The sequence below is a fragment of the Kitasatospora sp. NPDC003701 genome (genome assembly GCF_053587085.1).
The window spans coordinates 57,672-115,342 of the sequence record NZ_JBSFNM010000011.1; the positions used below are offsets into that span (position 1 = coordinate 57,672).

General features: G+C 72.6%; 46 protein-coding genes (2 of these 46 cut by a window edge). 26 read left to right on the forward strand and 20 right to left on the reverse strand.

Features of this window, described 5'->3' with window-relative positions; genetic code table 11:
* On the forward strand, positions 1 to 1,199 hold the 3' portion of the coding sequence (locus ACWDRR_RS13300; RefSeq protein ID WP_449772285.1) for an L-serine ammonia-lyase. Its footprint begins 169 nt before the window's first position; only the last 1,199 of its 1,368 coding nucleotides appear in the window; its start codon lies off the left edge, out of view; it ends in the stop codon at positions 1,197 to 1,199.
* A gap of 56 nt (positions 1,200 to 1,255) precedes the next feature.
* Here the strand turns inward: ACWDRR_RS13300 and ACWDRR_RS13305 are convergent, their stop codons facing one another.
* Complete coding sequence (locus ACWDRR_RS13305; RefSeq protein ID WP_449772286.1) at positions 1,256 to 1,876, reverse strand: MerR family transcriptional regulator; 621 nt, start codon at positions 1,874 to 1,876, stop codon at positions 1,256 to 1,258.
* 85 nt (positions 1,877 to 1,961) lie between these two features.
* Between ACWDRR_RS13305 and ACWDRR_RS13310 the strand changes: the two genes are divergently transcribed.
* Complete coding sequence (locus ACWDRR_RS13310) at positions 1,962 to 2,384, forward strand: DUF3291 domain-containing protein (protein ID WP_449772287.1); 423 nt, start codon at positions 1,962 to 1,964, stop codon at positions 2,382 to 2,384.
* Here ACWDRR_RS13310 and ACWDRR_RS13315 read toward each other — a convergent pair.
* Together ACWDRR_RS13315 and ACWDRR_RS13320 are read right to left on the reverse strand one after the other, a co-directional pair.
* The gene (locus ACWDRR_RS13315; protein WP_449772288.1) at positions 2,381 to 3,136 is read right to left on the reverse strand and encodes a S1 family peptidase; all 756 of its coding nucleotides are present in this window, start codon (positions 3,134 to 3,136) and stop codon (positions 2,381 to 2,383) included. The genes ACWDRR_RS13310 and ACWDRR_RS13315 overlap by 4 nt on opposite strands.
* A 217-nt stretch (positions 3,137 to 3,353) precedes the next feature.
* Complete coding sequence (locus ACWDRR_RS13320; protein ID WP_449772289.1) at positions 3,354 to 3,626, reverse strand: hypothetical protein; 273 nt, start codon at positions 3,624 to 3,626, stop codon at positions 3,354 to 3,356.
* 206 nt (positions 3,627 to 3,832) lie between these two features.
* On the opposite strand from ACWDRR_RS13320, the gene ACWDRR_RS13325 reads away from it, so the two are divergent.
* A complete protein-coding gene (locus ACWDRR_RS13325) occupies positions 3,833 to 5,146 on the forward strand; it encodes a helix-turn-helix domain-containing protein (protein ID WP_449772290.1) in 1,314 nt (437 codons plus the stop codon).
* An 82-nt stretch (positions 5,147 to 5,228) separates the two neighbouring features.
* Here ACWDRR_RS13325 and ACWDRR_RS13330 read toward each other — a convergent pair whose 3' ends face one another.
* Positions 5,229 to 6,728: an MFS transporter gene (locus ACWDRR_RS13330; protein WP_449772291.1), complete on the reverse strand. Its 1,500-nt coding sequence runs from the start codon at positions 6,726 to 6,728 to the stop codon at positions 5,229 to 5,231.
* Between the two features lie 137 nt (positions 6,729 to 6,865).
* Here ACWDRR_RS13330 and ACWDRR_RS13335 point away from each other — a divergent pair, with 137 nt between their 5' ends.
* Positions 6,866 to 7,591 (forward strand): TetR/AcrR family transcriptional regulator, encoded by a 726-nt coding sequence (locus ACWDRR_RS13335; protein ID WP_449772292.1) that lies wholly within the window; start codon positions 6,866 to 6,868, stop codon positions 7,589 to 7,591.
* Positions 7,592 to 7,637: 46 nt separating this feature from the next.
* Here ACWDRR_RS13335 and ACWDRR_RS13340 read toward each other — a convergent pair whose 3' ends face one another.
* On the reverse strand, positions 7,638 to 7,919 hold the full coding sequence (locus ACWDRR_RS13340) for a hypothetical protein (RefSeq protein WP_449772293.1): 282 nt from the start codon (positions 7,917 to 7,919) through the stop codon (positions 7,638 to 7,640).
* Positions 7,920 to 8,010: 91 nt separating this feature from the next.
* On the opposite strand from ACWDRR_RS13340, the gene ACWDRR_RS13345 reads away from it, so the two are divergent.
* Genes ACWDRR_RS13345 through ACWDRR_RS13355 form a run of 3 tightly spaced genes read left to right on the forward strand, consistent with a single transcriptional unit; the run spans position 8,011 to position 9,283 of the window.
* Positions 8,011 to 8,385 (forward strand): type II toxin-antitoxin system RelE/ParE family toxin, encoded by a 375-nt coding sequence (locus tag ACWDRR_RS13345; protein WP_449772294.1) that lies wholly within the window; start codon positions 8,011 to 8,013, stop codon positions 8,383 to 8,385.
* 47 nt (positions 8,386 to 8,432) lie between these two features.
* Complete coding sequence (locus tag ACWDRR_RS13350; protein WP_449772295.1) at positions 8,433 to 8,843, forward strand: helix-turn-helix domain-containing protein; 411 nt, start codon at positions 8,433 to 8,435, stop codon at positions 8,841 to 8,843.
* Positions 8,843 to 9,283: a hypothetical protein gene (locus ACWDRR_RS13355; RefSeq protein WP_449772296.1), complete on the forward strand. Its 441-nt coding sequence runs from the start codon at positions 8,843 to 8,845 to the stop codon at positions 9,281 to 9,283. Before ACWDRR_RS13350 ends, ACWDRR_RS13355 begins: the two co-directional genes overlap by 1 nt.
* 376 nt (positions 9,284 to 9,659) lie before the next feature.
* Here ACWDRR_RS13355 and ACWDRR_RS13360 read toward each other — a convergent pair whose 3' ends face one another.
* The 4 genes from ACWDRR_RS13360 to ACWDRR_RS13375 form a co-directional block, all read right to left on the reverse strand.
* On the reverse strand, positions 9,660 to 10,136 hold the full coding sequence (locus tag ACWDRR_RS13360) for an ATP-binding protein (protein WP_449772297.1): 477 nt from the start codon (positions 10,134 to 10,136) through the stop codon (positions 9,660 to 9,662).
* A gap of 198 nt (positions 10,137 to 10,334) precedes the next feature.
* Positions 10,335 to 11,594 (reverse strand): L,D-transpeptidase, encoded by a 1,260-nt coding sequence (locus ACWDRR_RS13365; protein ID WP_449772298.1) that lies wholly within the window; start codon positions 11,592 to 11,594, stop codon positions 10,335 to 10,337.
* 189 nt (positions 11,595 to 11,783) lie between these two features.
* Positions 11,784 to 13,004, reverse strand: coding sequence for a L,D-transpeptidase (locus ACWDRR_RS13370; RefSeq protein WP_449772299.1), 1,221 nt, complete (start codon positions 13,002 to 13,004; stop codon positions 11,784 to 11,786).
* A gap of 253 nt (positions 13,005 to 13,257) precedes the next feature.
* A complete protein-coding gene (locus ACWDRR_RS13375; RefSeq protein ID WP_449772300.1) occupies positions 13,258 to 14,493 on the reverse strand; it encodes a L,D-transpeptidase in 1,236 nt (411 codons plus the stop codon).
* 253 nt (positions 14,494 to 14,746) lie between these two features.
* Between ACWDRR_RS13375 and glgX the strand changes: the two genes are divergently transcribed.
* The 4 genes from glgX (at position 14,747) to ACWDRR_RS13395 (ending at position 21,624) form a co-directional block, all read left to right on the forward strand.
* Positions 14,747 to 16,963: a glycogen debranching protein GlgX gene (gene glgX, locus ACWDRR_RS13380; protein ID WP_449772301.1), complete on the forward strand. Its 2,217-nt coding sequence runs from the start codon at positions 14,747 to 14,749 to the stop codon at positions 16,961 to 16,963.
* Positions 16,964 to 17,064: 101 nt separating this feature from the next.
* Positions 17,065 to 18,888: an ABC transporter ATP-binding protein gene (locus ACWDRR_RS13385; RefSeq protein WP_449772302.1), complete on the forward strand. Its 1,824-nt coding sequence runs from the start codon at positions 17,065 to 17,067 to the stop codon at positions 18,886 to 18,888.
* On the forward strand, positions 18,885 to 20,762 hold the full coding sequence (locus ACWDRR_RS13390) for an ABC transporter ATP-binding protein (protein WP_449772303.1): 1,878 nt from the start codon (positions 18,885 to 18,887) through the stop codon (positions 20,760 to 20,762). Before ACWDRR_RS13385 ends, ACWDRR_RS13390 begins: the two co-directional genes overlap by 4 nt.
* A gap of 109 nt (positions 20,763 to 20,871) precedes the next feature.
* Positions 20,872 to 21,624, forward strand: a complete 753-nt coding sequence (locus ACWDRR_RS13395; RefSeq protein ID WP_449772304.1) for a class I SAM-dependent methyltransferase — start codon at positions 20,872 to 20,874, stop codon at positions 21,622 to 21,624.
* A gap of 85 nt (positions 21,625 to 21,709) precedes the next feature.
* Here the strand turns inward: ACWDRR_RS13395 and glgP are convergent, their stop codons facing one another.
* Complete coding sequence (gene glgP, locus ACWDRR_RS13400) at positions 21,710 to 24,439, reverse strand: alpha-glucan family phosphorylase (protein WP_449772305.1); 2,730 nt, start codon at positions 24,437 to 24,439, stop codon at positions 21,710 to 21,712.
* 1,068 nt (positions 24,440 to 25,507) lie between these two features.
* Here glgP and ACWDRR_RS13405 point away from each other — a divergent pair.
* The 7 genes from ACWDRR_RS13405 (at position 25,508) to pyk (ending at position 38,724) form a co-directional block, all read left to right on the forward strand.
* On the forward strand, positions 25,508 to 27,463 hold the full coding sequence (locus ACWDRR_RS13405; protein ID WP_449772389.1) for an alpha-1,4-glucan--maltose-1-phosphate maltosyltransferase: 1,956 nt from the start codon (positions 25,508 to 25,510) through the stop codon (positions 27,461 to 27,463).
* Positions 27,460 to 29,184, forward strand: coding sequence for a maltose alpha-D-glucosyltransferase (treS, locus tag ACWDRR_RS13410; protein WP_449772306.1), 1,725 nt, complete (start codon positions 27,460 to 27,462; stop codon positions 29,182 to 29,184). Before ACWDRR_RS13405 ends, treS begins: the two co-directional genes overlap by 4 nt.
* Before the next feature lie 236 nt (positions 29,185 to 29,420).
* Positions 29,421 to 30,908: a maltokinase N-terminal cap-like domain-containing protein gene (locus ACWDRR_RS13415; protein ID WP_449772307.1), complete on the forward strand. Its 1,488-nt coding sequence runs from the start codon at positions 29,421 to 29,423 to the stop codon at positions 30,906 to 30,908.
* 97 nt (positions 30,909 to 31,005) lie between these two features.
* The gene (gene glgB / locus ACWDRR_RS13420; protein ID WP_449772308.1) at positions 31,006 to 33,369 is read left to right on the forward strand and encodes a 1,4-alpha-glucan branching protein GlgB; all 2,364 of its coding nucleotides are present in this window, start codon (positions 31,006 to 31,008) and stop codon (positions 33,367 to 33,369) included.
* Positions 33,370 to 33,756: 387 nt separating this feature from the next.
* The gene (gene pta, locus ACWDRR_RS13425) at positions 33,757 to 35,991 is read left to right on the forward strand and encodes a phosphate acetyltransferase (RefSeq protein ID WP_449772309.1); all 2,235 of its coding nucleotides are present in this window, start codon (positions 33,757 to 33,759) and stop codon (positions 35,989 to 35,991) included.
* Positions 35,988 to 37,202 carry an acetate kinase gene (locus tag ACWDRR_RS13430; RefSeq protein ID WP_449772310.1) on the forward strand — a complete coding sequence of 405 codons (1,215 nt, stop codon included), beginning with the start codon at positions 35,988 to 35,990 and terminating at the stop codon, positions 37,200 to 37,202. The genes pta and ACWDRR_RS13430 overlap by 4 nt, the downstream gene beginning before the upstream one ends.
* A gap of 94 nt (positions 37,203 to 37,296) precedes the next feature.
* On the forward strand, positions 37,297 to 38,724 hold the full coding sequence (gene pyk / locus ACWDRR_RS13435) for a pyruvate kinase (protein WP_449772311.1): 1,428 nt from the start codon (positions 37,297 to 37,299) through the stop codon (positions 38,722 to 38,724).
* A gap of 79 nt (positions 38,725 to 38,803) precedes the next feature.
* On the opposite strand, the gene ACWDRR_RS13440 is transcribed toward pyk, so the two are convergent.
* The 4 genes from ACWDRR_RS13440 to ACWDRR_RS13455 form a co-directional block, all read right to left on the reverse strand.
* The gene (locus ACWDRR_RS13440; RefSeq protein WP_449772312.1) at positions 38,804 to 40,198 is read right to left on the reverse strand and encodes a hypothetical protein; all 1,395 of its coding nucleotides are present in this window, start codon (positions 40,196 to 40,198) and stop codon (positions 38,804 to 38,806) included.
* Positions 40,195 to 40,848 carry a DUF6114 domain-containing protein gene (locus ACWDRR_RS13445; protein ID WP_449772313.1) on the reverse strand — a complete coding sequence of 218 codons (654 nt, stop codon included), beginning with the start codon at positions 40,846 to 40,848 and terminating at the stop codon, positions 40,195 to 40,197. The genes ACWDRR_RS13440 and ACWDRR_RS13445 overlap by 4 nt, the downstream gene beginning before the upstream one ends.
* A gap of 130 nt (positions 40,849 to 40,978) precedes the next feature.
* Positions 40,979 to 41,644, reverse strand: coding sequence for a DUF6230 family protein (locus tag ACWDRR_RS13450; RefSeq protein WP_449772314.1), 666 nt, complete (start codon positions 41,642 to 41,644; stop codon positions 40,979 to 40,981).
* Between the two features lie 709 nt (positions 41,645 to 42,353).
* Positions 42,354 to 43,337 (reverse strand): tetratricopeptide repeat protein, encoded by a 984-nt coding sequence (locus tag ACWDRR_RS13455; protein ID WP_449772315.1) that lies wholly within the window; start codon positions 43,335 to 43,337, stop codon positions 42,354 to 42,356.
* A 367-nt stretch (positions 43,338 to 43,704) separates the two neighbouring features.
* On the opposite strand from ACWDRR_RS13455, the gene ACWDRR_RS13460 reads away from it, so the two are divergent.
* Positions 43,705 to 44,400, forward strand: coding sequence for a TetR/AcrR family transcriptional regulator (locus tag ACWDRR_RS13460; protein ID WP_449772316.1), 696 nt, complete (start codon positions 43,705 to 43,707; stop codon positions 44,398 to 44,400).
* Between the two features lie 77 nt (positions 44,401 to 44,477).
* On the opposite strand, the gene ACWDRR_RS13465 is transcribed toward ACWDRR_RS13460, so the two are convergent.
* From ACWDRR_RS13465 to ACWDRR_RS13475, 3 genes are all read right to left on the reverse strand, one after another.
* On the reverse strand, positions 44,478 to 46,163 hold the full coding sequence (locus ACWDRR_RS13465) for an acyl-CoA mutase large subunit family protein (RefSeq protein WP_449772317.1): 1,686 nt from the start codon (positions 46,161 to 46,163) through the stop codon (positions 44,478 to 44,480).
* Between the two features lie 245 nt (positions 46,164 to 46,408).
* Entirely contained in the window at positions 46,409 to 46,750 is a 342-nt protein-coding gene (locus tag ACWDRR_RS13470; protein ID WP_387882111.1) for a DUF3817 domain-containing protein, read from the reverse strand.
* Positions 46,751 to 46,850: 100 nt separating this feature from the next.
* Positions 46,851 to 47,378, reverse strand: a complete 528-nt coding sequence (locus ACWDRR_RS13475) for a MarR family winged helix-turn-helix transcriptional regulator (RefSeq protein ID WP_449772318.1) — start codon at positions 47,376 to 47,378, stop codon at positions 46,851 to 46,853.
* Positions 47,379 to 47,876: 498 nt separating this feature from the next.
* Here ACWDRR_RS13475 and ACWDRR_RS13480 point away from each other — a divergent pair, with 498 nt between their 5' ends.
* Both ACWDRR_RS13480 and ACWDRR_RS13485 read left to right on the forward strand, forming a co-directional pair.
* Positions 47,877 to 49,517, forward strand: a complete 1,641-nt coding sequence (locus ACWDRR_RS13480) for a M4 family metallopeptidase (protein ID WP_449772319.1) — start codon at positions 47,877 to 47,879, stop codon at positions 49,515 to 49,517.
* Between the two features lie 428 nt (positions 49,518 to 49,945).
* Complete coding sequence (locus ACWDRR_RS13485; RefSeq protein WP_449772320.1) at positions 49,946 to 51,559, forward strand: M4 family metallopeptidase; 1,614 nt, start codon at positions 49,946 to 49,948, stop codon at positions 51,557 to 51,559.
* 104 nt (positions 51,560 to 51,663) lie between these two features.
* On the opposite strand, the gene ACWDRR_RS13490 is transcribed toward ACWDRR_RS13485, so the two are convergent.
* Entirely contained in the window at positions 51,664 to 52,041 is a 378-nt protein-coding gene (locus ACWDRR_RS13490) for a DUF3817 domain-containing protein (protein ID WP_449772321.1), read from the reverse strand.
* Between the two features lie 154 nt (positions 52,042 to 52,195).
* Here ACWDRR_RS13490 and ACWDRR_RS13495 point away from each other — a divergent pair, with 154 nt between their 5' ends.
* The 4 genes from ACWDRR_RS13495 (at position 52,196) to ACWDRR_RS13510 (ending at position 55,100) form a co-directional block, all read left to right on the forward strand.
* Entirely contained in the window at positions 52,196 to 52,834 is a 639-nt protein-coding gene (locus ACWDRR_RS13495) for an AIM24 family protein (RefSeq protein WP_449772322.1), read from the forward strand.
* Positions 52,834 to 53,484, forward strand: coding sequence for an AIM24 family protein (locus tag ACWDRR_RS13500; RefSeq protein ID WP_449772323.1), 651 nt, complete (start codon positions 52,834 to 52,836; stop codon positions 53,482 to 53,484). Before ACWDRR_RS13495 ends, ACWDRR_RS13500 begins: the two co-directional genes overlap by 1 nt.
* Positions 53,485 to 53,738: 254 nt before the next feature.
* The gene (locus ACWDRR_RS13505; protein WP_449772390.1) at positions 53,739 to 54,545 is read left to right on the forward strand and encodes an AIM24 family protein; all 807 of its coding nucleotides are present in this window, start codon (positions 53,739 to 53,741) and stop codon (positions 54,543 to 54,545) included.
* A 39-nt stretch (positions 54,546 to 54,584) separates the two neighbouring features.
* Positions 54,585 to 55,100 (forward strand): MarR family winged helix-turn-helix transcriptional regulator, encoded by a 516-nt coding sequence (locus ACWDRR_RS13510; RefSeq protein ID WP_449772324.1) that lies wholly within the window; start codon positions 54,585 to 54,587, stop codon positions 55,098 to 55,100.
* A gap of 81 nt (positions 55,101 to 55,181) precedes the next feature.
* On the opposite strand, the gene meaB is transcribed toward ACWDRR_RS13510, so the two are convergent.
* Both meaB and ACWDRR_RS13520 read right to left on the reverse strand, forming a co-directional pair.
* Complete coding sequence (gene meaB / locus ACWDRR_RS13515; RefSeq protein ID WP_449772325.1) at positions 55,182 to 56,138, reverse strand: methylmalonyl Co-A mutase-associated GTPase MeaB; 957 nt, start codon at positions 56,136 to 56,138, stop codon at positions 55,182 to 55,184.
* 71 nt (positions 56,139 to 56,209) lie between these two features.
* Entirely contained in the window at positions 56,210 to 57,418 is a 1,209-nt protein-coding gene (locus ACWDRR_RS13520; protein ID WP_449772326.1) for an acetyl-CoA C-acetyltransferase, read from the reverse strand.
* Between the two features lie 245 nt (positions 57,419 to 57,663).
* On the opposite strand from ACWDRR_RS13520, the gene mce reads away from it, so the two are divergent.
* Positions 57,664 to 57,671, forward strand: partial view of a methylmalonyl-CoA epimerase gene (gene mce, locus ACWDRR_RS13525; protein WP_449772327.1) — the start only. The gene runs 436 nt beyond the window's last position; only the first 8 of its 444 coding nucleotides appear in the window; the start codon lies at positions 57,664 to 57,666; the stop codon falls past the right edge of the window.

The window sequence follows — 57,671 nt, forward strand, 5'->3', positions numbered from 1 at the left end:
CCGGCCACGGCCACGGCACCCCGAAGGCCGTCCTGCTGGGCCTGGAGGGCCACTCCCCCCGCACGGTCGACGTCGACCAGGCCGACCGGGACGTCGAGCGGATCACCGCCGAGAAGCGGATCCGCCTGCTCGGCAGCCACCCGATCGACTTCGACCCGGGCAACCAGCTGATCCTGCACCGCCGCCGCTCGCTGCCCTACCACGCCAACGGCATGACCCTCTGGGCCTTCGCCGCCGACGGCAGCACGCTGCTGGAGAAGACCTACTACTCGGTCGGCGGCGGCTTCGTCGTCGACGAGGACGCGCTCGGCGCGGACCGCGTGAAGCCCGACGACACCGTGCTGAAGTACCCCTTCCGCACCGGCGACGAGCTGCTCCGCCTCAGCCGCGAGACCGGCCTGTCCATCTCCGGCCTGATGCTGGAGAACGAGAAGGCCTGGCGGACGGAGGAGGAGATCCGGGCCGGCCTGCTGGAGATCTGGCGCGTCATGCAGGAGTGCGTCCGGGCCGGGATGTCCCGCGAGGGCATCCTCCCCGGCGGCCTCAAGGTCCGCCGCCGCGCCGCCTCGGGCGCCCGTGCGCTGCGCGCCGAGGGCATCGGCCCGGCCAACGCCATGGAGTGGGTGACCCTCTACGCGATGGCCGTCAACGAGGAGAACGCCTCCGGCCGCCGCGTGGTCACCGCCCCGACCAACGGCGCGGCCGGGATCATCCCGGCCGTCCTGCACTACTACCTGAACTTCATCCCCGGCGCGGACGAGGACGGCATCGTCCGCTTCCTGCTCGCCGCCGGCGCGATCGGCATGCTCTTCAAGGAGAACGCCTCCATCTCCGGCGCCGAGGTCGGCTGCCAGGGCGAGGTCGGCTCCGCCTGCTCGATGGCGGCCGGCGGCCTCGCCGAGGTCCTCGGCGGCTCCCCCGAGCAGGTCGAGAACGCCGCCGAGATCGGCATCGAGCACAACCTCGGCCTCACCTGCGACCCGGTCGGCGGCCTGGTCCAGATCCCCTGCATCGAGCGCAACGGCATGGCCTCGGTCAAGGCCGTCACGGCCGCCCGGATGGCCCTGCGCGGCGACGGCCGCCACCACGTCTCCCTCGACAAGGCGATCAAGACCATGAAGGAGACCGGCGCCGACATGAAGATCAAGTACAAGGAGACCTCGCGCGGCGGTCTCGCCGTCAACGTCATCGAGTGCTGACCGCGCCGCAGCCCGCCGCCTGAGCCCCACCGGGGCCGGGCGGCGGGCTGTCGGCTTCAGGCGTTCCGGCGGGCGGACTCGTTCTCCTGGGCGAGGCGGCGCAGGGCCAGCAGGGCGGGCTCCAGGAGGACGGTCAGGAGCAGGGCGCGTTCGGCCTGTTCGAGGGGGTCCTCGCTGGTGCGCAGCCGGTCGAGGTCGAGGACGGCGGTGCGCTCGGCGAGTTCGGCGTACGGGAGCAGGGTGCGCCGGTCGACCGGCTCGCCGAGCGAGCGGAGGGTCTCCAGCGTCTCCCCCAGCACCGCCCGGGCGGGCGCGTGCGGCGAGACCTCCCAGCCCAGCTCCGCGATCAGCGCGTCGACCTCGGCCGCGCCCGGGACGGGGGCCGGTGCGGCCGCGCCGTCCTCCGCCGGCCGGGCGCCGACCGCCAGGCCGAGCACCTGGTGCTGCTCGCCGCCGTGCGCGGTGATCGCGCCCAGCACCTCCTTGGTGGCGCTCACGCTGAGCCCGCGGACCCCGATCAGCGCCCGGACCAGCCGGAGCCGGCGCAGATGGGTCCCGTCGTACTCGGCCTGGGTCGCGGAGGTCGGGCGGCCGGGCGCCAGCAGGCCCTCCCGCAGGTAGTACTTGATCGTCGCGATCGGGACCTCGCTGCGACGGCTCAACTCCGAGATGCGCACGGCTCTCCGCTTTCCCCTAGCTATTGGATACCTTCACTGTCTAACATAGATAGTGCCACTACCCAATAACGGAAACGGATCAGCCATGCCCACGCTCCCCTGGATCACCCCGCATCCGGCCACGCCGGGCACGCAGGCCGTCGTGATGGCCTCCCGGTTCGAGCTCCGCTCGCTCGCCGACGTCCCGCGCTTCTTCCTGAAGTCGCTCGCCGTCTGGCGGCAGCTCCGGACCGCGCCCGGCGCCCTCGGCGCCTCGCTGATCGCCCGGCCGACCCAGCGGACCTTCTACACCCTGTCGGCCTGGGAGAGCCAGGACGCCCTCCAGCAGTTCGCCCGCTCCGAGCCCCACCGCTCGGTCATGACCGGCCTGCGCTCCACCATGCGGGAGTCCGTCTTCACCTTCTGGCAGGCCCCGGTCGAGCAGCTCCCCGTCCCCTGGCCCGAGGCCCACCGCCGGCTGACCGAGCAGCAGGCCGCGCAGCAGACCGCGGGGCCGGCGGGCGCCTAGGAGAGGATCTCCGGCGGCACGTCGGTGGCCCGGGTGAACACCGAGACCGGGTACTGGTCGTCGCAGTACTTGTTGCCCGTCGAGACGATCCCGATCACCACGCCGTCGACGACCAGCGGGCCGCCGGAGTCGCCCTTGCAGATGCTGTCGGTCGTCCCGGGACCGGGGCGCCCGCAGACCTTCAGCTGCGGGGTTTCGCCGGGGAGGACGTAGGGGTCGCAGCCGGACAGCGGCGAGAGCGTGAGCACGGCCTTCTTGAGGTGCGTCCCCGGGCCGCCGTCGCCGGTACGGCCGAAGCCGTACACCGTCGCCGTGCGGCCGTACCGGTACAGCTTCTCGTCCCGCGTCGTCGCGACCCGGACGGTCCGCCGGTTCAGCGGCCGGTCCAGGGTGACGACGGCCGAGTCGTGGTGCAGACCGGTGGCGTAGCGGGGGTCGATCTCGAAGCCCTTCACCCGCCGCACCTGCCCGGCCGAGCCGGTCAGGTCGGTCCGGCCGGCGATCACCCGCAGGGAGGTCGGGTCGTCGGCCTCGGCGACGCAGTGGCCGGCGGTGAGCACCTTGGTGGGCGCGATCAGGGCGCCCGTGCACCACTGCTCGCCACCGGCCGTCTCCAGCGCCACGACGAAGGGGTTGGCCGCGGTGGTGGTGTCGGTGCCCCCGCGGACGGCGGCGGCCGGGGTGGCGGCGACGCCGACCAGGGCGGCGGCGGCCAGCAGGACGGTCAACGGGCGGCGGTTCGGCTTGCGCATACGGACGGCTCGCAATCTCTCTCGGTCGGATCTCTTCGTCGGGGCCGGCGGTCCGGTCTCCCCGATGATCGGGGCCGGCGCCGCGCCCCCGGGGCGACGGGCCGGGTCCCCGGGCGGGCAGGGCGGGCGAAAGCCCCGGCGTGGGGCGGCCCGGTTCCCGAACGCGGCAACGGACGTCGCTGCGTTGACGCCGGGACCGGGCACGGCGGGCGTCCCGTCAGTGCCGGACGGCACCCGGCCCGGCGAGGTGGCAGCGGCGGGGCGCGGGACGGCCCCGGTCGCGCCCCCGGCCGTGACCGCGCAGCTGCACGGGCCCGGACCGGTCGGCGCAGTGCCGGGCACGGCCACCGCCGCGCCCCGGGTGCCCGGCCGCCGGGTGGCGGTCCTCGGCCGCTGCCCGGCGCCGGCCCAGCCGCCGGAGCAGCCCCCGGAGAGCGGCCGGGCCGAGCACCAGCAGGGCGCGGCTGATCAGGATTCGGTGGACGGACACGTGGCTGCTCTTCTCCGCTGGGGGCTCGGTCGGTGCGGGCCGCCCCTCGGCCGAAGGGCGGGCTGCCGCTGCACCGAACAGTGGCTCGGGAGCCGTCCCGGCCACCAGCCCTCCCGGGGAGTACGGGACGCTGGAACGGCGGCGGGTACCGTGATCTGCGGATTCGGTGCCGCCTGGAACGCCGGACCGGAACGAGGGGGCGCCGGATGAGCGTGGAGACGGACGAATTCGCGGCGATGCTGCGTGTACTGAAGGACCGTTCGGGCCGCAGCTACGGCACGCTCGCCACCCGGCTGCACGTCAGTACGTCCACGCTGCACCGCTACTGCAACGGCGCCGCCGTCCCCAACGAGTACGCGCCGGTGGAGCGGCTCGCCCGGGTCTGCGGGGCGAGCGCCGACGAACTCGTCGAGCTGCACCGCCGCTGGATCCTGGCGGACGCGGCCCGGCGCCGGGAGCCGGTCCGGGCGACGCCCCCGGCCGGACCGACGGCGGAGCCGCAGCCTGCCCCGGCGACGCCCGTCGCCACTCCCCCGGCCGACGAAGCTCCCGCGAGCGCGCCGGAGACGCTGAGCGCCGTCGACGTGCTGAACCCGGCGGGCCGCCCCGACGGCGGGCCCCGACGCCGCAGGCTCCCCTACCCCCGGATCCTGCTGAGCGCGGTGGCCGTGGCCGTCGTCGCCGCGGCGATCCCGCTCCTCGTCCCGGCCGGGCACGACGACACCCCGCCCACGGCCCCGCAGCCCGCGGTGGCCGGCAGCGCCGCGCCCTCCGCCCCGGCCACGACCGTCGCCACCCCCTCGGCAGCCACTCCCCCGGCCGCCGCTCCGCCGACCGCAGCGCCCACCCCCACCCCCTCCGCGACGGCCTCCGCGACGGCCTCCGACGACCCGGCGCCGTTCCACGTCAACGTCCTGACGGACAACTGGGGCAGCCCCTGCGACCAGTGGTTCCTGAGCCCCAAGCCCCCGCGCTCGGTGCCCGCACCCCCCACCACCAAGCGGACGGACAGCTGGGCCGCCGCCCAGGAGGCCGTCCCCGCCGGGCACCTGCGGCTGCAGCTGACCGCGCAGGGCGAGAACGCCACGCCGGTCGTCCTGCACGCCCTCTACGTCCAGGTGGTCAGCACCCGCCCGGCCCCGAAGTGGAACGCCTACACGATGGGCTCCGGCTGCGGCGGCAGCATCACCCCGGCGGCCTTCTCGGTCGACCTCGACGCGGCGGCCCCCCGCCCGGTGGCGGTCCCGGCCCAGGAGGGCGAGGTCAAGGCCCGGACCACCTCGAACTTCCCCTTCACCGTCTCCGCCGCCGACCCCCAAGTGCTGAACGTCGACGCCGGCACCGCCGCACAGGACGTCGGCTGGACGCTGGAGCTGGTGTGGAGCAGCGGCGACCGCCAGGGCGTCCTGCCCGTCAACGACCACGGCAAGCCCTTCCGCACCGTGGGCATGAAGGGCGCGCCCAGCTACTTCTACAAGGACGAGCGCACGGGCTGGGCGCCCGACCAGTCCTTCGGCTGAGCCCGCCCCCGGCTCCCCCGCCCGCGACGACGAAGGCCGGCGCCCCCGATCGGGAGCGCCGGCCTTCGTGGTGGGGCGGGGGTCAGGCGGCCAGCTCGGCCTGCTCCGCCGGGGCCTCGGCCGGCTCGGCCTTCTTGTCCCGCATGACCAGGGCGGCGACGACCGCCGCGGCGAGGACGCCGACCGCGCTGATGGTGAAGGTGGTCGACATCGAGGAGGTGAAGGCCTCCCGGGCGGCGTGGACCAGGTCGGCGTCACCGTGGGAGACCGCCAGGGCGTCGCCGATCGAGCGCTTGGCCTGCTCGGAGCTGCCGGCGGGCATCTCGTGGGAGAACCGGCCGGAGAGCAGCGAGCCGAGGATGGCGATGCCGAGCGCGGTGCCGGCCTGCTGGATGGTGTCGTTCAGCGCGGACCCGACGCCCGCCTGCTCGGCGGGGATGGTGCCCATCAGGGCGCCGACGGCGGCCGGCATCGCGAGGCCGGCGCCGAGGCCGAGCAGGCCGAGGGCCACGGCCGGGAGGGTGAAGCCGCTGTCGGCGGAGACGGTGGTCAGCAGACCGAAGGCGGCGGCCATGATCAGCATGCCGACCAGGACGAGCAGGCGGTTGCCGATCTTCGCCGCGAGCCCGGCGCCGGCGCCGTTGCCGATCAGCGCGGCGACGGCCAGCGGCAGGAAGGCCAGACCCGCCTTGACCGGGGAGTAGCCGAGGACGAACTGCAGGTACTGGGTGAGGACGAGCAGCAGACCGCCGTTGCCGATCTGGACGAGGGTCAGCGAGAGCGAGCCGCCGCTGAAGTTGCGGCTCTTGAAGAGGGCGAGCGGGACCATCGGCGCGGAGGTGACGTTCTCCCAGACCACGAACCCGCCGAGGGCGAGGACGGCGACGACCAGGGTGACGAGGGACCTGCCGCCGAAGGCGCCGTGCTGCGGGATCTCGATGATCCACCAGATCAGGGCGGTCATGCCGGCGGCGGACAGCACCGCGCCCAGCGGGTCGGCCTTCTGCCAGGGGCCCTTCGACTCCGGCATGAGGGTCAGACCGGCGACGACGGCGAGGGCGACCACCGGGACGTTGAGGAAGAAGATCGAGTGCCAGGAGAAGTGGTCGATCAGGACGCCGCCGAGCACCGGGCTGCCGACCAGGCCGAGCATCGACACCGAACCCCAGGCCGCCATCGCCTTGCCGCGCTCGTCCTCCTCGAAGACGGTGATCAGGATCGAGAGGGTGGACGGCATGATCAGCGCGCCGCCGACACCCATCGTGATGCGGGCCGCGATGACCTCACCGGGGTTGGTGCAGTAGGTCGCGGCCAGTGAGGCGGCGCCGAACAGCAGCAGGCCGATGATCATCACCTTGCGGCGGCCGAACCGGTCGCCGAGGCTGCCCGAGGTGAGCAGGAGTCCGGCGAACACCAGGACGTAGGAGTCCAGGATCCACTGGATGTCCTGGGTGCCGGCGCCGATGTCCTCCGTCATGGACGGGACGGCGACGGTGAGCGCCATGCTGTCGATGACCAGGACCAGCGTGCTGAGGCAGAGCACGACGAGGATCCACCAGCGACGTGGGTTGCGGGTTTGCATGAGTTTCCCCTCCGAGATGCGCACGCTGTTCGTTCGCTGCGCACACTGTACGCAGAGCGGAACAGTGTGCGCAACCCATTGCACCTGTACGCTGGATGCGCACGGCGTACGCAGGACAATGCGAAGAGGAGGACCTCATGGCCACCAAGGCGAACCCGATCCCGTCCGTATGGGCGCGGCAGCAGCGCGAGGCCGAGCAGCCGGCGCTCAGCCGGGCCGCGATCGTCCGCGAGGCCGTCGCCGTGCTGGACGCCGACGGCATCGAGGCGCTCAGCATGCGCAAGCTCGGCGCCCGCCTGAACGCCGGCGCGACCTCCCTCTACCGGCACGTCGCCACCAAGGACGAGCTGATGGAGCTCGCGGTGGACGAGGCCTTCGGCGAGATGACCGTCCCGCCCGCCGACAGCCCCGACTGGCGGGCGGCCATCACCGCCGCCGCCGAGTCCTTCCGCACGACGACGCTGCGCCACCCCTGGCTGGCCACCGTCCTCGGCCAGGCCGGCCTCGCCTACCTGGGCCCCAACCTGATGGCCTACTCCGAGCGCATGGCCGCCCTGTTCGCCGCCGTCGGCTTCCCCGAGCCGAACCGCGCCATCGAGGCCGTTCTCTCGTACGCCATCGGCATGAGTACGACGGAGGCGGCCTGGCTGAACACCGTCGCCCGCTCCGGCCGGACCGAGGCCGAGTTCGTCGCCAGCCTGATTCCCGCCGCACAGGCGGCCGTGTCCGGCAGCGAGCACCTCGCCGCCGCGTACGACGCCGTGGTGGACGTCGACCCGGTGGGGCTGCGCGACGAGAAGTTCCTCTACGGCCTCGACGTCATGCTGGACGGCCTGGCCCTGCGCCTGCCGAACACCGCCTGACCGGGGGCCGCCGGGCCGCTCCGGGCCGGCCCGCGCTCCCCCGGGTTCAGCCGCCCCGCAGGAAGCGCGGGCTCCGCGCCGCGAGCGAGGCGGCGATGGTCTCCAGATCGCCCTCCGCGACCAGTGGGCCGTCCGCGGCGAGCAGCACCACGGCGCCCTCCCGCGGCACGACGTACCAGGTGGCGCCGTACGGCGAGGCCGCCCGCCAGGTGCCGGGGGCGACCTGCTCGCAGGCCCTGGCGGGGAACGTGCCCGACGAGCTGACGGCATGGCAGGAGGCGGGCGGCGCGAAGTCCGGCAGCCGCGGGCCGCACCGCCACCCCCACAACCGCCCGGCGCCGCAACGGCCTTGATTCCCCCCTCACCCCCACCCGCCTAGACTTCCGATCAACGCACGATCGGAGCGGGGGTGGGCGGCGTTGAACACTCGGGAGTGGTCCTTCTACGAGGGCGCGGACGGCTCGACGCCGCTGGTCAAGGACCTGCAGAAGGCCCGGCTCGCCACCCACGAGCGGGCCCGGCTGTTCGTCCTGATGAACCGGGTCAAGGAGCGGCAGACCCTGCCGGGGGACGTCAAGGACCTCGGCAACGACCTCCTGGAGGTCCGGCTCACCGGCGATCACCGGACCTTCCGACTGCTCTACGCGGAGGAGTCCGAGGGCCTCGTCCTGCTCGCCCTGTCGTTCTTCCAGAAGAAGTCCCAGAAGACCCCGCCCAATGAGCGCGGCGCCGCCGAGCGGCGGCTCAAGGAGTGGCGGAACCGGCCGACGGCCGGGCGGGTTCCCGGTTCGTGATATCGGCTTCGGGCGATAATGTGAGAGCACCCTGAGGGAAGGCGGCCATGGCACCCACGTTGCACGATCTGCTCGACCTCGACCCGGAGGACCCCCGCGTCGCCGCGAGCCTGGACGACGCCCGGGCCTACGCCGAGCTCGTGGAGACGCTGGTCGTGGCCCGCAAGAAGCGCGGCCTGACCCAGCGCGACGTGGCGGAGCTGATGGGGACGTCGCAGTCGACGATCTCCGAGTTCGAGCGGGCGGGCGGCGACGCCCGCTACTCGACCCTCCAGCGCTACGCCCGCGCGGTCGACGCCCGGCTGCTCAGCATGGTCGACCACACCGCCGCCGGCCTGACCCCCGTCTGGAAGCCCGCTCCGGTGCAGGTGCAGGTCCGGGTGGCCGTCCGCGAGCGGACGCCGCAGGCGCGCCCGACGGCCTGGGGCGACGACGCCCAGCGGTCGGTGACCGTCTGATGGCCGGCCCGCCCACCCGCCGTGCGGTCCGGCGGTTCAGCACCCTCGACGAGCTCACCGCCGCCACCGAGCTGGAGGACGTCACCTTCCTGGAGGTGTCCGGCCGCCGCCTCTTCGACCGGCAGGAGCCGCGCACCGAGGCCGACGCCCGGACGACGCTCTCGGTCTGGCTCCGCGAGGGCGACGACGGGACCACCCTGGAGGTGCGCTGCCGGCTCGAACTGGGCAGCGTCCAGGCGGATTTCGTGGTGGACGCGGCGGCCGCGTTCACCCTCGGCGCGCCGTTCGAGCTGCCGGCCGAGCTGCAGCAGCAGTTCGTCGACCGGATCGGCGTGACGGTGCTCTACCCGTTCCTGCGGGAGGCCCTCCAGGGCAGCGCCGCCAAACTCGGCGTCGACACCCCGGTGCTCTCGCTGCGGGGCCCGGGCCGGAGCACCTGAGAGCTGTCGGGGGAGCACCCGCCGGGGCCGCCGTCACACGGTCTACACCGCTCGCGCATGAATAATCTCAGGCAGCAGCGTTAACCTATGCAAAATCCAAAGGTGAACTAGGTTACAGACCTTGAAATCAAAGCCAGCTGGTTTGCCCACATGCTGAGATCCGTGCGATAGTCGAGATGTCCGACGGCGGGCGACGCACGAACCGCCGCGGGCACACGAGACTACGGCCGGCCCGACCTGGCACGGCCGTCACCCATCGCACGGGCACGCACCCCCTTGGCCTGCGCGATGACCTGCAGGGGCCCCCACGCACCGGACCACGGTGGATCGGGGGCCCTGCGTGTTTTCCGGCCGCGGTCGGAGCCACCACCGCCGCTCAGTGCCGCTCGCGCACCTTCAGCTCGAACCAGACACCCTTGCCGCGCGGCAGCAGATCGGCGCCCCAGCGGTCGGCGAGGTCGTCGACGATCTTGAGCCCGCGCCCGTACTCGTTGATCGGCAGCGGCTCGGCCAGGATCAGGCAGGGCAGCGCCCGCGAGGAGTCCCGCACCTCGACCCGCAGCCAGCCCGGCTTGCGCGACACCTGCAGGCCGATGGTCCGCCCGGCCGCGTGCCGCAGCGCGTTGGCCACCAGCTCGCTGGTGAGCAGCTCGCCGACCTCCAACTGCTGGTGCAGCTCCCAGGACTCCAGCACCGAGAGCACCAGCCGGCGGGCCACCGGCCCGGACTCCGGCCGCGACGGCAACCGCATCTCGCCCGGCGTCGACTGGTCGCACAGCCTGCCGTAGTACATCCGCTCCAGCTCCTCGGAGCTGAGCCGCTCCAAGGCCGCCAGCGCGTCTTGGAAGCACATCCACGATGCGTCAGCAACCAAGCTGGACCCAGGAAGTGATGACTGATCTGTTTCGCCCCAACCCGCCATGCGGTCCATCATTGCGGAACGCAAGCGGCCGCGTACGGACAATGAGCAAACGATCACTACCCGTTCGGCATATGCCGCGTGCAACCCGGGCCGGGTCCGCGTCAAGCCCGGGTTGCCGCAAACCGGCTCCTACCAGGCACTCCAGTCCAGGTTCCAGCCGCTGAGGCCGTTGTCCGGAGCCACCTTTCCGCGCGAGGAATTCTGCACGGTCACGATGTCGCCGATCAGCGAGCCGTCGTAGAAGGTGCCCGCCGAGGTGCCGCTGCCGCCGCCCTTGACGTCCTTGAGGCCGACGCAGCCGTGGCTGACGTTGTCCTCGCCGAAGGCGTTGCTCCAGTAGTTGCCGTGCACGTACGTGCCGGACGTGGTCAGCCGCATCGAGTGCGGCACCTGCAGGTCGTACGGCGCCCCGGTCATCCCGGGCATGCTGCTGGACTGCATCCGCACCACGCCCTCCTTGGACATCACGACCATGGTGCCGTTCCAGGTCGGGTGCTCCGGCGAGCCGGAGGTGATCTCGATGACCGAGCTCCTGCCGTCGGTGACCACCGTCATCAGGTGGGTCTTGGCGTCAACCGACGAGATCTGCGATCGCCCGATCGTGAAGGGCTCGTCCCGGTCCACGCCGCCGTAGACGCCGGGGGCGATCTCCACGTTCTTCAGCCGGTAGTGGACGGTGACCTTGGTCCCCGGCTTCCAGTACGCCTCGGGGCGGAAGTCCAGCCGGCGGTCGCCGAACCAGTGGCCCTTCACCACGGTGCCGTTGTCGGACTCGAAGGTGATGCCCTTGGCGACGGCCTCCTTGTTCTTCACGTCCTTGTCGAAGTCCACCGAGACGATCATCCCGACGCCGTAGGTGGCGTTGTCCTCGACGTTGTCGCTCGCCTTCGCCTCGCGCTCGGGCGTCAGCGTGGTGAAGCCGCTGTCCGCCGAGGCGACCACGCCGTCGGCGTCCGCCGCCAGCGCGCTCACCTGGTAGGCGGTGCCCACCGCGAGGGCGGTCGACGGCGACCAGCTGGCGCCGTCGGCGGCGATCGTCCCGGCGATCTCCTTGCCGCTCCTGTCGCTCACCTTGACCGTGGTGAGCCTGCCGCCCGCCACCGCGACCTTCAGCGCACCGCTCGGGGCGACGTCCACCGCGCCGTTCTTCGGCTGGATGTCCAGCACGGCCGCCGACGCCTTGGGCGTCGTGGCGGCCGGGGCGGGGGCGGTGGCCTGCGCCGACCCGGCCGCCGGTGCCGAGGCGCTCGACGCGGCCCCCGCGGCCGCACCGCCCAGCTCGGCCTTGGCCGCGCTCCCGCCGCCCGCACCCCCGCCGCCGCACGCGCTGGTCAGCACCAGCACGCCGCCGAGCAGACCGGCCGCCACCACCGTACGTATCGACCTCATGTCGACTCCCCCTCCCGTTGATCCCGCTCGATCACGACGGGACTCGTCAGATACACGCGGCGGTCACCGGAAAGGTTGCGCCATTCGAGCGGTATTTGCCGGGGAACGACGACCGGCCCGACCCCAACGAGTGAGGATCGGGCCGGTCGTCACCGTGCCGGGACTACGGGAGCCACCGCGGGGTAGGGCCTACCAGTTGGTCCAGTCGATGTTCCAGCCGCTGAGCCCGTTGTCGGGCGCGACCGTCTTCTCCTTGGAGTTCACGACCTTGACCACGTCGCCGATCATCGAGTCGTTGAAGAACTTGCCCGCCACCGAGGCGTCGCTGCCGTCCTTGGTGTCCTGCATCGAGATGCAGCCGTGGCTGGCGTTGCTCTTGCCGAACGGGTTCGCCCAGTAGTTGCCGTGCACGAAGGTGCCGGAGTTGGTCAGGCGCATCGCGTGCGGCACGTCCGGGATGTCGTACTCGCCGCCGAGACCGACGGTCTGCGAGTTCATCCGGGTGACCTTCTCCTTGCTGGAGATCACCATCACGCCGTTCCAGGACGGGTTCTTCTCGTCGCCGAGGGTCACCGGCACGGTGTGCGGCTGGCCGTCCCGGACCACCGTCATCTGGTGCGTCGCGGAGTCGGCGGTGGAGACCTGGGAGCGGCCGATGACGAACGGCTCGTCCTTGTCCACGTCGCCGTAGACGCCGGGGGCGACCTCGACGTTCTTCAGCCGGTAGTGGATGGTGACCTTGGTGCCCGGCTTCCAGTACTCGGCGGGGCGGAAGTCCAGCCGCCGGGTGCCGAACCAGTGGCCCTTGACCTCGGTGGCGCCGTCACTGGTCTCGAAGGTGATGCCCTTGGCGACGGCTTCCTTGTTCTTCACGTCCTTGTTGAAGACCACCGAGACGATCATGCCGACGCCGTAGGTGGCGTTGTCGGTGATGTTGTCGTTGGTGGAGATCTTCTTCTCGGGCGTCAGCGTGGTGAACGAGGTGGTGGACGCGGCCACCAGGCCCTCGGCGTCCTTGGCCTGCGCGCTCACCTTGTAGACCATGCCGACGGCGAGCGCCGCGCTGGGCTTCCAGCCGGTGCCGTCCGGCGTGATCGCCCCCGCGACCGGCTTGCCCTCCTTGTCGGTCACCTCGACCGTGGTCAGCTTGCCGCTCGCGACCGAGACGGTGAGCGCGTTGGTCGGCGAGACGTCCTGCGCACCGTCCTTCGGCTCGACGCTCAGCACCGCGGCCGAGGTCTTCGGCGCCGCCGAGCTCTGGCCGGCCGCGGGGGTGCCGCTGCCGTTGGCACCCGCCGTGGCGGCCGCGTCACCGCCGCCGCTCCCGCTGTCGCCGCCCTTGTCGTCCCCACACGCCGCCGTCAACAGCAGCACCCCGCCCATCGCGAGCGCCACCGCACTGCGGCGCATCCGACGGCTGGTGGTACCTATCGCGGCATCGGCCGCCCTAACCGGCTTCACGGTTTCTCCCCTCCCGGTGTCCATCCAGATGGACGCGCGTCTGCCCGGACGGGTTGCACCGGACCGGCGATCTTTCGCACCGAGATTCGGCGCGGCAAGCAGGATAGCTGGGCCGAATGAGTGAATCCCGGGAGGAGTGCGGTGAATCACAGGTGGAACAGGGGTGAAGATCGGCGGGAGACCGCGGCCGGCGGCCGGCGGGTCAGTGCTCGATCGCGCTGCCGGCGATCCACTGGGCCCAGGGCAGGTTCCAGCCGTTGAGGCCGTTGCTCGGCGGGACGAAGTCCCCCGTGGAGGCCTTCACCTCGATCACGTCCCCGGGGACGGTGTGCTCGAACAGCCAGCCCGCCGGGCTCTCCTTGCTCGCCCCGCCCTTGGCGTCGGACAGGCCGATGCAGCCGTGGCTGGTGTTGGCCGTGCCGAAGACCGCCGGGTCGGCCCAGTAGTTGCCGTGGATGAAGGTGCCCGAGGTGGTCAGCCGCATCGCGTGCGGGACGTCCTTGATGTCGTACTCGTCGCCCATCCCGACGGTCTGCGAGTTCATCCTGGTCGTCCGGTACTTCTCGGACACCACCAGCACCCCCCGGTAGGTGCTGTGCTTCTGGTCCCCGCCGGACACCTTGAGCGTGCGCACCACCTTGCCGCCCTGGCCGGCCCGGACGGTGAGGGTGTGGGCGTCCAGGTCCACCGTGGAGACCTGGGCCCGGCCGATCGTGAACCGGACGTCCTTGGACTGGGTGCCGAACTCGCCCGGCGCGCCCTGCACGTCCTTGAGCCGCAGCGCCACCGCGACCTTGGTGCCGGCCTCCCAGTAGGTCTTCGGCCGGACGTCCAGCCGCTGGTTGCCGAACCAGTGCGCGGCCACCTCGACGGGTGGGTCCGCCGTCACCTGCACCGCCTTCTCGACCGCCGCCCGGTCGGTGATCGGCCGGCTGAAGCGCAGCGAGACCGGCATGCCGACGCCGACCGTGGAGCCGTCCTCCGGGGTGAAGAAGGCCACGAAGGTGTGCGCCCGGGCCACCGTCGAGAACGCCGTGTGCTGGTTCGCCTTCTGGCCCTGGTCGTCCTCGGCCACCGAGTCCAGGGTGTACGCGGTGCCGAGCGGCAGCGGGCCGTTCGGCGTCCAGGCCGAACCGTCCTCGGAGACCGTCCCGGCCACCTCGGCGCCCTTGGCGTCGGCCAGCCGGACGGTGAGCAGCCGGCCCTGGGCCACCGAGACCCGGACCGGGCCCTCCGGCGGGACGTCCTGGGCGCCGTCGGCGGGCAGTGCGGTGATCGCCGCCCGGGAGGGGGGCGGCGGCGCCGTGTGCCCCGGAGCGACCGCGTCGCCGCCCGGGGCCGGCGCCGCGCCGCCCCCGCCGGTGCACCCCGTCAGCACGGCCAGGCACCAGCCCAGCGCCGCCGCACGCCGTGCCCAAAACCGTACTCGGGGCCGCATTCCGGGGCCTCCCGCCGTTTCCGTCCGATACCCCGGACAACGAGGGCAATCCCGACAGGACACGCGAACGACCGGGTGAACCTCACTCCGGCGGCCCACCGCGACCGCCCGGGGGCCCGCCGCGCGCCCCCCGCCGCCCGCCCCCCGGCCGCCATCCGCCGGTAAGCCACCGTTCAGCGGCTTCCGATCAGCAGGATCAGGGAAAGAGAAGGTGAACGGGGTCCGGGACACCCCGCCCAGGGAGGGTACGGCCATGGCGTCAGGGCAGGAGCTGGAAGCCGGAGTGCGGCCGCGCGGCAGTGCCGGCACCGAGCCACCGTGGCCCGGCAGCTGGCAACCGCTCGGCGCCCGCTTCCGCACCGACGCCCAGGGGCGCCAGGGCACCAACTTCGCGCTCTGGGCGGCCGGGGCCGAGGCCGTCGACCTCTGTCTCTTCGACGAGGACGGCCGGGAGAGCAGACACCGGCTGACCGAGCAGAACTTCCAGACCTGGCACGGCTTCCTGCCCGGCGTCCGCCCGGGCACCCGGTACGGCTTCCGCGTCCACGGCCGCTGGGACCCGTGGACCGGCGCCCGGTGGAACCCGGCCAAACTTCTGCTCGACCCGTACGCCCGGGCCGTCGACGGCTGTTACACCTCCCACGACTCGGTCTGCTCCGCCGTCCGCAACTGGCCCGAGGCCGACGTCGCCGACACCGTCCGGGACAACCGCGACTCGGCCCGCTACGTGCCCCGGTCCGTCGTCGTCCACGACGACGACGACTGGTACGACGACCACCGGCCCAAGACCCCCTGGGCCGAGACCGTGCTGTACGAACTGCACGTCCGCGGCTTCACCATGCGCCACCCCGAGGTGCCGCCGCAGCTGCGCGGCACCTACGCGGGCCTGGCCCACCCCGCCGCGATCGCCCACCTCACCGAACTCGGCGTCACCGCCGTCGAGCTGCTGCCGGTGCACCAGCACGCCGGCGAGGACCACCTCCAGGCCCGCGGGCTGGGCAACTACTGGGGGTACAACACCGTCGGCTACTTCGCCCCGCACGCCGGCTACTCCGCCTCGGGCGGCCGCGGCGGCCAGGTCGGCGAGTTCAAGCGGATGGTGCGCGCACTGCACGCCGCCGGGATCGAGGTCGTCCTCGACGTGGTCTACAACCACACCGCCGAGGCCGCCGAGTTGGGCCCCACCCTGTCGCTGCGGGGCATCGACAACGCCGGGTACTACCGCCTCCCGCTGAACCGCCCGCGCGGCTACGCCGACTACACCGGCTGCGGCAACACCCTGGACACCCGCCGCCCGCAGGTGATCCGGCTGATCACCGACTCGCTGCGGTACTGGGTGACCGAGATGGGCGTGGACGGCTTCCGCTTCGACCTCGCCGCCGCGCTCGCCCGCGGCAGCGACGGCGTCGAGATGGACCACCCCTTCCTCGCCGCCGTCTCGCAGGACCCGGTCCTGAGCCGGGTCAAGCTGATCGCCGAGCCCTGGGACGTCGGCGCGGGCGGCTACCAGGTCGGCGGCTTCCCCCCGCTGTGGGCCGAGTGGAACGACAAGTACCGCGACACCGTGCGGGACTTCTGGCGCGGCGCCCGCCCGGACGTCCGCGAGCTCGGCTACCGGCTCTCCGGCTCCTCCGACCTCTACCAGCGCGGCGGCCGGCGCCCCTACGCCTCGGTCAACTTCGTCACCGCGCACGACGGCTTCACCCTGCGCGACCTGGTCTCCTACAACCGCAAGCACAACGAGGCCAACGGCGAGTCCAACCGCGACGGCACCGACGACAACCGGTCCTGGAACCACGGCGCCGAGGGCGAGACCGCCGACCCGGCCGTCAACGCCCTGCGCCTGCGCCAGCTGCGCAACCTGATGGCCACGCTGCTGCTCTCCACCGGCGTCCCGATGATCACCGCCGGGGACGAGTTCGGCCGCACCCAGCTCGGCAACAACAACGCCTACTGCCAGGACAACGAGATCAGTTGGCTGGACTGGTCACTGCTGGACGACCCGGGCTGGGCCGGGCTGCGCGACCTCACCGCGCGCCTGGTCCGGCTCCGCCGCGCCCACCCGGTGCTGCGGCAGCGGGCGTTCTTCTCCGGCCGGGCCGCCGCGCCCGGCGGCCAGCCCGACCTGGCCTGGTTCACCCCGCGCGGCAAGGAGATGACCGAGGCCGACTGGTTCGCCCCGACGGCCTGCCTCGGCATGCTGCTCTCCGGCGCCGCGATGTCCGAACGCGACCAGTACGGGAGCCCGTTGCGCGACGACAGCTTCCTGCTGCTGCTCAACGCCGGCCCCGACCCGGTGGCCTTCACCCTGCCCGGCGAGCCCTGGGCCGCACCGGACGCGGCGTACGAGACGGTGCTGGACACCGCCGAGGAGACCGGCCCGCACCCCGCCCCCGACACCGCCCCGCCGGACACCGCCCTGCTGGGCGGCCGGTCGCTGCGACTGCTGCGCGCACCCGCCCCTCGCTGATCCCCGCACCCCACCGGCCCCGCGCACGGGTGGCCGGTTCTCGTCGACAGGTGCGAAAAACCGGATGAGAAATGACGGGGGCTCGACCTACGCTCACGGCGATGGCCGAGAACCAAGCCCCCGCCCCCGCCCCCGCGCCCGCCCGCCGGTCGACGGTCCGCTCCCTGCTGCGCCTGTGGCCGTACGCCCGCGCGATCCGCTGGCGGCTGACCGCCTCGGTCGGCGCCGCGCTGCTCGCCGCGCTCAGCGTGCTGCTCGTCCCGATCGTTCTCGGCCGCATCGTCGACGGGCCGATCACCGACCACGACCTCGGGGCGCTCTGGCCGCTGATCGGCCTGCTGCTGGCGCTCGGGCTGTTCGAGGCGGCCCTGTTCTACACCCGCCGGGTCATCCTGGCCAAGCCCCTGGCCGGGGTGGAGACGGCGATGCGCGGCGACCTCTTCGCCCGGCTGCAGCGGCTGCCGATCTCCTTCCACGACCGCTGGGGCTCCGGCCAGCTGCTCTCCCGGGCCACCGCCGACATGTACACCATGCGGCTGTTCCTGGCCTTCCCGCTGGTCTTCCTGATCGTCAACACGGCGACCTTCCTCGCCGGCACCGCGCTGATGTTCACCCAGGACTGGCGCCTCGCCCTGATCGTGCTGCTGCCGGCCGCCCCGCTGATGGTGCTCACCCGGCGGTTCGAGGCCGGCTACTCCGGCGCCGCCCGCCGCGCCCAGGACCAGAACGGCGACCTCGCCACCGTCATCGAGGAGTCGATCCTCGGCATCCGCATCCTCAAGGCCTTCGGCCGCCACCGGTCGATGGCCGAGCGCTTCCGCGCCCGGACGAACGACCTGCGCCGCACCGAGCTGCGCAAGGCCGGCCTGCTCGCCAACCTCTGGGCGGTCATCGTCGGCCTGCCCGAGCTGGCCCTCGGCTGCGCGCTCGCGGCCGGCTGCTACCTGGTCGCGCACGACGAGCTGAGCACCGGCACCCTGGTCGCCTTCCTCTCCACCGCGCTGGCGCTGCGCTGGCCGGTCGAGTCGCTGGGCTGGCTGCTCGCCTACGCCAACGAGGCCGCCACCGCCGCCGACCGCTTCTTCGAGGTGCTGGACGAGCCCGAGCCGGCCGACGCCCCCCACCCGGAGACCGCCCCCACCGCCCCCGCGCAGGGCACCGCCCCCGACGGCATCCGGCTCACCGGCGTCCGCTTCCGCTACCCGGACGCCCCGGCCGACACCCCCGACCTGCTCCGGGGCATCGACCTGCACATCCGCAGCGGCGAGACGATGGCCCTGGTCGGCGCCACCGGCAGTGGCAAGACCACGCTCACCGCGCTGCTCCCCCGGCTGTACGAGGCCACCGCCGGCACCATCACGCTGGACGGCCGGAACGTCCGCGAGCTGTCCCGGGAGCGGCTGCGCGAGCTGGTCTCGGTCGCCTTCGAGGAACCCACCCTGTTCTCGGCCACCGTCCGGGAGAACGTGCTGATGGGCGCGCCCGGCGCCGGCCCCGAGCAGCTCGGCGCCGCGCTCGCCACCGCCCAGGCCGACTTCGTCGGGAAGCTGCCCGACGGGGTCGAGACGGAGGTCGGCGAGCAGGGCCTGAGCCTGTCCGGCGGCCAGCGCCAGCGCCTCGCCCTGGCCCGCGCGGTGGTCGGCGCCCCGGCCTTCCTCGTCCTGGACGACCCGCTCTCCGCACTGGACGTGCACACCGAGGCGCTCGTCGAGCGGGCCCTGCGGCAGGTGCTCGGCTCCACCACCGCGCTGGTGGTGGCCCACCGGCCGAGCACCGTCCTGCTCGCCGACCGGGTCGCGGTGCTCGCGGACGGCCGGATCGAGGCCGTCGGCACCCACCAGGAGCTGCTGCGCACCTCGGCGCGCTACCGCGAACTGATGTCGGGCGAGGCCGCCCTGGTACCGGAGAGGGGCCCCGCCCGATGACCACCACGATCGAGCCCGCCGAGAAGGCCACGAAGGACGCGAGGGGCGCGCAGGCGGCACCGGAGGAGGAGCTGCCCGCGCCGCCGGCCGACGAGGAGGACATCCCCGTCCCGCCGGGCGCGCCCCGGGCGCTGCTGCGCTCGCTGCTCGGCCCGCACCGGGCCCGGATCACCGTCGCGATGGTGGTGATCCTGCTCCAGCAGGCGGCGCTGCAGTCCGGCCCGCTGCTGGTGGCGATCGCGATGGACCGGGGCATCCCGGCCCTGCGCGACCACGACGCCGGCCCGCTGGTGGCGGTGATCACCGCCTACCTCTCCTTCGCGCTGCTGAGCACCGTGCTCCAGTGGGCGTTCATCAAGATCAGCGCCCGGATCAACCAGGACATCCTGGTGGAGCTGCGCGGCCGGATCTTCCGGCACGCCCAGCGGCTCAGTCTGGACTTCCACGAGCGCTACACCTCGGGCCGGATCATCTCCCGCGCCACGTCCGACGTGGACGCCCTGCGCGAGCTGCTCTCCGAGGGCCTCCAGGAGCTGCTGACCGTCTTCCTCTCGGTCTTCTACATCTCGGTGCTGCTGCTGGTGATGGACTGGCGGCTCGGCCTGGTCTCGCTGGCCTCGTTCGTCCCGCTCTTCCTGATCGCCCGTTCCTTCCGGAGCCGCTCGCGCCGGGTCTACCGCCGCTCGCGCACCTCGGCCGCCTCGCTGATCGTGCGCTTCACCGAGACCATGAACGGCATCCGGCCCGTCCAGGCCTTCCGCCGCGAGCGGGCCAACGACGCCGCGTTCGCCGTGGTGAACCGGCAGTCGGCCGCCGCCACGGCGGACGGCCTGCTGGAGATCGCCCGCTACGTCGGCCTCTCCCGCGCCACCGCGAACGTCTGGAGCGCCGGGGTGGTGCTGTTCGGCGCCTTCCTGGTCACCGACGGCGCCGTGGAGCTCGGTGTGCTCACCGGTTTCGTGCTCTACCTGCGCCGGCTGTTCGACCCGATCGACCAGCTGGCGATGTTCCTGAACAGCTACCAGTCGGCCGCCGCCGCCCTGGAGAAGATCGCCGGTCTGCTCGCCCACGAGCCGACCGTCGCCGAGCCCGCCGAGCCGAAGGAGCTCCCGGCCCCGCCGGCGGAGTCCCTGGCGAAGGGGCGCGCGGTGCACTTCGAGAAGACGAGCTTCGGCTACCGCTCCGGCAAGGAGGTGCTGCCCGCCTTCGACCTGGCGCTGCCGGCCGGCCAGACGGTGGCCGTGGTCGGGGCGACCGGGGCGGGCAAGTCGACCGTCGCCAAGCTGCTGGCCCGCTTCTACGACCCGACCGGCGGCCGGATCACCCTCGACGGGGTGGACCTGCGCGACCTCGCCACGCCGGAACTGCGCCGCGGGGTGGTGATGGTGACGCAGGAGTCCTTCCTGTTCTCCGGCACCGTCGCCGAGAACATCGCGATCGGCCGCCCGGGCGCCTCCCGCGAGGAGGTCGAGCAGGCGGCGCGGGACATCGGCGCGTACGAGTTCGTCGCCGCGCTGCCGGACGGCTTCGACACCGACGTGCGCAAGCGCGGCGGCCGGATCTCGGCCGGCCAGCGCCAGCTGGTGGCCTTCGCCCGGGCGCTGCTGGCCGACCCCGCGGTGCTGATCCTGGACGAGGCGACCAGCTCGCTGGACGTCCCGGGCGAGCAGGCCGTCCAGCGGGCGATGCGCACGGTGCTGGCCGGGCGGACGGCCGTGATCATCGCCCACCGGCTCTCCACCGTCGAGATCGCCGACCGCGTCCTGGTGATGGACCGGGGCCGGATCGTCGAGGACGGCACCCCGCAGGAGCTGATCGAGGGCTCCGGCCGCTTCGCCGAGCTGCACCAGGCCTGGCGGGACAGCCTGGTCTGACCACTCATCGTCGGGTAATGGCCTCTAGGCCCTTTCATCTCTTACCGAAAGGGCCTAGGGTGAGTTGTGGGCCTTACGGCCCCTGGGCCGACGACCGAGGGAGCGGGACGTGACCGACCGGACGCACTGGCAGGACTGGCAGCGCAGCTGGGACCGCCAGCAGGAGTGGTACCTGCCCGACCGCGAGGAGCGCTTCCGCGCCATGCTCGACGTCGTCGAGGCCGTCACCGGCCCCGCGCCGCGCGTCCTCGACCTCGCCTGCGGCACCGGCAGCATCAGCGAGCGGCTGCTCGCCCGGCTGCCCGGCGCCGTCAGCGTCGGCGTGGACCAGGACCCGGCGCTGATGGCCATCGCCCGCGGCCTCTTCGCCGACGAACCCCGGTTCACCCTGGTGACCGCCGACCTCACCGATCCGGACTGGGCCGCCCGGCTCCCGCCCGACCCCTACGACGCCGTGGTGACCGCCACCGCCCTGCACTGGCTGCGCACCGACGACCTCGTCCGGCTCTACGGGGACCTCGCCAAGCTGATCCGCCCCGGCGGCGTCTTCCTCAACGCCGACCACACCCCCGAGCCGTCGATCCCGCTGCTCACCGCCGCGACCGAGGCCTTCCAGCAGCGGCGCCAGGAGCGCGAGCGGGCCGAGGGCGTCCTCGACTGGGCCGGGTGGTGGGCGGCCGCCGCGGCCGACCCGCTGCTCGCCGAGCAGGTCACCGCCCGGAACGCGCTCTACGGCTCGCACGCCGCCGGCGCCTCGCACCCGGCCGACTGGCACACCGCACGGCTCGCCGAGGCCGGGTTCCGCGAGGCCGGGGTGGCCTGGCGCTCCGTCACCGACTCCCTGGTCGCCGCCGTCCGCTAGGGCCGGTCCGTTCGGGCCGCCGGTCCGTGACCCGCCCGGCGGCCCGGAGGTGGGGAGAGCCGGACCGACCGGCCCTCCCCACCGCTCAACGCAGCAGCCCCGCGTCCATCCCCGCCGACTCGGCCGGCAGGGCCACCAGGCCCAGCTCGGCCGGCGAGGCCAGCCGCGGATGGGCCGGCAGCACCCGGACGGTGTAGCCGAACGGGCCGGTCCGGCAGAGCTCCAGCGAGCCCTCGTACCTCGTCCGCCCGTCGAGGTCCGGCCCGCCGACCGGCTTGAGGGCGAGCAGGCAGGCGTCCGAGATGCCGTCCGACTCGTCCACCCGCCCGGAGACCACCTGCACCTCGACGTCGCCGGGCTCCAGCGCACCGAGCGCGACCTGCACCCGCAGCGCCAGCGAGCTGCCCAGCTCCTGTGCCTCGTCCGGGCACTCCGCCTCGACGTGCTCGACCCGGACGGCCGGCCAGGCCTCCCGGACCCGCGCCTTCCAGCCCGCCAGCTCGCGCGCCCCCGCGTAGGGGACCGTGACTCGCCCGCCCGCCTCACCCGCCGGGCCCGCGGCGGCCGCCGCCAGCTCCCGCTGGGCCAGCGCCGCCGGGGTGTACAGCCGCTCGACGTACTCGCGGACCATCCGCCCGGCCAGCACCTTGGGCCCCAGGGTGACCAGGGTGTGCCGGACCATGGCGATCCAGCGGTGCGGCAGCCCGTCCGCGCCCCGGTCGTAGAACCGGGCGGCCACCTGGTGCTCGATCAGGTCGTACAGCGCGGCGGCCTCGATGTCGTCCCGCCGCTCGGCCTCGCCGCTCTCCGGGTCGAGGGCCCCGCCGGTCTCGTCGGCGGTGGGGATCGCCCAGCCGTTCTGGCCGTCGTACCACTCGTCCCACCAGCCGTCCAGGACGGACAGGTTGAGGCAGCCGTTCAGCGCGGCCTTCATCCCCGAGGTGCCGCAGGCCTCCAGCGGGCGGAGCGGGTTGTTCAGCCAGACGTCGCAGCCCGGGTAGAGGTGGCGGGCCATCGCCATGTCGTAGTCCGGCAGGAAGACGATCCGGTGCCGGACCGCCGGGTCGTCGGCGAAGGCGACCATCTGCTGGATCAGCCGCTTGCCGCCGTCGTCGGCCGGGTGGGCCTTGCCCGCGACCACGATCTGCACCGGCCGGTGCGGGTTCAGCAGCAGGGCGCGCAGCCGCTCCTGGTCGCGCAGCATCAGGGTGAGCCGCTTGTAGGAGGGCACCCGGCGGGCGAACCCGATGGTGAGCACGTCCGGGTCGAGCACCGAGGAGACCCAGCCGAGCTCGGCCTCGCCCGCGCCGCGCTGGCGCCAGGAGGCGCGCAGCCGGTGGCGGGCCTCGTCCACGAGCTGGGCGCGCAGGCTGCGGCGCAGCTCCCAGATCTCGCTGTTGCCGATCCGCTCCAGGCCCGTCCAGCGCTTGGCGTCGCCGGTGGTCATGGCGTCCTCGGCGCGGTCGGCGCCGATCTCGGCCGCGCCGAGCCGGACCACCGCCGGGTCGATCCAGGTCGCCGCGTGGACGCCGTTGGTGACCGAGGTGATCGGTACCTCGGCGGCGTCGAAGCCCGGCCAGAGCCCGTTGAACATGGACCGGCTGACCTCGCCGTGCAGGGTGGAGACGCCGTTGGCGCGCTGGGCGAGCCGCAGGCCCATCGCGGCCATGTTGAAGAGCTTCGGGTCCCCGCCGCGCCAGGTCTCGGCGCCGAGTGCGAGCACCTGGTCGGCCGGGACGCCCGGCAGCGCGGCGTCGCCGCCGAAGTGGCGGGCGACGAGCTCCCGGTCGAAGCGGTCGATGCCGGCCGGGACGGGCGTGTGGGTCGTGAACAGGGTGCCGGCCCGGACGGCCTCCAGGGCGGCGGCGAAGTCCAGTCCCGGCTCGGCCGGGCCGTCGGCGATCAGCTCGCGGATCCGCTCGACGCCGAGGAAGCCGGCGTGGCCCTCGTTGGTGTGGAAGACCTCGGGAGCGGGGTGGCCGGTGAGCCGGCAGTAGGCCCGGACCGCGCGGACGCCGCCGATGCCGAGCAGCATCTCCTGGAGCAGCCGGTGCTCGCTGCCGCCGCCGTACAGGCGGTCGGTGACGTCGCGCTCGGCCGGCGAGTTGGCCTCGATGTCGGAGTCGAGCAGCAGCAGCGGGACGCGCCCGACCTGGGCCCGCCAGACGTGCGCGGCCAGGGTGCGGCCGCCGGGGAGCGCGAGGTCGATCCGGCAGGGGGCGCCGTCACCCTCCCGGAGCAGTGTGACGGCGAGTTCGTCCGGGTCGAGGAGCGGGTAGCGCTCCTGCTGCCAGCCGTCCCGGTTGAGGGACTGCCGGAAGTAGCCGTGCCGGTAGAACAACCCCACGCCGATGAGCGGGACGCCGAGGTCGCTGGCCGCCTTGAGGTGGTCGCCGGCCAGGATGCCGAGCCCGCCGGAGTACTGGGGCAGCGCCGCGGCGATGCCGTACTCGGGTGAGAAGTAGGCGATGGCGGCGGGTTGCGCACCGCCGGCGACCGGTTGGTCGAGGCCGTGCTGGGCGGCCTGGTACCAGCGCGGGCCGGCCAGGTACTCCCGCAGGTCGTCGGCGAGGTCGCCGAGTCTGCGCAGGAACCGGCGGTCGGTGGCGAGCGCGGCGAGCCGGGCGGCCGGGACCTCGCCCAGCAGGCGCACCGGATCCTCGCCGGTCGCCGCCCAGACCTCCGGGTCCACGGACCGGAAGAGGTCCCTGGTCTCGGGGTGCCAGGACCAGCGCAGGTTGAGGGCCAGCTCGTGCAACGGCTGGAGTTGTTCGGGCAGGACGGTGCGGACGGTGAATCTGCGGATTGCCTTCACGGCGTGAAGCGTAGCCCCGGCTCCCGTCATGAGGGTGCGTCAAGCGGGCTATTGGGCCTCCGTTCGGCCTATTGATGAGATCGCATTCGGCGCATTGGGCTGCACAGGGGGCGCGCGAGGCGCGCGTTCCTTCGGATCGCGCTACCAATGCGTGAACACTGCGGAACAGATCCATTTCCACCGGCGGAGCCGCCCCGGACAAAGCCCGAAACTACTGTCGTACCGCTGCAAAAGTCTTGTCGCCGGTGCGACTATGAACCAAGGTCGTGGATGCTGCGGGGAGTGCGGCGACGGGTGGCGCCCTCCTTGAAGCAGCACGTCCGAATCCTTTTCGCGTTGATCGATTCCCAACCTCCTTAGCCCATTCGGCGCTCACCACGCACCGATGCGTGTCCTCCGGCTCGGCCTGCTCGTTCACGGGTGGGTTGGGTCGCCCAGGGGCGTGTCCCGAGAGGCGTGCGCCGGGATGCGCGCGGGCTCTCGGGCGCCCCGCCAGGGGCTCGGCGGGAGCGGGGCAGGTTGCCGGGGACGGCGGCGCGGGCAGGCTTCCGGTCGCACGTCCTCCCCACCCAGCAGTCCTCCCGGTACTCCCCCCGGCCCGCCCGGCCCGCGGGAGCTGCCGCCGATCTCGGGCAGGAGTTTGGCATGCACGGCGACACGCGGGACCAGTCCACACCGGTGGCCGACAGCCACGACGCAGCGGTCGCGGAATCCGCCGGACGGATGGATTCTGACACTCGGACAGACGCGGCGATGCCGGGACCCCGGGGGGCCGGGGCTATCCGTACGGAGCAGACCGAACCGGCCCGACAACCCGGGGCCGAGGAGGACCGGCCGGCGGCACCCCGCAGGCGCACCACCACGCGCCGCACCGCCGCCACCGGCGCCGAGGTCACCGCCACCGGCACCGGTGCCGCCGCCACCGCGAAGGCCGCCCCGGCCCGCACCACCGCGGCGCGCGCGGAGACCGGCCGCAGGCCGGCCGCCCGCAAACCCGCCGCCCGCACGGCCGAGTCCAAGCCCGCCACCCGCAAACCCGCCGCCCGCAAGACGACAGAGAGCGACACCGTGATCGGCCGCATCCCCGTCCTGGACGTCAGCCCCCTCGTCGACGCCGGCCGCCGCCCGGCCAAGGCGGTGGTCGGCGAGACCTTCGCGGTCACCGCCACCGTGTTCCGCGAGGGCCACGACGCGGTGAACGCCAACGTCGTCCTGCGCGACCCGCGCGGCCGCAGCGGCCCGTGGACGCCGATGCGCGAACTCGCCGAGGGCACCGACCGCTGGGGCGCGCACGTCACCCCGACCGCGCCCGGCCGCTGGTCCTACCTGGTGGAGGCGTGGAGCGACCCGCTCGCCACCTGGCGCAAGGTGGCCGCGGTGAAGCTGCCCGCCGGGATCGACACCGCGCTGGTGCTGGAGGAGGGCGCGCTGCTGCTGGAGCGGGCCGCGGGCGGCGTGCCGAAGAAGGAGGGCCGGGCGCACATCCTGGCCGCGGTGGACGCGCTGCGCGACACCGGGCTGCCGCCGCTGTCCCGGCTGGCCGCGGCGCTCGCCCCCGAGGTGCTCGACCTGCTGGGCCGCTACCCGCTGCGCGAACTGGTGAGCGCCTCCCGCCCGCTGCCGCTCCAGGTGGACCGCGAGCGCGCGCTGTACGGCTCCTGGTACGAGTTCTTCCCCCGCTCGGAGGGCGCGGTGGTCGACCCGTCCGGGGTCGAGCCGCCGCGCTCGGGCACCCTGCGCACCGCCGCCGAGCGGCTGCCCGCCGTCGCCGCGATGGGCTTCGACGTGGTCTACCTGCCGCCGGTCCACCCGATCGGGCGAGCCTTCCGCAAGGGCCCGGACAACACCCTGACGGCCGGTCCGCACGACGTCGGCTCGCCCTGGGCGATCGGCTCGCCGGAGGGCGGCCACGACGCCATCCACCCGGACCTCGGCACCATCGAGGACTTCGACCACTTCGTCGCCGAGGCCGAGGCGCTGCACCTGGAGGTGGCCCTGGACTTCGCGCTGCAGTGTTCGCCGGACCACCCCTGGGTGAACAAGCACCCGGAATGGTTCAGCCACCGCGCCGACGGCACCATCGCCTATGCCGAGAACCCGCCGAAGAAGTACCAGGACATCTATCCGATCAACTTCGACCAGGACATGGACGGAATCGTCAAGGAAACGCTCCGCGTCCTCCGGTTCTGGATGACCCACGGCGTGCGGATCTTCCGGGTCGACAACCCGCACACCAAGCCGGTGCTGTTCTGGGAGAAGGTGCTCGCCGACATCGCCCGCACCGACCCGGATGTCGTGTTCCTGGCGGAAGCCTTCACCCGGCCCGCGATGATGCAGACGCTGGGGAAGATCGGTTTCCACCAGTCGTACACGTACTTCACCTGGCGCACCACCAAGCAGGACCTCACCGATTACCTCACCGAGCTCTCCGGTGACGCCGCCGCCTACATGCGGCCGAACTTCTTCGCCAACACCCCGGACATCCTGCACGCCTACCTGCAGACCGGCGGCCGGGCCGCGTTCGCGATCCGCGCCGTGCTGGCCGCCACCCTCTCCCCCAGCTACGGCGTCTACGCCGGCTACGAGCTGTACGAGAACGAGCCGGCCCACCCGGGCTCGGAGGAGTACCTGCACTCCGAGAAGTACGAGCTCCGCCCCCGCGACTGGACCCGCACCGACACCCTCGCCCCGCTGCTCACCGTGCTGAACCGGCTGCGCCGCCGGCACCCCTCGCTCCAGCAGCTGCGCGGCCTGCGCTTCCACCCCACCGACAACGACCAGGTACTCGCCTTCTCCAAGACCGCCACCACGGCCGACGGCCTCACCGACCACGTCGTCACGGTGGTCAACCTCGACCCGCACCACGTCCAGGAGGCCACCGTCACCCTCGACGGGGACGGCCCGTTCGCGGTGCACGACGAGCTCACCGGCGCCGCCTACACCTGGGGCCGGCACAACTACGTCCGGCTCGATCCCTCAGCCGAGCCGGCTCACCTCCTCACGGTTCGGAGGAACCCAGCGTGACAGTGAACGAGCCCGTTCCCGACACCTTCCCCGAGACCTCGAAGAAGAACCTGGACCCGGAGTGGTTCAAGCGTGCGGTCTTCTACGAGGTACTGGTGCGGTCCTTCCAGGACAGCAACGGCGACGGGATCGGGGATCTCAGGGGGCTCACGTCCAAGCTCGACTACCTCCAGTGGCTCGGGGTCGACTGCCTCTGGCTGCCGCCGTTCTTCGCCTCGCCGCTGCGCGACGGCGGGTACGACGTCGCGGACTACAAGTCGGTCCTGCCGGAGTTCGGCGACCTCGCCGACTTCATGGAGTTCGTCGACGCCGCGCACGCCCGCGGCATGCGCGTGGTCATCGACTTCGTCATGAACCACACCAGCGACCAGCACCCCTGGTTCCAGGCCTCCCGGGAGGACCCGGACGGCCCGTACGGCGACTTCTACATGTGGGCCGACGACGACAAGCAGTATCCGGACGCCCGGATCATCTTCGTCGACACCGAGACCTCCAACTGGACCTACGACCCGGTGCGCAAGCAGTACTTCTGGCACCGGTTCTTCTCCCACCAGCCGGACCTCAACTACGACAACCCCCGGGTCCAGGACGAGATGATCGCCGGGCTGCGGTTCTGGCTCGACCTCGGCATCGACGGCTTCCGGCTGGACGCCGTGCCGTACCTGTTCGCCCGCGAGGGCACCAACTGCGAGAACCTGCCGGAGACGCACGAGTTCCTCCAGCGGGTCCGCAAGGAGATCGACGCCAACTACCCCGACACCGTGCTGCTCGCCGAGGCCAACCAGTGGCCGGAGGACGTCGTCGACTACTTCGGCGACTTCGCCTCCGGCGGCGACGAGTGCCACATGGCGTTCCACTTCCCGGTGATGCCGCGCATCTTCATGGCGGTCCGCCGGGAGTCCCGCTACCCGGTGTCGGAGATCCTCGCCAAGACCCCGCGCATCCCGCACGGGTGCCAGTGGGGCATCTTCCTGCGCAACCACGACGAGCTGACCCTGGAGATGGTCACCGACGAGGAGCGCGACTACATGTACGCGGAGTACGCCAAGGACCCCCGGATGCGCGCCAACGTGGGCATCCGCCGCCGGCTCGCCCCGCTCCTGGAGAACGACCGCAACCAGATCGAACTGTTCACCGCCCTGCTGCTCTCCCTGCCGGGCTCCCCGGTGCTCTACTACGGGGACGAGATCGGCATGGGCGACAACATCTGGCTGGGCGACCGGGACGGCGTGCGCACGCCGATGCAGTGGACCCCGGACCGCAACGCGGGTTTCTCGTCCGCCGACCCGGGCAGGCTCAGTCTGCCGCCCATCATGGACCCGGTGTACGGCTACCAGGTGACCAACGTCGAGGCGCAGCAGAGCAGTTCGAGTTCGCTGCTGCACTGGACGCGTCGCATGATCGAGATCCGCAAGCTCAACTCGGCGTTCGGCCTCGGCACGTACACCGAACTGCCCTCCAGCAATCCCGCGGTGCTGGCCTTCGTGCGCGAGCACGAGGGCGACCTGGTCATGTGCGTGAACAACTTCTCGCGGTTCGCGCAGCCGACCGAACTCGACCTGCGGCAGTACGGAGGGCGGTACCCGGTCGAGCTGATCGGCGGGGTGCGCTTCCCCTCGATCGGCGAGTGGCCGTACCTGCTCACCCTCGCCGGGCACGGCTTCTACTGGTTCCAGCTCCGGCAGCCCCCGCGCCTGAGCCGCACCAGGCGATCGAAGTAACGATCCGTCAGGACCGGTCTCACCAAACCCTCCGGGGGCGCGAGAGTTGAACACCCCGCGCCCCCGGAGGTCTCTGCACCACCGCGTACGGAGAACAGCCCAACGGCCACCCACACGAAGGCGTGACACCTGAGCCCCGCTCGCGTGCCGTCGCCGCCGCGCCGCCGAAATCCGGAAGACTGACGGACCCGGCCAGACCCGTCGGGCAGTCCGCCCGCTTCCGGGGAAAGGGAGTCATGTCCGAAACCTCCCGTTCTCAAGCCGATGTGCATCGCGACACCCCCACCGGCTCCGCGCCGGTGGGCACCCGCGGCGCCTCGGCCCGGAGAACCGCCCTGGGGGTCAGCGAACTCGTCCAGGCGGCCCTGCCGCTGATCGCCGAGTGGCTCCCCACCCAGCGCTGGTACGCCGGCAAGGGACGGCCCATCACCGGCCTCACCCCCGTGGTCGGCACCCCGCTCCAGGTCGGCGACCCCGCCCTGCTGCACCTGCTGCTGCGGGTCGAGCACGCCACCACCGCCGGCGCGCCGCACGGGGACATCTACCAGCTGCTGCTCGGCATCCGTTCGGAGGGGCCGGCCGACATCGAGCCGACCGCCGTCCTCGGCCGGCTCAACCAGGGCCCGTACGACGGCGCGGCGCTCTACGACGCGGTGCACGACCCCGAGCTGACCGGGCGGCTGCTGGAGCACCTGGCCACCGGCGACCGGTTCGGCTCGCTGTCGTTCCGCCGCACCCCCGGCTCCGGGCTGCCCACCAACCTCCCCGGGCGCGCCTCCACCGCCGAGCAGTCCAACAGCTCGGTCATCTACGGCACCTCGTACATCCTCAAGCTGTTCCGCCGCATCCACCCCGGCACCAACCCCGACCTGGAGCTCTCGCTGGCGCTCTCGCGGGCCGGCTCCACCCGGATCCCCCGGGTGGCGGCCTGGTTCGAGAGCCGGCTGGAACGCGCCGAGCCGGCCACCCTCGGGCTGCTCCAGCGCTACCTGCCGGAGGCCGAGGACGGCTGGGAGCTGGCCCTGGACCAGGTCGGCCGGCTCAAGGGCGACCCGTCCCCCGGCAACTTCGCGATCGAGGCGCACCGGCTCGGCCGGGCCACCGCCGAGGTCCACCGGGTGCTGGCCCGCTCGATGCCGGTGGCCCGGCTGGACCGCACCCAGACCCGGCAGCTGGCCACCGCGATGGCCGACCGCCTCGACAGCGCGGTGGCCGCCGTGCCCGGGCTGCTCCGCTACCGGGCCGCCCTGCGCACCGCCTTCCAGCAGCTCGCCGACGCCCACCCCGACGGCATGCCGGTCCAGCGGATCCACGGCGACCTCCACCTCGGGCAGGCCATGCGCACCCCGCACGGCTGGGTGCTGCTGGACTTCGAGGGAGAGCCGGCCAAGTCCGTCGCCGAGCGGCGCGAACCGCAGACCGCGCTGCGGGATGTCGCCGCGATGCTCCGCTCCTTCGACTACGCGGCCGCCCACCTGCTGGCCGGCGCGCCGCCCGACCCCGAGCTGGCCCACCTCGCCGCCGCCTGGGCGCAGCGCAACCGGACCGCGTTCTGCGCCGGCTACACCGCCGGCGGCGGCACCGACCCGGCCGCCTCGCCCGAGCTGATGCGCGCCCTGGAGATCGACAAGGCGGTGTACGAGGTGGTGTACGAGGCCCGCCACCGGCCCGGCTGGCTGCCGATCCCGCTGGCCGCGATCAACCGGCTGGCCCTGACCGTCTGAAGGCCCACCGCCCGACCTGCTCCACGCCCGCCCCCGGCGAACGCCCGCCCCGCCACCGACGCCCCCGGCCACCCCGACTCCGCAGGAGGACCACGCCGTGACGCCGCTCGACCCGCCCGGCCGCACCACCCGTACCGTGCCTGCCACCTTCCTGGCGGGCCCGGACTCCCCCCAGCGCGAGCCCGCGGCGGCGGCCCGGCGGGCCGAACCGCGCCCCCCGGCGTCCGACGCCGCCCCCGACGGCCCGCCCGCCGTCCCGTCCGCGCTGCGGCTACCCGAGGCGCCGCTGCCGCCGGCCGAGGTGGACCGGCTGGTCGCCGGCCTGCACCACGACCCGCACGGCCTGCTCGGCGCCCACCCGGTGCACGGCGGCACCGCGATCCGGGTGCTGCGCCCCTTCGCCGAGCGGGTGGTGGTGGAGACCGCGCAAGGCCCGGCCGAGCTCACCCATCAGCAGAACGGCCTCTTCACCGGTCTGCTGGCCGCCGCCGAGGTGCCGGACTACCGGCTGCTGGTGACGTACCCCGGCGGCGAGCCGCTGCGGCAGCACGACGGGTACCGCACCGCGCCCACCCTCGGCGAGCTGGACCTGCACCTGATCTCCGAGGGCCGGCACGAGCAGCTCTGGCAGGCGCTCGGTTCGCACGTGCGCACCGTCGACGGGGTGTCCGGCACCGCCTTCGCGGTCTGGGCGCCGAACGCGGTGGGCGTCCGGCTGATCGGCGACTTCAACCACTGGGACGGCACCGCGCACCCGATGCGCTCGCTCGGCTCCTCCGGGGTCTGGGAGCTGTTCGTGCCGGGCCTGGCCGAGGGCACCCAGTACAAGTACGAGCTCCACACCCGGCAGGGCTGGGTGCTCGACAAGGCCGACCCGCTGGCCCGGGCCGCGCAGTGCCCGCCGGGCACCGCCTCGGTCGTCACCTCCTCCGCCTACCGCTGGCAGGACGGCGAGTGGATGGCCCGCCGGGCCCGCGCCGCGCACCACCGGGCGCCGATGTCGGTGTACGAGCTGCACCTGCCGTCCTGGCGGCCCGACCTCACCACCTACCGGGCGATCGCCGAGGAACTCCCCCGGTACCTCAAGGAGTTGAACTTCACCCACGTGGAGTTCATGCCCGTGATGGAACACCCGTTCGGCGGCTCCTGGGGCTACCAGGTGTCCGGTTACTACGCCCCCACCGCCCGGCTCGGCAGCCCGGACGACTTCCGCCACCTGGTCGACACCCTGCACCGGCACGGCATCGGGGTGATCGTCGACTGGGTGCCCGCGCACTTCCCCAAGGACGACTTCGCGCTCGCCCGCTTCGACGGCGAGCCGCTGTACGAGCCGGCCGACCCGCTGCGCGCCGAGCACCCCGACTGGGGCACCCTGGAGTTCGACTACGGCCGGACCGAGGTGCGCAACTTCCTGGTCGCCAACGCGGTGTACTGGTGCGAGGAGTTCCACATCGACGGCCTGCGGGTGGACGCCGTCGCCTCGATGCTCTACCTCGACTACTCCCGCGAGGGCGGCGCCTGGACGCCCAACCAGCACGGCGGCCGGGAGAACCTGGACGCGGCCGCGTTCCTCCAGGAGATGAACGCCACCGTCTACCGGCGCTGCCCCGGCGTGGTCACCATCGCCGAGGAGTCCACCGCCTGGAACGGCGTCACCCGCCCCACCGACAGCGGCGGCCTGGGCTTCGGCCTGAAGTGGAACATGGGCTGGATGCACGACTCGCTGGTCTACATGTCCAAGGAGCCGGTGCACCGCAAGTACCACCACAACGAGATCACCTTCTCGATGGTGTACGCCTACTCCGAGAACTACGTCCTGCCGATCTCGCACGACGAGGTGGTGCACGGCAAGCAGGCGCTGGTCTCCAAGATGCCCGGCGACTGGTGGCAGCAGCGCGCCAACCACCGCGCGTACCTCGGCTTCATGTGGGCCCACCCGGGCAAGCAGCTCCTGTTCATGGGGCAGGAGTTCGCCCAGGGCGCGGAGTGGGACCACGAGCAGGGCCCGCAGTGGTGGGTGCTCGACGAGCAGACGTGGCCGGCCGCCGAGGAGCACCTCGGGGTCCGCCGCCTGGTCCGCGACCTCAACCGCCGCTACCTCGACGCCCCGGCGCTCTGGGAGCAGGACACCACCCCGGACGGCTTCCGCTGGCTGGACGGCGGCGCGGCCGAGGACAACCTGCTCTCCTTCGTCCGGTACGCCGCCGACGGCACCCCGCTGGTCGCCGTCTGCAACTTCTCCCCCGTCGTCCGGCACGGCCACCGGGTCGGCCTGCCCGCCCTCGACGGCCGCGAGCAGCTCTGGGAGGAGGTGCTGAACACCGACGCCGAGACCTACGGCGGCGCCGGGATCGGCAACTCCCACCCGGTGAAGGCCGAGTCCGTCCCCTGGAACGACCAGCCCCGCAGTGCCGAACTGGTGCTGCCCCCGCTCGCCACCCTCTGGCTCCGCCCGGCCTGACCCGGGCCGCGGCCGGTGCCGGGGCGCGGCTCCGGCACCGGCCGCTCCCGGGGGCGTGCCCGGCCGGTCAGAGCGGAGCGGAGACCGGGAAACCGAGCCCGATCACGGTTCTCCACCAGCAGGTCCGAGAGGCTGCCGACCCCCGGCAGCAGGTCGAGGTCGAGCTCCGGCATGCCGTGCTCGACGGGCGGGGTCACCTCGCCGGCCGCGACCATCCGTTCGAGGACGCCTGCCGGCGCCACCTCCGGCACCATTCCCTCCGCACCCGTGTCCGCCGGACCTCCGCCCCTTGCCCTCCTTGGGTGACTCTGCTCGCGAACGGGCGTTCGCGGTGCGAAGGTATGGTCGATATGACCACTTGCTGAGACGAGGGACGGAGAGACCCACGTGGCGCGCAGCGTGTACGTGACCGGGATCGACCGGGGGGACGGCCGGCAGGCCGTCGAACTCGGGGTCATGGAACTGCTCACCCGCCAGGTGGACCGGGTCGGGGTGTTCCGGCCCCTGGTGCACGCCCACGCGCCCGTGGGGGCGCCTCCCGGCGGCCGGCCCGGGGGAGAGCGCGGCTCCGACCACGTCGTCGAACTGCTGCGCACCCGCTACCGGGTCGACCTGCCGGCCGCCGAGCTGTACGGGCTCACCTACGAGGAGGCCGCCGCGCTGCAGGCCGCCCAGGGCCAGGACGAGCTGGTCTCCACCCTCGTCGACCGGTTCCGGGCGCTGGAGCGGCGCTGCCAGGCGGTGCTGGTGCTCGGCACCGACTTCGCGGACACCAACATCCCCGACGAGCTGGCCTTCAACGCCCGCCTCGCCAACGAGTTCGGCGCCGCCGTGCTGCCGGTGGTCGGCGGCCACTCCGAGGACCCGGCGGCCGTGATCGCCGAGGTCCGCAACGCCCACCGCGCCTACACCGACCTCGGCTGCGAGACCCTGGCGATGGTCGCCAACCGGGTCGCCCCCGGCGCCAAGCAGCGGATCCAGCGCACCCTCACCGAGAAGCTGCCGATCCCGGCGTACGTCATCCCGGAGGAGCCGGCGCTGGCCGCGCCGACCGTCGCCCAACTGGTCGAGGCCACCGGCGCCGAGGTCCTGATCGGCGACGCGGCCGGACTGGCCCGGGACGTCCGCGGCTTCGTCTTCGGCGGTGCCATGCTGCCGACCTTCCTGGACGCGCTGACCGAGGGCGCCCTGGTGGTCACCCCCGGGGACCGCGCCGACCTGGTGATCGGCTCGCTGGCCGCGCACGCCGCCGGCGCCCCGCCGATCGCCGGTGTGCTGCTGACGCTCGGCCAGCACCCCGGCCCGAACGTGATGGCGCTGGCCGCCCGGCTCGCCCCCGGCACCCCGGTCGCGGTCGTCCCCGAGGGCAGCTGGCTCACCGCCGCCGCCCTCACCCACCTGGAGGGCAAGCTCTCCGCGGCCAGCCCGCGGAAGGCCGAGATCGCCCTCGGCCTCTTCGAACTCCACGTGGACACCGCCGAGTTGACCGCCCGGATCGAGGTCGGCCGGACGGAGCGGGTGACCCCGATGATGTTCGAGCACGCGCTGCTGGAGCGGGCCCGGGCCCCGCGCCGGCACATCGTCCTCCCCGAGGGCACCGAGGACCGGGTGCTGCGCGCCGCCGAAGTCCTGCTCCGCCGCAACATCTGCGACCTCACCCTGCTCGGCGACGTCGACGCGGTGCGCCGCAAGGCCGCCTCGCTCGGCATCGACCTCCCGCAGGTGGAGGCCCCTCCCAGCCCCCCGGCCGAGGGCGCTCCGACGGCCGACCGGGCCCAGGTCCGGATCGTCGACCCGGCCACCAGCCCGCTGCGCCGGCAGTTCGCCGAGCTGTACACCGGGCTGCGCGCCCACAAGGGCATGACCGTCGAGCTGGCACTGGACGTCGTCACCGACGTCAGCTACTTCGGCACCCTGATGGTCCAGGAGGGCATCGCCGACGGCATGGTCTCCGGCGCGGTGCACTCCACCGCCGCCACCATCCGGCCCGCCTTCGAGGTGATCAAGACCGCGCCGGGCGCCGCGATCGTCTCCTCGGTCTTCTTCATGTGCCTGGCCGACAAGGTGCTGGTCTACGGCGACTGCGCGGTCAACCCCGACCCGGACGCCCGGCAGCTGGCCGACATCGCCATCCAGTCCGCCGCCACCGCCGCCCAGTTCGGCGTGGAGCCGCGGGTCGCGATGCTCTCGTACTCCACCGGCACCTCCGGCTCCGGCGCCGACGTCGACAAGGTCCGCAAGGCCACCGAGCTGGTGCGCGCGCTGCGCCCGGACATCCTGGTCGAGGGCCCGATCCAGTACGACGCGGCGGTGGACGCCCATGTCGCGGCCACCAAGCTGCCGGGCTCCCCGGTGGCCGGCCGGGCCACCGTGCTGATCTTCCCGGACCTCAACACCGGCAACAACACCTACAAGGCCGTCCAGCGCTCGGCCGGCGCGGTGGCGGTCGGCCCGGTCCTGCAGGGGCTGCGCAAGCCCGTCAACGACCTCTCGCGCGGCGCGCTGGTCGAGGACATCGTCAACACCGTCGCGATCACCGCCATCCAGTCGCAGGAGCACGGCGGCCCGCGGTCCGCCCCCACCACCCCGTCGCAGGAGCGCACCGAAGGAGCCCGGGCATGAGTGAAGGCACCCGCGTCCTCGTCCTGAACGCCGGCTCCTCGTCGGTGAAGTACCAGCTCATCGACATGCTGGACGGCACCCGGCCGGCCTCCGGCCTGGTCGAGCGGATCGGCGAGGCGAACGGCCGGCTGGTGCACACCTCGCGCTCCGGCGAGAAGCGCGAGGCGCTCCAGGTCTTCCCCGACCACTCCGCCGCCCTGAAGGCCGTCGCCGAGGAGCTCGCCGCCGACGGCCTCGGACTGGACTCCCCCGAGCTGGCCGCGATCGGCCACCGGGTGGTCCACGGCGGCCTGCGGTTCACCGAGCCGACCGTGATCACCGACGACGTGCTCCAGGAGATCCGCCGGCTGATCCCGGTCGCCCCGCTGCACAACCCGGCCAACATCACCGGGATCGAGGTGGCCCGCGCGCTGCGCCCGGACCTGCCGCAGGTCGCCGTCTTCGACACCGCCTTCCACGCCTCGATGCCGGAGTACGCGGCGCGGTACGCGGTGGACAAGGCGGTCGCCGACGAGCACCGGGTGCGCCGCTACGGCTTCCACGGCACCTCGCACCAGTACGTCTCGCGGGCCACCGCCCGGCTGCTCGGCAAGGACCCGGCCGAGGTCAACGTGATCGTCCTGCACCTGGGCAACGGCGCCTCCGCCTCGGCGGTCGCGGGCGGCCGCTGCGTGGACACCTCGATGGGTCTGACGCCCTTGGAGGGCCTGGTGATGGGCACTCGTTCGGGTGATATCGACGCGGGCGTGGTGTTCCACCTGCACCGGGTCGGCGGGCTCTCGATCGACGAGATCGACAGCCTGCTCAACCGCCGCAGCGGCCTGCTGGGGCTGTGCGGCGACAACGACATGCGCGAGATCATGCGGCGGGCCGAGGAGGGGGACGCGGACGCCGAGCTGGCGTTTCAGGCCTACATCCACCGGCTGCGCAAGTACATCGGCGGCTACTACGCGGTGCTCGGCCGGGTCGACGCCATCGCGTTCACGGCCGGCGTCGGCGAGAATGCGGCTCCGGTGCGGGCCGCGGCCACGGCCGGGCTGGAGGAGCTGGGCATCGCGGTGGACCCCGAGCTGAACTCGGTGCGCTCCGGCGAGGCCCGGATCATCTCGCCCGCGTACGGCCGGGTCGCGGTCGCCGTGGTACCCACCGACGAGGAACTGGAGATCGCGCGACAGGCCTTCGCCCTGGTGCACCGGCAGTCCGGGGGCTGACCCGCCGTCGTCTCGCCCCTCGGAATCCTTCGTTGGCGATTCCTCACGATTCGTGCCGAATGCACCTATAACACGAACGGATAGACTGATCCATATGCGCCGAGCGAAAATTGTCTGCACCCTGGGTCCGGCCACGGACTCCTACGAACAGCTGAAGGCCATCGTCGAGGCGGGCATGAACGTCGCCCGACTGAACATGAGCCACGGCACCCACGCGGACCACGAGGAGCGGTACCGAAAGGTCCGCCAGGTCTCGGAGGACACCGGCAAGGCCATCGGCGTCCTTGCCGACCTCCAGGGGCCGAAGATCCGCCTGGCCACCTTCGCCAACGGTCCGGTGACCGTCGACAACGGTGACGAGTTCATCATCACCACCGAGGACGTCCCCGGCGACCAGCACATCTGCGGGACCACCTACAAGGGCCTGCCCGGCGACGTGAAGCCCGGCGACCCGATCCTGATCAACGACGGCGTCATCGCCCTGGAGGTCGTCAGCGTCGACGGCCCGCAGGTGAAGACCGTGGTCGTCGAGGGCGGCGTGCTCTCGAACAACAAGGGCATCAACCTGCCCGGCGCGGCCGTCAACGTGCCCGCCCTGTCCGAGAAGGACAAGGACGACCTGCGCTTCGCGCTGGAGCTGGGCGTCGACATGGTCGCGCTCTCCTTCGTCCGCAACGCGGCCGACATCAAGGACGTCCACGAGGTCATGGACGCGGTCGGCATCCGGGTGCCGGTCATCGCCAAGATCGAGAAGCCGCAGGCCGTCGAGGCCATGGAGGAGATCGTCCTCGCCTTCGACGCCATCATGGTCGCCCGCGGTGACCTGGCCGTCGAGTACCCGCTGGAGCGGGTGCCGCTGGTCCAGAAGCGCCTGATCACGCTGGCCCGCCGGAACGCCAAGCCGGTGATCGTCGCCACCCAGATGATGGAGTCGATGATCCACGCCTCGCGCCCCACCCGCGCCGAGGTCTCCGACGTCGCCAACGCGATCCTGGACGGCACCGACGCGGTCATGCTGTCCGCCGAGTCCAGCGTCGGCAAGTACCCGATCGAGACGGTCCGCACCATGAGCCGGATCGCCGAGAAGGCCGAGGAGGAGCTGCTCTCGCAGGGCCTCCAGCCGCTGAACCCGGGCCGCAAGCCGCGCACCCAGGGCGGCTCGATCGCCCGCGCCGCGTGCGAGCTGGGCGACTTCCTCAACGGCAAGGCGCTGGTCGCGTTCACCAAGTCCGGTGACACCGCGCGCCGGCTGTCCCGCTACCGCTCGCCGATCCCGGTGATCGCGTTCACCCCGGACAACGCCACCCGCAACCAGCTCTCGCTGAGCTGGGGCGTCGAGGCGCACGTCACCGAGCAGGTCGGCTCCACCGACGAGATGGTGGCCCAGGTCGACCGCGAGCTGCTCAAGATCGGCCAGCTGGACGAGGGCGACACTGTCATCGTCACCGCCGGCTCGCCCCCCGGCGTCCCCGGCAACACCAACATGGTCCAGGTCCACCACCTGGGCACCCGGAGCGAGTAGCACCGGTCAGGCAACACGCCCGTGGGGCGGTCCCTCCGCGACGGAGGGGCCGCCCCACGGGCGTTTCCGCGGCACCGGCCTACTTGTTGCCGACGTAGGGCTTGTCGTCGTTGAAGAGCTGCATGCCGGGGATCTTCAGCGTGCCGCCGAACTGGCCGGACTGGATCGCGGTGACGCCGGTCATCTGCATCCAGAGCGGGATCTCCAGCTTGCCGATCAGGTCGTACAGCCACTGCGGCAGCGGACCGTCGGGGGTGAGGGTGAGCTCGCCGAGGTCGATCGGGATCGGTATGCCGAGCACCTGGGACAGGTGGCCGGAGAGCTTCTCCACGTACATCGTGACCGGGCCCTGGCGCATCGTGGAGACCGAGCCCGGCGCGCCCTTGACGTGGAAGGTCTTGCCGTTGCCCTCCAGCGTCGACATGTCGAGGTTCTCGATGTCCACGCTGTCGACCACGAACTTCAGCACCCGCTTGGTGGTGGTCGGCGTCCGGACGTCGACCACTCCCATCAGCACGGCGTGGTTCAGGGTCAGCCGGCTGGTCTGCAGGGTCCAGTTCTGGTCCGGGACGAGGATCGGGTTGTCCGGCTTCGCGCCGGCGGCGAGGCCCTTCATCGGGACCAGGCAGTTCGGGTCGGCGCTCGGCGAGGACGAGGCGGACGGCGTGGCCGAGGACGGCGGGGTGGCCGGGCCGGCGGTCTTCGCACCCGCGGACGGCTTGGCGGTGGTGCCCGCCTTGCCGCTCGGGGTGGTGGCGGCGGACGGGCTCTGCGCACCCGACGGGGCGGCCGGCGGTGTCGTGGCGGCGGCCGGCGGCTGCGCGGGCGCGGTGGGCGCCTGGGTGCCCGCGGCCGGGGCGGCCGGAGCCACCGCGCGGTTGCCCGCCGCGGCTGCGGCAGCGGTCGACGGGGCCGGGCTCGCGGTGGTCGCGGACGCCGACGGGGTCGGTGAACCGCTCGGGTGGATCAGGTTGGTGATGCCGCCGACGATGTCGTCGATCAGCCCGGCCTGGACGACCCCGCCGGAGCCACCGGTGGTGGCGGACCGGACGGGGCCCGCGGCGGGCGTCGTCGCGGGCGCCGTGGCCGCCGTCGTGGGCGCCGTCGGCGCTGTCGGCGTGCTCGTCGGACCGCTCGACGGTCCGGCGGTCGGCGCGGCCGTCGTGGCGTCGGGCAGCGGCACGGACGGGCCGGGCAGCGGCGGGGGCAGCTCGCTCTTGGGAACGGGCGTCTCCGCCACCTTCGGCGACTGGGAGGCGACGTCGGGCGCGGTGGCGCACGGCTTGCCCGCGGAGGTCTCGGCGATCGCGGCGTTCGGCGTGTAGGCGGCGGCCATCAGCAGCGCGGTCGGCACCGCGGCCATCGCCAGGGCGCGGCCTCTGAGCCGGATCCGGACGGGCGTGCGGGGCGCCGCGTGGCGGGCGGAGCGCTGCTCCGGCACGGCCGGGCCCTGCTGCTCCTGCGGGCCGGTCACCGTGCCTCCTTCTGGTCACCGGTCTGCTGCGGCGGGACGTCGGCGGCGGCCGGGGCGGTGTCCGGGGCCGGCGGCTCGGCCTGCGCGGGGACGACCGGCAGCGGCGCGGTGGCACCCTCGGCGGAGGCGGAGGCGGAGGCGGAGGCGGAGGCGACGGTGTCGGCGGTGCCGTTCTGCGCGGTGGGCTCGACGGCCGTCGACTCGGCGGTGCCGGCCCCGACGGCCTCGGCCGCCGCCTCGGGCGGGTTCGGCGCCCAGGCGAGCATCAGCCCGCCGCCGATCAGGCCCGGCAGCAGGGCCAGCCCGAACCCGGAGAGGTTGGAGACCGGGACGGAGACCAGGGTGAGCAGGGTGGTGGCGACACCCGCGAAGAACCGGACGGCCGGCTGGAACCAGGCGGTCAGCCCCAGCACGATCAGCAGGACGCCGATGATCAGCGACCCGGCGCCGCCGGTGGTGGCCATCTGCACGGTCATGCCGCTCAACGACAGCTTGGCGTACGGGAAGTACATGATCGGAACGCCGGCGATCATGGCCAGCAGGCCGCCGTAGAACGGCCGGGACCGGCGGAAGTTACGGAACACCCGACGCACCCACTGGGCGGGGTTCTCGTGCTCGGCGGGCCGGAACTCGGCAAGGGCGCTGGACACGGTGCAGCTCCTCGATGGTGTGAACGAGGCGAAAAACGGGAGGGGGAGGACCGGGAGCGGCGCGCGCACCGCCCCGGCCCCCCGGGTACCGCGGTCGGCGGCGGGCCGGGGCCCGCCGCCGGTCAACGGCCTAGAAGCACTCGTGCCCGCCGTCGGTGTGCAGCGCGAGCTTCAGGCCCTGGAGCTTGAAGGTGCCGGCCGAGGTGGCCCAGGCGGTCTGCTGCACGTTCGACAGGTCGGCCTTGTCGGCGGCCTGGGCGAAGCCGGTGCCGCCGGAGGGCAGGCCGGTGCCGAGCCGGGACTTCCAGCCCTGGGTGGCGGTGCCCTTCAGGGTGGAGGCGTCCTGGCCGATGTTGATGTTGGTGAAGGTGGCGTCCGCGTTGAGCTGGTCGAGGTCGATCAGCAGGTTCTTGGCGCTGACCTGCTTCTCCGGGTCGTCGCTCTGACCGGCCTCCAGGCGGAGGGTGATCTTCGGCAGCTTCCACGGCAGGCCGGGGATGATGTTCGGGTCCGTCACCACGGACTGGCAGAGGCCCTTGATCCGGGCCTCGTCGAACGCCGAGACGGCGACCGGGTGCGGCGTGCCGTTGGACTCGGCGTCGATCGAGCCGAACTGCGCGAAGTTCGTGCCGTGCAGCTCCTGCGTGGAGACCTTGAAGTTCTGGCCGGAGACGCTGAACGAAGCCGCCAGAGCGTTGTTGGCCAGCGCGACGCCCACCGCGGCGGTGGCCGCGAGGCTGGGCACCATCACCAGGGCGAAGCGCTTCCAGCGGGTCTTGCCGTAGGTCTGGGACATGCGAGTCCTCCTTCTAGGACGTACATCTCCGGCTCCCCGGCGGTGCGTCGCGCACCGGTGGGGGCCTGGGATGGGAGAGAGCTACGTCCTCGGTAGCGGAGAGCGCCATGGGTGCCGTCGGACGCGGGAGCGGCCGGCACACAGCGGCACTCCCGTCCCTTCACCGACCGCCCTTGCGGGGCGGCGGGCAGGACCGACGACATCGGCGATCACCCCCGAGCGACAACCAGCGACCGCGCGGGCCGCGCGGCCGGATCGAAGGACAGGAACCGCCGTGGGACCGCGGATACCCCCCTGCCCTCCCGTCGTCGGCCGTGGCCGACGACTCGCCCGGTGGGGATCCCTCGCTCCGCTCGCCGACCGGCTGTCGGGGTTCGGAGTCTGGGACCGGGCGTCGCCGATGCTGCTTGAATCCCGGGCGAAGCACAAGGGGTTCATTACTGACGGGTAATCCAACATCGGATGGTGACGATCATGGAATTGGCCACCCGCACACCCAGAGTGATGAATTGAAGGAACCGTGACGATGAAATCCGCCGGAAACACCAGCGAAACACCCGTGGACGGTCACCTGAAGTGACCGTCCACGGGTGTTGTCAAGATTTGGTAAACCTCTGACGCGATGACCGGATTGTCGCCAAATCGCCAGCGACACCGCAGGTCATCCGCCGTGCCAGAGAGCGGCCGGGGAGGTCCCGCGGAGGGGCCCTCAGAACAGGACGCGGGCCAGCGCGCCGCGCGCCGCCGTCACCCTCGGATCCTCGGCGCCGATCACCTCGAACAGCTCCAGCAGCCGGACCCGGACGGTGTCCCGGTCCTCGCCGAAGGTCCGCCCGACGGTGGCCACCAGGCGCCCGAAGGCGTCCTCGACATGACCGCCCACCAGGTCCAGGTCGGCCGCCTTCAGCTGGGCCTCGACGTCCTTCGGATCGGCCGCGGCCGCCGTGCGGACGCTCGCCAGGTCCAGCCCCTCCACCCGGCGCAGCAGCTGCGCCTGGGCCAGGCCGAGCTTGGCCTCGGTGTTGCCCGGCTCCTCGACCAGCACGTTCTGGTACGCCTGGATGGCGCCGCCGAGGTCCCCCCGGTCCAGCGCCTCGTGCGCGGCCGCCAGGGCCGGGTCCTCCGGCAGGTACGGGCCGGCCTCGCCGGGCGCCTCGGCCGGTGCCCCGGCGCCGCCCACCACGCCGAAGCGCTGCTCGGCGACCAGGATCAGCTGGTCCAGCACCTTGCGGACGTTGGCCTCGCTCTCGGCACCCTGGAACAGCGGCACCAGCTGGCCCGCCACCACGGCCATCACGGCCGGGACGCCCTGGATGCCGAACTGCTGGGTGAGCAGCTGGTTGGCCTCGACGTCGATCTTGGCGAGCACGATCCGGCCCGCGTACTCCTCGGCCAGCCGCTCCAGCAGCGGGCTGAGCTGCTTGCAGGGCTCGCACCACTCGGCCCAGAAGTCGATGACCACCGGCACTTCGGTGGAGCGCTGGACGACCTCGGTCTCGAAGGTGTCCTCGGTGACATCGATGACGAGCGGGTACGCGGACGGGTCCGGGGCGATGCCGGCCGCCGCCTGGCGGGCCCGCTCGGCCCTGGCCTGCTCGGCCTTCTGGGCAGCCTCGCCGGCTGCCTTCACTGCGGCGAGGTCGACCGCACCGCGCAGAGCGGAGCTGTTGAGACGCGAATTCCGTGGCTGCATGGCACTATCCTCCCCCGTCCGTGCTGCTGGCGGGCACCAACCTCCGGAAACTCGCACCGCGCGGGCTGCGCGGCGCCGGTTCCCGAGGTGGACGACCCGTCCCCCGGTAGCCTGAACCGTTCGGCGCGGATCCCCATCCGCACCCGCGCCGCCCCCGTCCCACGGGGTCGCGGCGCCTGGTTGTCACTGCTTTCGCTACGAGTCGTAGCGTAACTGGATCGAGGGCCCCCGCCGCAACCCCATCGGTGCGTCCCGGGACGTGAGCTGTCCCACTTTCCCGCACACCCCGGCTGACCCGAACGGCGAACAGTCGCTACCGTTACCTGCCCCACCCATGTTACTTACCAGTACATCGCAAGGAGGCCCGGTGCCGGCCCCCCAGTCCCCCGTGACCCCGGCGTGCCCGGCGGGCCGTGAAGACCCCGCACAAGCCCCGGAGAGCCCCGACAGCACCACCGCCCGGGCCAAGGGGCGCCCGCGCAGCGCGGCCGCCGACACCGCCATCCTCGACGCCACCCGCGAGGCCCTGGCCGAACTCGGCTGGGGCGGGCTGACCATGGGCCACGTGGCCACCCGCGCCAAGGTCGCCAAGACCACCCTGTACCGCCGCTGGCCCTCCAAGAACGAACTGGTGGTGGACGCGGTCGCCAGCCTCTTCGACGAGCTGGTGATGCCCGACCTCGGCAGCCTGCGGGCCGACATCGAGGCCGTGGTCGCCCAGTTCGCCGATCTGCTGGCCCGCCCGGAGACCCAGGCCGCCCTGCTCGCCCTGTTCGCCGAGGGCACCCGGGACCGGCAGCTGCGGCGGCGGATCCGGGAGGCGATCGTGGACCCGCAGAAGCGCCTGGTCCGGCAGGGCCGGGCCGCCGCCCAGGCGCGCGGCGAACTCGCCCCGGACGGCGACGAGACGACGGCCGCCGAGGAGATCGACATCATCTTCGACACCATCGCCGGGACGGTCGAGCACCGGGTGCTGGTCAGCGGCGAGCCGATCACCACGGAGTGGATCCGCCGCTTCACCGATCTGCTGCTCGGGCCCTTCCCGCACCTCGCCGAGGGCTGAGCGGACGCGCGGAACCGCCCCGCGCGCTCCTCGCGCGGGGCGGTTCCCGGTGCCGCCGGCGGAACGGGCGCGGCGGCTCAGAAGCTGGCGGTCTCCCGGTAGATGCCCCACTCCTCGCGCAGCGCGTTGCAGATCTCGCCCAGGGTCGCCTCGGCCCGCACCGCGTCCAGCATCGGCGGGATCATCGACGCACCCGAGCGCGCCGCCGCCAGCATCGCGTCCAGCCCGGCCCGCACCGCCGCCTCGTCCCGCCCGGCCTTGCGCTCGGCCAGGACCCGCACCTGCTCGCGCTCGACCTCGTGGCTGACCCGCAGGATCTCCAACTCGGGGGTGACGCTGCGCGGGTGGCAGTTGACGCCGACGACCCGCTTCTCGCCCTTCTCGACCCCCTGCTGGTACTGGAAGGCCGCCTCGGCGATCTCGCCGGTGAACCAGCCCTCCTCGATCCCGCGCAGGATGCCGGAGGTGATCGGGCCGATCTCGTGGTCCTCGCGGCCCTTGTCCAGGATCCGCCGGAAGATCACCTCGGCCTGCTCCTCGATCCGGTCGGTGAGCGCCTCGACGTACCAGGAGCCGCCCAGCGGGTCGGCCACGTTGGTGATGCCGGTCTCCTCCATCAGCACCTGCTGGGTGCGCAGGGCGATCTCGGCGGCCTGCTCCGAGGGCAGCGCCAGGGTCTCGTCCAGGGCGTTGGTGTGCAGCGAGTTGGTGCCGCCGAGCACCGCCGAGAGGGCCTCGACGGCGGTGCGGACCACGTTGTTGTACGGCTGCTGGGCGGTCAGCGAGACACCGGCGGTCTGGGTGTGGAAGCGCAGCCACTGCGCCTTGTCCGTCCGGGCGCCGAAGCGGTCGCGCATCCAGCGGGCCCAGATCCGGCGCGCGGCGCGGAACTTGGCGATCTCCTCGAAGAAGTCGAGGTGCGCGTCGAAGAAGAACGAGAGGCCGGGCGCGAAGACGTCCACGTCCAGGCCCCGGGACAGGCCCAGCTCGACGTAGGCGAAGCCGTCCGCCAGCGTGTACGCCAGCTCCTGCGCGGCCGTCGAACCGGCCTCGCGGATGTGGTAGCCGGAGACCGAGAGCGGCTTGTACGCCGGGATGCCCTCGGCGCAGTAGGCCATCAGGTCGCCGATCAGGCGCAGGTGCGGCTCGGGGGCGAAGAGCCACTCCTTCTGCGCGATGTACTCCTTGAAGATGTCCGTCTGCAGGGTGCCGTTGAGCACCGCCGGGTCGACGCCCTGGCGCTCGGCGGCGACCAGGTACATGCAGAAGATCGGGACGGCCGGGCCGCTGATCGTCATCGAGGTGGTGACGTCGCCGAGCGGGATCCCCTTGAAGAGGACCTCCATGTCGGCGGCCGAGTCGATCGCCACACCGCAGTGCCCGACCTCGCCGAGCGACTTGGCGTCGTCGGAGTCGTACCCCATCAGGGTGGGCATGTCGAAGGCGACCGAGAGGCCGCCGCCGCCCGCCTCCAGGATCATCCGGTAGCGCTCGTTGGTCTGCTCGGCGTTGCCGAAGCCCGCGAACTGGCGGATGGTCCACGTCCGCCCCCGGTAGCCGGTGGCGTGCAGCCCTCGGGTGTACGGGTACTCGCCCGGCCAGCCGATCCGCTCGAAGCCCTCGACCGGCTGCCCCGCGGGCGGGCCGTAGACCGGCTCGACCTCGTCGCCGGAGAGGGTGGTGAAGTCCGCGTCCCGCTTGCGGGCGCTGTCGTACCGCTGCTGCCAGCGCTGCCGTCCGCGCTCGATCTCCTCGGCGTCCATGGACCCGAACTCCGCTCCGTACGGCCGCCACGGCACGTGGACGGCACAGCTGTTAGGACGTCCTACCAATTTACTCGGACGTCCTAGTAATTGTCGATGGAGCGGCGGGCGACCGGGCGGCGAACGCGCCGGGGGGCGCCGAAATACCCCCGGCCCGGGCACGGGAGGGGGTCGGCCCGGGGCACCGAAGAGCGAAGGGCGCCCCTCCCCGGTCCAGGGAAGGGCGCCCTCGAAGGCTCGGCGGGTCAGACGCCGGCGGTCTGCCGGGCGGCGCCGCCGGCGGGGAGCTGCTCGACGGCCTCGCGGACCACCCGGCGCTCGGCGACGAAGGAGGCGAACGGGATGCAGCCGGCGGCCAGGGTGAGGATCATCCGGCCCAGCGGCCACTTGAGCTTCTGGCCGAGCAGGAAGGTGACCACGAAGTACCCGATGTAGAGGTAGCCGTGCAGCATCGCGACGTAGGTGGTCACGTCCTCGGCCGCGTCGAAGCCGTACTTCGCGACCATGAAGCCGCAGAACACGAGCAGTGCCACACCGGTCGCAATGGCCAGGGCCCGGTACCAGCCCAGCAGGGGGGTCGCCTTCATACTCTTCATCGCCTCGCTCGCCAGGATCGCCCGGTACGCCCGGATCCGCGCACCGCTCCCACGAGGGTAGCCGCCGCTTACGGGTCCGCCGCGCAGCGCCCTACTCGGCGGCCCCCGCGTCCGGGTCGGCGAAGTCCCCGGCGGCGATCCGCAGCGGCCTGAGCAGGTCGAACACCTGGCGGCACTGGTCGGCGCCGTACTCCTCCAGGCCGAACTCCATCCCCATCAGCTCCCGGGTGGCGTCCTCCACCACCTCGCGGCCGCGGGCGGTGATGGTCGCGAGCACCCCGCGGCCGTCCAGCGGGTTGGGCCGGCGGGCGACCAGGCCGGCCCGCTCCAGGCGGTCGACGGTGTTGGTGACGCTGGTCGGGTGGACCATCAGCCGCTCGCCGATCTTGGACAGCGAGAGCTCGCCGGTCCGGCTGAAGGTGAGCAGCACCAGCGCCTCGTAGCGGGCGAAGGTCAGCCCGTACGGCTTGAGCACGGCGTCCACCCGCGCGAGCAGGATCTGGTGGGCGCGCATGATCGAGGTGATCGCCGCCATCGAGGGGACTCCGCCCCAGCGGCGGGTCCAGAGCTCGTCGGCGCGGGCGATCGGGTCGAAGTCGAGTGCGAGGGGCTTGGCCACGCCCCTTACCGTACCGGCGGCCGGGCCGGGTGTTACCAGGCGTCCTGATGGTGGACAAGCGCGACACGTGGCGGGATCACGCCAGTGGGACGCCCAGGTCCGTACCAGCACATTGCGGGGGTGTGAACCACCGCCAATCGCCCTCCGCCGGACGGCGATCGGCCGCCGAGGGGGCGTTCGCCCCGTGGTCAGGCCTCGGTTCGGACGGTAACCCGCTGCAAGGCCGGGTGGTTCGACCGCTTTTGTCGCCCCGTTTACCTTCCGCCGGGCTGGCGAGACCTGGCCAATCGATGAACAAGACCTGTCATTTCACTTGTTGGATTGTCATGCTTTCGCCCAGCCCCGTCCGGCAGCCACCGCCCCACTCACCGGTGGCCCGCCGCTCGACCGCACGGAGCAGCAGCACGTCAGCGCCCGTCCCGCCCCTAAGGTGTCAACCCCGGCACCCCGGGACGCGGCGCGACCGCGCACCCGCGGTTTCCCCGGAAGGACCTGTACGTGAAGCGAAAGCTCGCAGCCGGCGCCGTACTCTCCGCCACCGCCCTGCTCACCGGCGTCATCCAGGTGGGCACCACCGCCGCCCAGGCCGCCCCGACCCCCGCCGCGCAGGCGCAGGCCTCGCAGCAGCGCGAGGCGGCGATCGCCCTGGCGAGCGGTCAGGTCGGCCCGCTGGCCCAGGCGCTGGCCCTGGGCGGCCAGGAGCAGCTGGTCGCGAAGGACGCCGTGGTGGACGCCGACGGCACCCGCCACCTCCGCTTCGAGCGCACCTTCGCCGGCCTGCCCGTCCTCGGCGGCGACCTGGTGGTGCACGAGGCCGCCGACGGCGCCGTCAAGACCGTGGACAAGGCCGTCGGCGCGAAGATCGACCTGCCGAGCCTCACCCCGCAGATCCCGGCCGACAAGGCGGCCGCCCAGGCCTCCGGCGCGGTGCAGTCCACCGTCGGCATCGCCGCCGACAAGGACGAGTCGCCGCTGCGGGAGGTGCGCCAGGCCGGCGCCGCCTCGCTCGTGGTCTGGGCCGCCGACAACAACCCGCGCCTGGCGTACCGGACGGTCGTCGAGGGCGTCCGGGCCGACGGCACCCCGAGCAGCCAGCTGCTGGTCACCGACGCGGCCACCGGCGAGGTGCTCTCCACCCACGAGCAGGTGCAGACCGCGACCGGCACCGGCAAGGGCGTCTTCGTCGGCAGCGTCCCGCTGACCACCACCAAGAGCGGCTCGACCTACCAGCTCAAGGACGCCACCCGCGGCAACCAGTCGACCAGCGACCTCAAGGGCCGCACCTCCGGCTCGGGCACGCTGTACACCGACGCGGACAACGCCTGGGGCACCGGACTGGCCTCCAACACCCAGTCCGCGGCCGTGGACGCCCAGTTCGGCGCGGCGGCCACCTGGGACTTCTACAAGAACGCCTTCGGTCGCAACGGCATCAAGAACAACGGCGTCGGCGCCACCAGCCGCGTCCACTACGGCAAGAACTACGTCAACGCGTTCTGGGACGACACCTGCTTCTGCATGACGTACGGCGACGGTGACGGCAACACCCACCCGCTGACCGAGATCGACGTGGCCGGCCACGAGATGACCCACGGCGTCACCTCCGCCACCGCGGGCCTCAACTACTCCGGCGAGTCCGGCGGCCTCAACGAGGCCACCTCGGACATCTTCGGCACCATGGTCGAGTTCTCCGCCAACCTCGCGACCGACGTGCCGGACTACCTGATCGGCGAGGAGATCGACATCAACGGCGACGGCACGCCGTTGCGCTACATGGACAAGCCCTCCAAGGACGGCGGCTCGGCCGACTCCTGGTCCTCCGGCGTGGGCAACCTGGACGTGCACTACTCGTCCGGCGTCGCCAACCACTTCTTCTACCTGCTGGCCGAGGGCAGCGGCGCCAAGACCATCAACGGCGTCAGCTACAACAGCCCGACCTCCAACGGCTCGACCCTCACCGGCATCGGCCGGGACAAGGCCGCGGCCATCTGGTACCGCGCGCTGACCGTGTACTTCACCTCGACCACCAACTACAAGGCCGCCCGCACCGGGACGCTGAAGGCGGCCGGCGACCTCTACGGCACCACCAGCACCGAGTACAAGGCCGTCGCGGCCGCCTGGAGCGGCGTCAACGTCAACTGACGTCCGCGCCAAGGACGCCCGGGGCCTCACTGGGAGGGGAGGCCCCGGGCGTTCGCGCGCCCGCACCCCACCGCCGGGGCGGCTCCCGCTCCGTAGCAACCCGCGCGGCGGGCGACAAGGGCGGCCGCTGGCGGGATCCCGCCAGCGGGACGAACCCCCCGAACCGGTCACCCGCCGCACCCGAACCACCCGTACCGGCGGCTGGCGAGACCTGGCCAATCGCCCACGGCGCCCTGTCCTTTCACGACCTGCATTGTCATGCTTCTGCCCAAGCCCCGTACGACGGCTGTCACCCCCACCCACCGACCGGCCGTCAAGGACCGCACGGGAGCAGCACGTCAGCGCCCTACCGCCCCACGGCGCCAACCCCGGCGCCCCGGTACGCGGCGTGACCGCGCACACGCGGTTTCGTGGAAGGAACCCCGTACGTGAAGCGAAAGCTGACAGCCGGAGCCGTACTCTCCGCCACCGCCCTGCTCGCCGGCGCCATCCAGGTCGCCGCCGCCCCCGCCCAGGCCGCCGCCCCCTCGGTGGTGCAGCAGCGCGACGCGCTGATCAGCCTGGCCGCCGGCGAGGCCGCGCCCCTCGCGCAGGCGCTCGCACTCGGCGGCCAGGAGCGGCTGGTCGTCAAGGACGCCGTGGTGGACGCCAACGGCACCCGCCACCTGCGCTACGAGCGGACCCTGGGCGGCCTGCCGGTCCTCGGCGGCGACCTCGTGGTGCACCAGCAGGCCAACGGCTCCATCGCCTCGGTGGACCGGGCGTTCGGCGGGCAGCTCTCGCTGCCGAGCCTCACCCCGCCGCTCTCCGCCGACAAGGCCGGCGCCCAGGCGCTCGGCGCGGTCCGGGCCACCGTCGGCATCGCCGCGGACAAGGACGAGTCGGCGATCAGCCGGGTCGACGGCGCCGGCGCGGCCACCCTGGTGGTCTGGGCGGCCGACGGCACCCCGCGGCTGGCGTACCAGACCGTGGTCCACGGCGAGCGGGCCGACGGCACCCCGAGCCGCCAGCGGCTGGTCACCGACGCGGCCACCGGCGAGGTGCTCTCCACCCACGAGGAGGTCCAGACCGCGAACGGCACCGGCAAGGGCGTCTTCGTCGGCACCGTCCCGCTGACCACCACCCAGAGCGGCTCCACGTACCAGCTCAAGGACGCCTCCCGCGGCAACCAGTGGACCGGCAACGCCGCCAACGGGAACGCGCTCTACACCGACGCGGACAACATCTGGGGCACCGGGCTGGCCTCCAACACCCAGTCCGCCGCCGTGGACGCCCAGTACGGCGCGGGCGCGACCTGGGACTACTACAAGAACGTCTTCGGCCGCAACGGCATCAAGAACAACGGCGTCGGCGCGAGCAGCCGGGTCCACTACGGCTCCAACTACGTCAACGCGTTCTGGGACGACTCCTGCTTCTGCATGACGTACGGCGACGGCTCCGGCAACACCCACCCGCTGACCGCGATCGACGTGGCCGGTCACGAGATGACCCACGGCGTCACCTCGGCCACCGCCGGGCTGATCTACTCCGGCGAGTCCGGCGGCCTCAACGAGGCCACCTCGGACATCTTCGGCACCATGGTCGAGTGGTACGCCAACCTGCCCACCGACGTGCCGGACTACCTGATCGGCGAGAAGCTCAACCTCAACGGCAACGGCACCCCGCTGCGCTACATGGACAAGCCCTCCAAGGACGGCGCGTCCAAGGACTCCTGGTACTCCGGGGTCGGCAACGTGGACGTCCACTACTCCTCGGGCGTGGCCAACCACTTCTTCTACCTGCTGGCCGAGGGCAGCGGCGCCAAGACCATCAACGGCGTCAGCTACAACAGCCCGACCTCCAACGGGTCGACGGTGACCGGCATCGGCCGGGACAAGGCCGCCGCGATCTGGTACCGCGCGCTGACCGTGTACTTCACCTCGACCACCAACTACAAGGCCGCCCGCACCGCGACCCTGAAGGCGGCCGGCGACCTCTACGGCACCACCAGCACCCAGTACGCGGCGGTGGCCGCGGCCTGGGGCGCGGTGAACGTCAACTAGTCACCGTCTGATCACCACCGGACCACACCTGGAAACGGCGACAGGCTGTCGGGGCCCACTGGGAGAGGAGGCCCCGACAGCCTGTCGGCCTGTCCGCGGGAGGTTCAGGCGGCGGCGGGCTCGCGCGCGGGCGCGAGTTCGCCGCGCTCCTCCTTGGCGAGGGTGCGCTCGGCGAAGAAGCCGCCGGTGGGCAGCACCGAGAGGACGAAGAGCAGGATGCCGCGCTTGGCGTCCCACTTCTGGGTCTGCCAGGCCATGATCCAGAAGACCACGTACAGGATGAACAGCACCCCGTGGACCATGCCCATCACCGGGACGGCGTCGAAGCTCGTGGTGCGCTTGAGCACCGAGCAGACCAGGAGCAGGAGAAAGGAGAGGCCCTCGGGGCCCGAGATCAGACGCAGGCGGTGGACGGCGCTGCTGTTCACGATGGGTACCTCGGATAGGGGTCGAAGATCGCTTGTGAACCGGCTCACAAGCATCCCCGCCATTATCACCGAGCACACGTCCGCACCCGCGCCCGGGGTACGCGCAGGGGTCCGGCCGGTGTCCGACCGGGCGTGATTTGTCGCAGACCGGTACCAGAACGGCGACGCCCCCTCCCCCGGAGGCGCCGGATCCGGCTACATTGCGGCGGTGGCACAGTTTCGACTCCAAGGGTCCAAGACGCTCGCCGTCGACATGACGGGCGACGCCGTGAAAGCCAGAAACGGCTCGATGGTCGCGTACAGCGGCCAGATGAACTTCAAGAAGCTCTCCGGCGGCGGTGACGGCCTGCGCGGCGTGGTGACCCGGCGACTCACCGGCGAGCAGATGACGGTCATGGAGGTGAAGGGGCAGGGCACCTGCTACTTCGCCGACCGGGCGACCGAGATCAACCTCGTCCGGCTGAACGGCGAGACGCTCTACGTCGAGTCCGACAACCTGCTCTGCACCGAGGGCACGCTGAAGACCGGCACCTCCTTCACCGGTCTCAACGGCATCTCCTCCGGCAACGGCCTGTTCACCACCAAGGTCGAGGGCCACGGCTGGGCCGCGCTCACCTCCAAGGGGCCGGCGATCATCCTGCGGGTCTCCCAGGGCATGCCGCTGCGGGTGGACCCGGGCGCGTACGTCGCGCACACCGGCAACCTCAGCCGCAGCCTCAAGTCGGGCGCCGGCTGGTCGACCTTCATCGGCGAGGGCGGCGGCGAGGCCGTCCAGGTCGAGTTCTCCGGCGAGGGCCTGGTGTACGTGCAGCCGTCCGAGAAGATCACCGTCGGGGGCGACGTCTGATGCCGTTCACCAGGATCAACAACAAGATGATCGAGGCCCGGGTCGTCCCCGGGCAGCGGCTGTTCAGCCAGCGCGGCGCGATGCTCGCGTACACCGGTGAGGTCCGGTTCACCCCGAACCTCACCGGCGGCCAGGGCGGGGTCATGTCGATGATCGGCCGCCGGGTGGCCAACGAGGACACCCCGCTGATGACGGTCGAGGGCCAGGGCACCGTGATGTTCGGCCACGGCGGCCACCACGTGCACGTGATCGAGCTGGCCGGCGACACCCTGTACGTCGAGGCGGACCGGCTGCTGGCCTTCGAGGGCTCGCTGCAGCAGTCCACCATGTTCATGGGCTCGCAGGGCGGCGTGATGGGCATGGTCCGCGGCCAGGTGACCGGGCAGGGCCTGTTCACCACCAAGCTGGACGGCCACGGCTCGGTGGCGGTGATGGCGCACGGCGGCGTCTTCGAGCTGCCGATCACCCCGCACCAGCCGGTCCACGTCGACCCCCAGGCCTATGTCGCACACCGCGGCCAGGTCCAGAACAAGCTGTCCACCGCGCTGGGTTGGCGCGACATGATCGGACGCGGCTCCGGCGAGGCCTTCCAGCTGGAGCTGTCCGGGAACGGCACGGTGTTCGTGCAGGCGAGCGAGGAGAAGCTCTGATGTCCTACCCGCCGCAGCCCCCCTACGGGCAGCCGCACGACCCGTACGGCCAGCAGCCGTACGGCCAGCCGTCGCCGTACAACCAGCCCACCCAGCCCGGCTACCCGGCCGCCCCGCCGCCGCCCGGCTACGGCCCGCCGCCCGGTCAGGGCTACCCGCAGCAGGGGTACCCGCCGCCCCCGCAGCAGGGCTACCCCGCCCAGCAGCCGCCGCAGCAGTACGCCCAGGAGCAGTACGGCGGCGCCCAGGCCCCGCTGCCCAAGGCGCAGGACGGCTCCGGCCCGGTGGTGCACGACGCGCACAGCCTGCCGGTCAACGACAACGTCAACCCGTACGCCTTCTCGGTGGACCTGAACGGGTCGTACTTCCTGCAGAAGGGCAAGATGATCGCCTACTACGGCGACATCTCCTTCAAGGGCGTCGGCGCCGGCGCGATCGACCGGATGCTCGGCCAGCACTTCAACTCGCCGATGCACGCCGCGGACTGGGTGGTCGCCGAGGGCCGGGGCAAGCTGCTGCTCGCCGACCGCGCCTTCGACCTCAACTCCTACGACCTGGAGGAGGGGAACCTCACCGTCCGCTCGGGCAACCTGCTGGCCTACGAGCCCACACTGCGGCTCAAGCAGTCGATCATCCCCGGCTTCCTCACCCTGATCGGCAGCGGCAAGTTCGTGGCCGCGTCCAACGGCCCGGTGCACTTCGTCGAGCCGCCGATCCGGGTGGACCCGCAGGCCCTGGTCGGCTGGGCGGACTGCCCGGCGCCGTGCCACCACTACGACCACGACTACATGCACGGGGTGATCGGCGGGCTGCGCCGGCTCACCGGCCTGGGCGGGGCGTCCGGCGAGGAGCACCAGTTCGAGTTCATCGGCGCCGGCCAGGTGCTGCTGCAGTCGACCGAGGTGCTGATGGCCGAGCGCGCGGTCGGCCAGGTGCACGCCGAGGCGGGCGTGCCGATGGGCGGGGTGCCGTCGCAGCCCGCGGCGGCCCACGGCGGCGGCAACCTCAACGTCCCCGGCCTCGGTAACCTGGGCGACCTCGGGCGACGTTTCGGTCTGTAAACTCGTACAAGATTTAACTAAATGCGGTATGCTCGCACCATGGATACGCGCACGATCGACGCCGCCGACGTCCCCCCCTCGCAGCCGGAGGAGGGGACTCCCTGGCTCACCGCCAGTGAGCAGCGGCTGTGGCGCGCCCACCTGGAGGTGGCCAAGCTGCTGGACTACCAGCTCGGCCGCGAACTCCAGCCGCACAACCTCGCGATCAACGACTACGAGATCCTGGTCGTGCTCTCCGAGGCCCCCGAGCGGCGGATGCGGATGACCGACCTGGCCACCGCCACCCTGCAGTCCAAGAGCCGGCTCTCGCACCAGATCACGCGGATGGAGACGGCCGGGCTGGTGCTGCGGCAGGAGTGTCCGGGCGACCGGCGCGGTCTCTACGCCCACCTCACCGAGCAGGGCTGGGAGACCATGCAGAAGGTCGCCCCGGACCACGTGCGCAGCGTCCGGGCGCACTTCATCGACCGCTTCACGCCCGAGCAGCTGGACGCGATGTACGAGGCGCTGGCACCGGTCGCCGAGCACCTGCGGGGGCTTCGCGGCCGCGCTTGATCCTCACCCGCCCGCCTCCGGGCAAGGGGCGGGTCCGGGCCGGTCCTCCGTACTCGACGGGGACCGGCCCTTTCGCCGTGTTCAGGCCTGGGTGAGTCCGGCGACCAGTTCGTCGGCGGCGCCGTAGGGGTCCAGCTCGCCGGCCACCACCCGCTCGGCCAGGGTGGCCAGGTGGCGGTCGCCGTGCAGGTTGCCGATCCGGGCCCGCAGCGCGGACAGCGCGATCGCCTCGATCTCGTCGGCGGCCCGGCGGCGGCGGCGCACGGCCAGCTCGCCGTGCTCCTCCAGCCAGGCGCGGTGCTTCTCCAGCGCCTCGACCACCTCGTCGATGCCCTCGCCGCGGGCCGCCACGGTCTTCACGATCGGCGGGCGCCAGTCCCCCGCCCCGCGGGCCTCGCCCAGGCCGAGCATGTGGTTCAGCTCCCGGGCGGTGGCGTCGGCGCCGTCCCGGTCGGCCTTGTTGACCACGAAGACGTCGCCGATCTCCAGGATCCCGGCCTTGGCGGCCTGGATGCCGTCGCCCATCCCGGGGGCGAGCAGCACCACGGTGGTGTCCGCCTGGGCGGCGATCTCCACCTCGGACTGGCCGACGCCCACGGTCTCGACCAGGATCACGTCGCAGCCGGCCCCGTCCAGCACCCGCAGCGCCTGCGGGGCCGACCAGGAGAGGCCGCCGAGGTGGCCGCGGGTGGCCATCGAGCGGATGAACACCTCGGGGTCGGTGGCGTGGTCCTGCATCCGGACCCGGTCGCCGAGCAGCGCACCGCCGGAGAACGGCGAGGACGGGTCCACCGCCAGCACCCCGACCCGCTTGCCGAGCCGGCGGTAGGCGGAGACCAGGGCGGAGGTCGAGGTGGACTTGCCCACGCCGGGCGAGCCGGTCAGCCCGACGGTGTAGGCCCGGCCGGTGTAGGGGGCCAGCGCCGCCATCGCCTCGCGCAGTTGCGGGGCGGCGTTCTCGACCAGCGAGATCAGCCGGGCCACCGCACGCGGCCGGCCCTCCCGGGCCTGCTCGACCAGGGTCGCGACATCGATCATCAGGAGCTCCTAGCGCCGAAGGGCTGCGGACCGCTGGTGGCGGTCCGCAGCCCCGAAGGTATGTCGGATGATCAGGCCTTGGCGGCCTGCTCCTGCGGGACGCGGACGATCAGCGCGTCGCCCTGGCCGCCGCCGCCGCAGAGGGCGGCCGCGCCGATGCCGCCGCCGCGCCGCTGGAGCTCCAGCGCCAGGTGCAGCACCACGCGGGCGCCGGACATGCCGATCGGGTGGCCGAGCGCGATCGCGCCGCCGTTGACGTTGACGATGTCGGAGGAGACGCCCAGGTCCTTCATCGACTGGTGGGCGACGGCCGAGAACGCCTCGTTGATCTCGATCAGGTCGAGGTCGCCGACCTCCAGGCCCTCCTTGGCCAGCGCGTGCTTGATCGCGTTGGACGGCTGCGACTGCAGCGAGTTGTCCGGGCCCGCGACGTTGCCGTGCGCGCCGATCTCGGCGATCCAGCTCAGGCCCAGCTCCTCGGCCTTGGCCTTGCTCATCACGACCACCGCGGCGGCGCCGTCGGAGATCTGCGAGGAGGTGCCGGCGGTGATCGTGCCGTCCTTGGTGAAGGCCGGACGCAGCTTGGCCAGGCCCTCGACCGTGGTGTCCGCCCGGATGCCCTCGTCCTCGCTGAAGACCAGCGGCTCGCCCTTGCGCTGCGGGATCTCCACCGGGGCGATCTCGGCCGCGAAGATGCCGTTCTGCTGGGCCTTGGCGGCCCGCTGGTGGGAGGCGGCGGCGATCTCGTCCTGGATCTCGCGCGGGATGCCCAGACGGGTGTTGTGCTTCTCCGTCGACTCGCCCATCGGGATGTTCTCGTAGGCGTCGGTCAGGCCGTCGTGCGCCATCGTGTCGAGCATCTCGATCGCGCCGTACTTGTAGCCCTCGCGGGACTTCGGCAGCACGTGCGGGGCGTTGGTCATGGACTCCTGGCCGCCGGCCACCACGATGTCGAACTCGCCGGCCCGGATCAGCTGGTCGGCCAGTGCGATGGCGTCCAGGCCGGAGAGGCAGACCTTGTTGAGGCTGAGCGCCGGGACGCTCATCGGGATGCCCGCCTTGACGGCGGCCTGGCGGGCCGGGATCTGGCCGCCGCCGGCCTGCAGCACCTGGCCCATGATCACGTACTGGACCTGGTCCCCCGCGACGCCGGCCCGCTCCAGGGCGGCCTTGATCGCGACGGCCCCGAGGTCGGAGCCGGAGAATCCCTTGAGCGAACCGAGCAGGCGACCCATCGGGGTCCGCGCACCGGCAACGATCACAGAGGTGGTGTTGGTCATGGGACGAGCCCCTTCGCACGTCGTGGCCAGGTGAGGATTCCGCTCAATGTACTGACCTGCTACCCGTCCGTCACCGCAGCGACGGTGTGATCGAGCGCACTGGCACTGTCCAGTCAACACCGTGTCAACCCGGTCCGGGTGAACCCCGCCCGTGTGAGCAGGCTCGCACCCGGATCGCTGGCGCACCCCGGCCGCATGCGCTGCACTGTTGCCGTCCCGTTGCCCGCCCAGACCCGGAGGCCACCGTGCTCAC

Bases quoted from the DNA above. Each gene is read 5' to 3' on its own strand.
- ACWDRR_RS13450 (WP_449772314.1), bottom strand. From the start codon at position 41,644: ATGTCCCAGACCTACGGCAAGACCCGCTGGAAGCGCTTCGCCCTGGTG.
- glgX (WP_449772301.1), top strand. From the start codon at position 14,747: ATGGCGTCAGGGCAGGAGCTGGAAGCCGGAGTGCGGCCGCGCGGCAGT.
- ACWDRR_RS13390 (WP_449772303.1), top strand. From the start codon at position 18,885: ATGACCACCACGATCGAGCCCGCCGAGAAGGCCACGAAGGACGCGAGG.
- ACWDRR_RS13315 (WP_449772288.1), bottom strand. From the start codon at position 3,136: ATGCGCAAGCCGAACCGCCGCCCGTTGACCGTCCTGCTGGCCGCCGCC.
- ACWDRR_RS13385 (WP_449772302.1), top strand. From the start codon at position 17,065: ATGGCCGAGAACCAAGCCCCCGCCCCCGCCCCCGCGCCCGCCCGCCGG.
- ACWDRR_RS13375 (WP_449772300.1), bottom strand. From the start codon at position 14,493: ATGCGGCCCCGAGTACGGTTTTGGGCACGGCGTGCGGCGGCGCTGGGC.
- ACWDRR_RS13370 (WP_449772299.1), bottom strand. From the start codon at position 13,004: ATGCGCCGCAGTGCGGTGGCGCTCGCGATGGGCGGGGTGCTGCTGTTG.
- ACWDRR_RS13335 (WP_449772292.1), top strand. From the start codon at position 6,866: ATGGCCACCAAGGCGAACCCGATCCCGTCCGTATGGGCGCGGCAGCAG.
- meaB (WP_449772325.1), bottom strand. From the start codon at position 56,138: ATGATCGATGTCGCGACCCTGGTCGAGCAGGCCCGGGAGGGCCGGCCG.
- ACWDRR_RS13310 (WP_449772287.1), top strand. From the start codon at position 1,962: ATGCCCACGCTCCCCTGGATCACCCCGCATCCGGCCACGCCGGGCACG.
- ACWDRR_RS13415 (WP_449772307.1), top strand. From the start codon at position 29,421: ATGTCCGAAACCTCCCGTTCTCAAGCCGATGTGCATCGCGACACCCCC.
- ACWDRR_RS13325 (WP_449772290.1), top strand. From the start codon at position 3,833: ATGAGCGTGGAGACGGACGAATTCGCGGCGATGCTGCGTGTACTGAAG.
- ACWDRR_RS13350 (WP_449772295.1), top strand. From the start codon at position 8,433: ATGGCACCCACGTTGCACGATCTGCTCGACCTCGACCCGGAGGACCCC.
- ACWDRR_RS13430 (WP_449772310.1), top strand. From the start codon at position 35,988: ATGAGTGAAGGCACCCGCGTCCTCGTCCTGAACGCCGGCTCCTCGTCG.
- ACWDRR_RS13355 (WP_449772296.1), top strand. From the start codon at position 8,843: ATGGCCGGCCCGCCCACCCGCCGTGCGGTCCGGCGGTTCAGCACCCTC.
- ACWDRR_RS13490 (WP_449772321.1), bottom strand. From the start codon at position 52,041: ATGCTTGTGAGCCGGTTCACAAGCGATCTTCGACCCCTATCCGAGGTA.
- pyk (WP_449772311.1), top strand. From the start codon at position 37,297: ATGCGCCGAGCGAAAATTGTCTGCACCCTGGGTCCGGCCACGGACTCC.
- ACWDRR_RS13365 (WP_449772298.1), bottom strand. From the start codon at position 11,594: ATGAGGTCGATACGTACGGTGGTGGCGGCCGGTCTGCTCGGCGGCGTG.
- ACWDRR_RS13455 (WP_449772315.1), bottom strand. From the start codon at position 43,337: ATGCAGCCACGGAATTCGCGTCTCAACAGCTCCGCTCTGCGCGGTGCG.
- ACWDRR_RS13360 (WP_449772297.1), bottom strand. From the start codon at position 10,136: ATGTGCTTCCAAGACGCGCTGGCGGCCTTGGAGCGGCTCAGCTCCGAG.
- ACWDRR_RS13465 (WP_449772317.1), bottom strand. From the start codon at position 46,163: ATGGACGCCGAGGAGATCGAGCGCGGACGGCAGCGCTGGCAGCAGCGG.
- ACWDRR_RS13510 (WP_449772324.1), top strand. From the start codon at position 54,585: ATGGATACGCGCACGATCGACGCCGCCGACGTCCCCCCCTCGCAGCCG.
- ACWDRR_RS13470 (WP_387882111.1), bottom strand. From the start codon at position 46,750: ATGAAGGCGACCCCCCTGCTGGGCTGGTACCGGGCCCTGGCCATTGCG.
- ACWDRR_RS13500 (WP_449772323.1), top strand. From the start codon at position 52,834: ATGCCGTTCACCAGGATCAACAACAAGATGATCGAGGCCCGGGTCGTC.
- ACWDRR_RS13520 (WP_449772326.1), bottom strand. From the start codon at position 57,418: ATGACCAACACCACCTCTGTGATCGTTGCCGGTGCGCGGACCCCGATG.
- ACWDRR_RS13330 (WP_449772291.1), bottom strand. From the start codon at position 6,728: ATGCAAACCCGCAACCCACGTCGCTGGTGGATCCTCGTCGTGCTCTGC.